A 57,671-nucleotide genomic window follows, 5' to 3' on the forward strand; every position below is an offset into this window, starting at 1 on the left:
TTTTAATGTTCAAGTACTCATCAAAATCATTCAACCATCTGCGAAGAGTACTTTCGGGTATATCAAGCATGGTTGCTACTTCAGATACACGATAATAACCATCGCTTAACTGTTCATCAATCATTTGCTCACCACCTAACTATATGTTGCCTGTCCTATAGTACATTATATAGAAATTCTATAGAAACTAAAAGGACACCTTTTCCAATTACGTAAAATTTCATGTTTTTTTGCGCCTGATCACTCAACCATTCATTGCTCATTTATTGGGTTATGTATCAAAAATGCCTGTCTTGTTGAGCGGTGATTAGTTGGATGAGCGTGATTAATTCCTCAATATGTACAAAACCATCTCGTCATAGCGGAAATAAATCTACTCATATATCAATGAGTTTATACATATTTTCAGTTGCATCCGATGGTTATTAGGTACAAATAGCGGGATTAATTATCGAAATAAATACGTAAATATAACCCGTAATCATTACGGTAATAATTACGGGTTATATTTCGGAAGTATTTAAACACTTGATATTAAAAGGTTCTTGATAAAATATTTGAGATGTATTATAGTTAATACATCTCATACTTCGGAAGTATATCCCGAAGTATCTACGGCGTTTATCACGGGATTAAATTCCGTAATATTGATATTGCTTTTTATATCTATACATAAATTTTACTTTTTATTAAAGGTGGTGTGAAATTAGTGTCTAATATATCAATGAGTAGCAATGAAATTATTGATGTACTCTGTGAGAATTTAAATGACGGAATTTGGGCTCTACGTGTACTATACGCTGAAGGTGCAATGCACAAAGAAAAGCTATGGGATTGTATCAACCAGTATCATAAAGAATATCAAATAGAGAATGCAAAGGATTATGAAGGAAAAAAGATACTTCCATCGCGATATTCTTTGGATATTATGACTGCACGACTTGAGGGGGCAGGGTTGATATCTTTCAAACCATTTGGGCGCGTTCGAGTTTACGAAGTAACAAATCTAGGTAATGTTTTAATCAAAGAACTAGAAAAACGAGTTGAGAAAAACAACTAAAATATATATTTGAGGGAGGATATACATATGGCAGGCAATTTTTCAGAAATCGAAAGCCAAGGAAATATTAGCTTGAAATTTGGATTCTTAGGACTAGGTATGGGAGGATGCGCAATCGCAGCGGAGTGTGCAAATAAAGAAACACAGATTAAAAACAATAAATACCCTTATCGAGCGATTCTAGTTAATACAAATAGCCAAGATTTTAATAAAATTGAGATTAAAAACACAGGGAATGTCCGTAAAATTCAGTTAGAAGGATATGAACAAGGTGCAGCTCGTAACCCACAGGTTGGTGAGGAAGCATTTGTAAAACATGGAGCAATGATTTTTGAAGCAGTTAAACAAGAGTTTGAAGATCGTGACTTTATCTGGATTACTTGTGGCCTTGGTGGTGGAACAGGAACTGGAGCTCTTTTAAAGGCAATCGAGATGTTATATGAAAATGATTACAATTTTGGATTGTTACTAACTTTACCTCGTGATGCTGAGGCTTTAAAAGTATTAGAAAATGCAACTTCACGTATTCGTAGCATTGCTATGAACCAAGAAGCTTTCGGTTCAATTGTATTAATAGATAATGCTAAACTATATAGAAAATTTGAAGAGGAAAACCCAAGTGCATTAGCAAACGAATATACTAGCTATAGTAACAAATATATTGCTGATGCATTACATGAGATTAACTTAGTTACTTCATCATTTACACCGTTTTCAGATACACATTTTGATGCAAGTGAATTTGCTCAGGTAATTAATACACCAGGCGTTTTATCATTAGCAAAACTAGAGCTAAAATCAAATCAATTAGACACTGAAAACCCACTAGGTTACTTGACTCAATTAGGGAACGCACTAGAAAAAGGGGTTTTATACGATACAGAAAGAGAAGAGCTAGAAAGTGCTAAAAAGAGCGCACTATCTATTGTTACATCGCCGCTACGAGCGAGTCGATTATACAATTTCTCATTCCTTAACCAGATGGAAAACTTCTTAAAAGAAAGAACTCCATACGTAGATGAACGTCCTATAGCTCCATATGTAAATAAACATACAACAAAAAAAGAAGAGGATATAGTTAAATTCTATTCAGTTGTTGCAGGGCTACCATTACCAAAACGTGTGAGTGATATTATTGATGAAATTACGAGAATTAAAGAAGAACGTGAGCAAGCTAATTCTAAGAAATCAAATGCTGTTTTAAATAAACTTTTTGCATTTGATGATTCAGTACAAGAAGAAAAACCTAAAAAGAAAAAATTGAATTTTGGTGCTGAACCTGAAGTAGAAGTAGCCGCCGATTCACAGCCAGCAAAAAAGAAATTATCATTCTAAACAAAAGACCGACAAATATAATTTTTGTCGGTCTTTTTCTATTTCGATCGTTAATGACATTAATTCTTCCATTCAAAAATCCGTTATAATTCTTGAATAATTGTAACCTCTAAACCTTTTTATCTATCATCACTTATTTTGTTAGGACGTCCTAACAATTTTGTATCTTTACTTTACCCTCCAAAAAAATGTTAGAGTAAAACCTGTACTCTGTCCTAACAATTTTAAAAGAGTGATAAAGCTATATAAATCAATGTTTTTAGTGGATTTTTAGAAGGAGAATTGATCCAAACTTCAGCGTACGAGTTTTAGTATCTATATTAGCTCAAATTCAATTTAAATTTTTCATAATTTACAACCAAATTTTGCTGTAATAAGATATATAGAAATGATAGTTATGGCATGAGAACAAATTCATATTTTGGAGTTGTATGTAATGAACAATAAAACGTATAAATATAAAAGTAATGGCGCGAAAAAATCATTCCATTTAAAAGAGGCTGACATATTTGTATTCACAGTTTTATATTACAAAAGGTACCTTACTACACGACAAATTACTCAACTATATAGCGCGTTTGAAGGTAGGGATTTTTCCGAAGCTAGTGTGTTTACAAAACTTAATCGTTACTCACAATATGGTGCTATCCTAACAAAAAAAATTGATAAAAGAGATGATAGTATAACCAAACGTGCGACATTCTCCTTAAAAGAAAGAATAGTTGATTTCCTTCAGGAAATAGGGAAGCTTCCTGAAGGAACTTCAAAACGTAGATATTCTCATTCAAACTCATTGCATACACTTTGTTCACGAGAAGTATTAGTACGTACGCTTTTAGAAGTGTCGAAAAAGACCAATACGAACAAAATATTAAATGAGCTAGATATTCGGTCATATCATCAAAAACTGAAAAAAACAAAAATTGAAGATGCAGGTTTAGCGCTGGTTCCAGATGAACACATTTCATATCAAGATAAAAATATTTATATTGAAATGGATATGTGTAAAGAGACCAATGCTACCTTAGTTGAAAAAGTAGGGAAATACGTAGAATATGCACAAAAAACGAATGAAAGTGTAAGGGTTGTTTTTGTTCTGTACGACAAATCTATGTTCCTTGCAGAAGATGCCGAACCACCATACGTACGTATGAAAAACTTCTTATTTTCTATGAGGGAGTATCATGAACTGTTAATGAATCTGCCAAATCTAAATGTACACATTTGCTCAATGAAAGATGCTGGAGATGTTATTGCAGATATCATTCTTGGAAAAGATGACAACCAAAATTTCGAGCAAGATATTCTATTACCTTTATCTCAACGTACAGTAGGAGATGCCGATTGGCGTTATGCATTTGTTGAGAAGGTGCAAACGTTTAAAGAACTGATAGATGGTGGCCTTCGACGAACGTATAGGAGAGATAAAGATGTTATCCAAGATTTCTTCTTTATTTTTGGAAATGAAAATGATTACCGAATGATAGCTAGATTAGATGATGTCATGTTTTCAAGAAGAGAGGGAGATGAAGGCGTTCCACTTGTAGTTATCTATCCTAAACGTGAAAAAACTAGAGATATTCTTTTGATGGACACCTATGAAAACGTACTACTGCTATCCATCCAAAATGAATGTATCAATATAGACACGGATGAACAGATCATGGTACGTACAGCAAACAACAATCATCCGAAAAGACGTAAACTTGTTGAGTTATATTAATCTATTATTTTTTATATAACACTATATTATTTTATTGATTTTCTTAATCTTAGGTGTTAGAATAACGTTTGAACATATAATCAAAACAACAATCAAATCAGAACATATGAAATTAAGGCAAGCGACACACGCTGTTTTTACAGTGGGTGTCGCTTGCCTTTTTTATATGGAGAAAGGTGGAAAAAGACAATGAATTTACCATTTACAACAACAACTAATGGGGGAGTGCTCTCTGCAAGAGAGGCGTTTAAAAATCCAGAACTAGTCCTTACACATATTACAGAAGAGGGAGCAACGTTTAGTGTTTCTCTACAAGATATCCAAATCCCAGGAAAACCGAATTTCTATTGGTACGATGTAATAATTGAAACGGCAACGAATAAAAAAATAGAGGTAAATATTGCGGTGCTTTCTCAAGAAGAATACGACCAACTCTGTGAACGAGATAGTATTGATTTATATTTAAAACAAACTGAAGATGCAGCGAAATTCTTTCTAGAAAAATCTAAGGAACAAGTTAAGCCAGAGTTTCAAGATCGTTTTACATTCCAACATAAAGCGCAATTGTTTCTGTAAGAAGTAGGTGCGCTTTTATGGAGACATTTAAACAACGATTACCGTTATTTACTACAATCGCCTTAATTAGCGGATTTATTCTTTCGTTTGGATTCGGTTTAGTAAACTACATGAAGCTACTCTACTATGCATTCGAACCACCGTCTTATCCTATAGAAATTACATATATACCGCTAATTTTAATGTTCGTTTCTTTACTATTAGGAGAATTCAGCTTTAGGTTTTACAGCCGTATTCCTGCATTACATGTGAAAAACGGGAAGCTGGTAATTCTAATTGCTTCTCACTTTGCAGTTGATATCCAATTTTTATGGTTTGCAACTGCCCCGATCCATGCAAAGGTTATTCCTTATCTTACGGATAAATCAAAGCATGTTAATTTTGGTGAGTATGAGGCAGTAGGTCATGTCTTAACAGGAAATTTCCACACAATCAATATGATTTTTGTATTTTTACCAACTGTATTTATGATTTTGTTTACACTTTGGTATAGCGGCCATATTGTTCGTTACCGAGAAGAAATTTTAAAGTGGGTACAAAAATATGAATACAAAAACCACAAGTTACAAAAATGGTTTAACAGCCAAGAAAAACAAATATATCCTGATGTAGAAATTGGTCCTCATCTTGAACATAAAGAGATGGTCCGTATTAAGGGGAAAGACAGAACGCTAAATTGTATTATTATTGGTCCCATTGGTTCTGGTAAAACATCTAGTTTAATTATTCCCATGATTAATCAAGATTTACATTGGATGGCACGCTTTATCAATAAGTTCAAAAATGTCTTTAAAAAGAAGGATTATGATACAGAAGAAGTAAAAGGAACATTTCTAAATGGTATCACTGTTATTGAGCCGAGTAATGATTTATGTCAAAAGGTATTTAAGTTAGTACAAGCACATAAGATTCCTGAAAGCTCGGTTTACTATATAGACCCAACGAATCCTGATACAAAAAATATAAATATTCTGCGTGGACCAGTTGATAAAGTAGCAGAGGTTTTCGCAATGGTTATTCAAGGTTTATCTGAATCCAACAATGCATTCTTTGAACAAGCACAGCGTAACCACCTTAAACAACATATCTATTTATTAAAACTGCACAACCCACAAAAAGAGGTCACCTTCGACGATTTAATTGAGATGTATGATGATGTAGAACGTGTCCATCGTATGCATAAACTATTAAAAGTACAGGTGGAAAAGTTATATGATTTTGTTCAAAGTGGAGCTGCTTCACGTGATCAAAAGAACGAGTATAAGATTATAAAAGGAATTGATGAATGGTTTGATAATACTATTTGCGAAAAAATGGACTTTCAAGGGGAACCAGCCGTTTATAAATCAGGGAAATATCGCGGCCAACCGATGCATTATGACAGAGAAGAAGAATATGTAAAGGGTTTGCGTAATATCCTAAAAGATTTAGCTTCAAACGTTTTAATACGACGTGTTTTATTTGGGAAATCAGATTTTGATTTTGATGTACATTTGGAGCAAGGTGGAATTTTGTTAGTCAATACTGCAAAGGGAGAATTAGCGGATCTTTCCAATGTATTAGGAAAATTTGTCTTGCTAAGTATGCAGAATGCTGTATTCCGTAGGGAGCCGAACGTCCCACCTTACCATCACATTATTGTCGATGAGTTTCCGGATTATGTTGTGCGGCCGTTTAAAGAATTCCCTGCACAATCTCGTAAATATAAAGTAATTCTAACAATTGCCAGCCAAACACTATCTCAATTAGCTCTCGACTTCACAGAGCAATACATGTTTACCTTGCTTGGCTCATTTCGTAACAAAATGATATTTGGAGATGTAACGCCATATGATGCGAAAATTTTCTCTGACATGTTTGGTGAGAAAGAGGAATTTAAAGAGTCTGAATCTGAACAAGGTATTTCTCCTATGCAAGAGAACCCTGTTAGTCGTTTAGGATCAACTTATCAAAAAACAAAAGATTTGGTAATGACACCAGGAGACATCATGGCACAAGGTGCATTCATTTGTGCTGCTCGTATTGTACAAGATAATCATGTGCAACCCGTACAACAAATTACAAGTAACTTTGTACCAAAAGAAGAATTCGCCCAAGCGATTACTAAGGTAGATATAGAAACAGGACGATATTGGGAGAATGAACGTCTTCTCCTTATTAATGAATCTATCGAAAAAGCAAATCCTATGAAGCATGTAGATGCAGAGAATATGAAAAAAATTGAACCATTACCACCTATGCAAGATGAGAAAATGGAGCAGGATAACCCAATAGAATTACAGGGTGAGCAACAACACATTGTATCATTAGAGAATTATAGGGAACATAAATCCGAAAGTGTAACCTTATCTAATGACTCTGCAGTTGGAAGCCAGCAAGCAGAGGTTGATGAAGAAGAGGCTGAAAATAAATTGTACGAAGACATTAAAGCATTTGTTACCGAATCACAACAAGTCTCGCCAGCCCTTCTGCAAAGAAAATTCAGGATTAGCTATATGAAGGCTGCACGAATTATCGAGAAGTTAGAGCAAAATCTAGTTGTAAGTTCTTACGCAGGGAATGGCCCTCGTAAAGTTTTAATTTCAAACGATAGTAGTATGCCAATATTAGCAGAGGACTTGGATATTAATACTACTTATTCATCTGATACAAATTCAGAGAATACTATTTCACAAAAAGTAGCCATTCCAGGCGAAGACAAAGAAGCCGCGCAAGAGGGGACAGGTTTCTTTAAAGATATTCTATATGATGCTGTTTTAGCTTCTGTAAAAGAATCAGGAACCACTTCTATCTCTGTACTGCAGGAAACATTTAAAATAAGTTATACACGTGCATCGAGATTAATAGATGCCTTACAACAAAATTGCGAAATGCTGGTAGTAGAAGAGATACCAATAGAAAGTGTAATTCCTGAAATAACAGATACAGTCGCGGAAGAAGATATTGAGGAAGTCATAGATATAGAATTACCTCATATGGAAGAATGCCATGAAATAAACATGGAGGTAGCAGAACTGAACAAAGAATTATCTATTACTATGATAGAACAAGAGTGGGATAATGATTCCATAATTCATTCAGAGATTCCCGATGAGACCGAACCATCTCTACAAGATCTCCCTGCAGATGGACTTCCAATTACAATAACAGGGGAAGGGGAAGCAGCAACACATATAGAAATTAATGCGATTCCAGTTACAGAAACGGTTAATCCTACCGTAGAAAATAAGCTTGATAAAGAGGTTGCGAAGGTTTATGAATCCATTAGTATCACTGTTCATCAAAACTTAGAAAAAAACATTGTAGAAAACACTGAAGATAACGAAGAACAGCATGAATATAAGCGTATGAGTTATAAAGAACGCCAAGAGCGTTTAAAAGCTCAACAAAAAAATAAGAATCGTACTACGCAGTCGCTACTTAACCAAAATGAACAGCCAAAGAAAAAAATATCTAACGTAATGAGTAAGGCATTGGATGATTTCTTTGATTGATATTTTTTAGCAAACGAATAATTTTCTACTGCTACTATCCAAGTAGATGAAAAATCTGGGCGATATTGGACAGATTTTAAATAATGTTATGAGTTGAAAATTAATCTTGCATTTAAGTTTAAATACCATTATATTTAAATTAACAACTATATAAATAAAACATATTTTACGTGAAGGACACACCTTACGTACCATTCCAACGGTACAGGTGTGTCCCTTTTTACGTTCTAGGAGGAAAATGTAATGGCAGAAGGTAAAACAAACTCTCAAACTGTAGAAGGACTTGGAATGGTTTTTGAACCTAAGAACGCACCAGATAACAAACCAGTAGAAATAAATTCCAATCAATTCGAGAGAGTACGTGAGCATGAGTTAGAAGAATTGGCTCGTATGAAACGTGAACGTATTGTAGGAAAAGGTTTGATTACAGTCGTATCCGAAAAGCTATTCCCGACTAAAAATGGAACATCTGAACGTATACAGGTGCTTACAATGCAAATTGGTACCCATACAACAGCATATTGTCCAATTACAGAGGCGGGGATAAATATTCCTAAAAACCCTCAATGGCTAGTAGGTACGACAAAGCCTGCTATTATTGAACACTTCCAGAAAACTGAAGAAGGTAACTTTGCCGTTGTATCTATCACAGCAGGAGAATTGGCACTTCAAAAAAGATTTAATGAAGAAGTAACAGCACAAGAGGGAAGTAAAGTGTACACAGGAACTGTTTCGGGTCATATTCCATCTGCACAAACTGTTTTAGTTGAAGTTTATGGTGTAACGGTAGGGGTAAGGTATTCCCAATGGTCACATTCATTTGTACGTCCGGATGATATTGAAATTGGTGATGTTGTAGAGCTAATCATCGATAAAGTAGTAGAAAAGAATGGTCGTTATGAATTTAGAGGAAATAAAAAGAAACTAGAAACAGATCCAATGGAAAAACTATTAGAACTAAAGAAACGCCGTGACCGCTTTGTAGGTAAAATAGTAGGGGTAGATGCAATCGCTGGTATTTTCGTAGAAGTTGCGCCAGGTATTCAATTTAAAGGACTAAAGAGCCGTAATCTTGCTAACCCAACTGCGGAAGATGCAATAAACCAAACGATTGTTACATGCGAGCTGCTTAATATCGATGCCAAAAATAGAAAAGGAACTGTGCGTATCCTAAATTATCCGCAAGGGCAAAGTAAAAAATCTAATTCGTCAATTTACCAATTTTAATGGATGACTATGCGTACAATAGAGAAACAATTGTCTACTTATATCCCATCTATTCCTCATTTATCAAGTGAGGATGTACAGGGACTTCAAATATATCGAATACATGAACTGGATAAAACCTATGTATTCCATTCTTATGAGGAATTGGTTAAGTTTAAGCAGCGTTTAACAGAGGAACAGTGTGCCATACTCACTTTCATTGGTGTTCACACATCTGTTCGATTTAATCATTTATTATATTTATTCAAAGATAAATATTCACGTAAGAAAATAAATGATGCACTTCAAGGATTACTTTACTATCGTCTGATTGAAAAATGGCAAGTGGAAAGTTTTGAAATGGAGATCTTTGAAGAAACATATACGTTATCCGATAATGGTTATAAGCTATTAAAATACTGGCAAGGAAATATGTTCTTCTTTGCTCCAGAGCGTCTTGATAATCACGGTAAATATGTTCATCTACGTTATTGGCATGATATAGACCTACTTTGCCACCTGCGCTATGCTCCATCCTTTATAGGGCATATTTTACATCCATCTATTAGTAAAGGGGTTTTTACCCCTCCTTTAAGTTTTGCTGTGCAGGGCGGAGTAAATCAAGAGTTTAATTTTGTTGTATACTCCACCTTATTAACAGATAAAAAGGATCGCTTAAAACGAATTATCGCTAGATGGAGAGAGTTCGTAGAGTCAGGTAAGGATGTTATCATAAAAGATTTAGGGAATAACCCTACAATCCTAGTTATTTATGTTTCTACTGAAAAACAAGCAAAGCAAATTAATAATGAACTACTACTCGATTTAATTCCTGGTAAAGTATTGTTATGTATAGGAGAAACCTTGCACATACAAGGATTACAACATGCATTTTACCAGCCCCTTGCAGAAGGGGAGATTAAACAATTAAATACAAAGCTATTCACAACAAACTAAGCCACCCTTACAAGCTATTGATTTCTTTTAAAGGGTGGCTTGTTGTTTTTTGAAACTATGATTGAAATATTTTAAATTATATTGCAATATTTAGATAAAAATATTTAGGTCTCACTAATTAATTTACTTGTGTTTCTCTTCATAAAAACATCCGGTTTTTAAACCAACAAAATAATGAATTGCTATTTGAAATTGCACGCTTTGATAAACAAAAAATCATATAATCTTTTCTATCAGAATATGGAGACAGTGTAGCCTTTTGCATTATATATCCTTTGGTTAATGTAGAACAATTTTAATTACGAAGCTTTCTATTGTTGAAAATGTCGGTTTTCTGCAAAAAGACAGAAGTAAATTCAAACCGTAGAAAAGAAATTTATCCTCTAAAAGTAGATTGTTAAAAAATAAAATACAAAATAACTCCAAAATCAACTTTTATTGTATATTTTGGAGTTATTATCGTTTACTTAAGATTAACATAATTAACTTTTCTTTTTCATGCGGAAAGTAGAACCAATTACTAAAGTAAAGGGGTAATAGTTGGTGCTGTATCCTTCATGCGACGAGCAGTAAACACAACTTGTTTTGATTCAGAATTATTCGATTCTGTATCTGTGTCCTCAGACTTCCAACCATAAGTACCCTTTGCAGTAATTTTAAACTCACCTATGAATTTGTTACCTAAATCTAGTTCAGGTTGAACATCGATTCCTTTGGTGTCTCCATTAACGTGCACACGCGAAGCTTCTGTTTTACTCTGAGTAGTAGTAATTGTTATCGTTTCTGTTTCTTGAATAACTTTAAACGTAAGGGTCTTGGCAAACTTATCCCTTGGAATTACAGCTTGAAAAGTACGTGGATACTTCCATGATTGTACCTTCCATTTCGCTTCAGTTGACGACAGTACTTCTGGAATTCCCATTGAAACTGCATTGATATGCACCAAAACATCATCTTTTACTCCAAAACCCTTAGGTACTAACATTGACACTCTGTTACCTACCTTTACACCAGACACCTTATTAAGATCATTTATCACTTTCCCTTTATTTTCTAATACCGTTTCGTCCGAAATTAACGTCACTTCCCATTCTCCCAACATCACATCATTTGTGTCAAACTGAAACATAAAGTTAACCTTTTTATTATTAGGTGATGTTTCCGATGCACGTTCTGCCTGCTTTTTTTGATTCTCTTTTGGTGCTGGCGGTACCGGTGTTGGTGCACTCGGTGTTGGTGTACTCGGTGTTGGTGTACTCGGTGTTGGTGTACTCGGTGTTGGTGTACTCGGTGTTGGTACAATCCCGGAGGCAGTAGGAGGCGCATTTGCCATTTTCACTTGCCCTGTTAGTAACTCACTCATAAGTATCGCACGTTGCTCAGGTGTCAGTTCCTTTGCACTACGGATCGTATTCATGAGACCTGCCGTTTGTGCATTTTTTAATCCCTGACCAGCAAGCTGGTTCGCATTATTTGAGAGATTTTGGAGATATGTGCCCAACTCTTTGATTCCAGACATATCACGAAATGGACCTAGTGATGAAAGAACACCTCCAGCAACGGAAAGTCCTGTCGGATCAGGCAACCCCTGCGGATTTACAATATTAACAAGATTTGCAGGGAACGGTGTCGGTACAGTTTCTTTCGTTATATCCTGAGCCTTATCTCCTGTACTTGTCGGAAGAATTGCAGGAGGGCTATCAGGTATGGGAGAGTTCTGCCAATCCCAGAACCGACTCGGATCTATAATCTCCGAAGCGTTACAATGACCTAGCTTTGCCTCAGCAAATACTCCCCGTGCGGGTATCGTAAGCAGCTGCTCTACGTATTCATTCAATATCGGTGCTTGCAGTAGACCTTTACTTCCTCCGAATGCACGTTCAAATAATTCAATCTCCTTAACATCCATCGCAGCTGTAGTCATTGGCATGACTATCTCATCTCCAACCACATCAAGAACACGATTTTCCACAATATCAAACAAATTAAGGTTATTAATTTTCCAACTATCGAGACGAATGGCACGATCAGACTCAATTTCTGCTAACCAAATTGCTCGCCAATAGTGAGCACCGTGTGTATTAAGATGTCTAAGCAAACGATTAAGACAACAGCGCTCTTCCTCAGATAAATGTTCCTCTGGATCGAAAGTGACAACCTCCTCGTAAGGAACCACTTCAAATCTCACAGGTTGCCCCAGATAGCTGATTTTAATGTGGTTAGAGCTATCGTACATATTCCAAGTATCATTAGCATTCACTGTCTTTACATGAATCTCTTTTAAGTCCCAATCATATGGATGCACCGAAGGATAATTATCATAACTCATTGGTCCTTGGTAAATCTCAATTGCTTGAACATTCGTCCATCGCAGGTGATAGTTTCTAGGTCTAAACTTAATGGTGGTACCAGCATTGGGAGGAATTTGTATTGAACTTACAGCATCTTGAAAAGTAACGCCTAAATGATGCGCTGCTAATTGCACGTCTACAACATCACATATCACTGTTGGACCATTTTTTAGCTTTATCGTCACATGAACATCTTTCGCAGGTCCGTTTATCCCTGTGATAAAGTCAATTGAAAACTCCTCTAACATGTGTAAAGGTTTCTTTTCTACTTTCGCATTTTCATAATCAGCTTTTACTTGCAAGCAGACACGCTTTTCTAAAACTGATAGACATGGCTTGAGGCTTTCATCAAGCAAATTCGCGGCAATCACATCACGATAATTCTCGAGTACATATACTTCCTCTCCATCAAAACTGAATTCTTTAATCTTCTGCTTAAGCATAAGCACGGGGCGTACAGACGTTGCACGTGTTACCAACCTTTGGTGCTGCAACACCTCATAGTAAAGAATAGTAAGTGCATGACTATGATTATAATTAGCAATAACTCGTGTCTTAGCTGTTGCAGATTCAGCCTGTTGCCCTTGAACAACTACGGTAGATGTAAGTTCTCGAGCAACACTTGATGCTTGGTGAAAAGCATCACCAATGTTCTGGGTCGTATCCGATATAAGCGATCGCATACCTTCTGATTTGCTAGAAGTACCACCAATACCACTAGCAATTCCTAAACCTAAACTTACAGGGCCAATTGGTATTCCAGCTCCAGCACTAAGCGAACCACCCGCCATAAAAGAAGAACCTTTTTGACTTTCGCGTACCAGCATGTTGACCGCTTCACTAAGACTACGATCTCGGTAAGTGGCATGATCGAGATCTTCAGATTCAGAGGTCTGTTCCGTCCGTTTAGCAACATCACGTCGAGACCAATCCACTATTGCAATATGTGTTTTCTCACCTGGCGCAAGTGGTACACTATATGCAATCTGTCCCAAAGAATGCCCTAGCGGAAACCACTCTGTCTGGAATTGAATGACGTATCCAAGACGCACCATACCGTTAAATCCAATTCCAAGACCAGGGATAATGTTCGTCTCACTTTTATCACTCTTTTTAGCATATGTAGTTTTTGAGGAGCGAACAATTTGCTGAAAGCGGATTAATCGAGTAGCAAGATTGCTCGGCAACAAGGTTTCACAGCCATCTTCACCAATAAGTAAGGTGCTGGCCATAGAAAACGAACCAGGCGATAGTCTCCAATCCCTGATACCAGGTGTCTGCATTGAAGGCATGGGTGACCATTCGGCTCTATTGGCGAGCTGACTTTCATCAAGATCCATACGAAGGGAGATGAAATCCGGTCCAAGGTCTCCTTCAACTATTGCATCAAAGGCAAATAATTGATCCTTGTATGGCATGACTTGAAGCTGTCCCAGTTGAATAGTCAACCTTGGTTTATCATTTCCAATAAGGTTCTCTTCATCGAGGACCTGCTTAAGCCTTTGTACCAATTGGATTTGCCTTAGTGGGGTAAGATCAAAAGATGCATATCCAACATGATCTGTTCCTACAACACCCAGAGGTACCGTCGGCAGTTTTTTCTCTACCTTATCCTTTAGTCTTCCAAGTTGCTCCTGGTTTTCATCACAGAACTTGAAGTGCGCTAATCCATATAACGGCAACTTACTGATAGGTGCTGCTGTATTTATATGACGAGAAAAAACACCAAGCATCTCATACGGTATTTCAAGATCGAATCCCCAATCGAACGACGGCTCATTCTGAAAATCCGAAAAATTTATCAAGCTTTTCTTGGTCCAAACAAGTGAATTCAAAGAGGAATGGTTGGAAAATCCTGAATTAGGCATAATTATATACCTAATCTCCATTGCTTTTTACAATAGCGCGCCTTATTTAACATTTCAGTATTCAAATTATCTTTATTATATAAAAAATTGTTCATAGATTCGGTTCACCTTCCTTATAATCTCTCTAGAATTATTCGTATTCCTTTGAAAAAATATACAAATAACAATATGGTTTAAACTAAATATTCTTTATATGTAATATATAAAAAGATAAGTTCATAAGTTATGTACAATTAGTAGTGGATAATATTTATTGCATACACAAGATTAATAAATTTACCACTCACTTGCATATAACTCTATACAAAGTGCGGATTTTACGAAATAATATTCTTTGACACCTCCAATAAAACAGCAATATATACAAATATAATTATTTTATTGGAGGAATACATAAGAAAGGAGCACTACATTGCTACGTATACAAAGAGGGTACATGTACGATCCAGATGATAATGAGGTAATTGTTAACGAAATTTTCTACAACGCTGCATCCGAACAAAAGCTCGGAAGTAAAATGGGAGTGTTTGCTGCAGACAAACTACCTACTTCCATTTTTAAAAAAGTTCAAGAAAACGAAAGTATGTCATACATGGAAAGTATGGAAGTAGAAGAAGAAACCATTCAAGAAATACTTTGTTATTTAGACCAAAATCAAAAGCCAGAAAAACTTTATTTTGAAATGCAGTACATGAACTAACACCAAGAACTGAAAATAAGAGGGGATTTTTAGCAGGGGAAACAGGGGCACTATTATTCAATACATATAACAGCTGCATAGAAAATCCCTTCTTATCTTCGTTCAATCAAAAACAATTGAATATCATATAAAAATAGATTAATATGAAACTATATTTATTGTTTAATTGATTCTGTTTATTCCCACACCTTATGCGTTGTGGTTGAGTTGTAGAAGCAAGTTGCGTCTTGTTTCATTTATGAAAGGGCTTCTTTGAGCCGATTAGTGTATATATAGCTTATTTTGCTATACACATTTTTAATCGACTTGAAGAAGCCCTTTTTGTGTTGTCTTCAAGTTCGGAGTTATTGTATAGCACCTTAGGCGATTATTTTATTACTTAGGGGGAACATCACATGCCCATCAACTTAAGAATTTTCACTACCCCCAAGTGTCAAAAAACGTTATTCTTTCTAAAAATCTAGCTAGAAAGGGTGACATTTTTTATGAATCTTTCGATTCAAGATGAATTACAACTATTTTCTGAAGAGCTGTATCGTCATTTAACCCCTTCTTTTTTGGAAGAACTCGCAAAAAAATTAGGTTTTGTAAAAAGAAAACGAAAGTTTTCAGGAAATGAATTAGCTACCATATGTATCTGGGTAAGTCAACGTACAGCGAGTGATTCTCTCGTTCGACTATGCAGTCAATTACACGCAGCCACAGGCACTCTTATGAGTCCAGAAGGACTCAATAAGCGCTTTGATAAAAAAGCTGTTGAATTTTTGAAATATATTTTTTCTGCATTGTGGAAAAGTAAACTTTGTAAAACATCAGCGATTTCAAGTGCAGCACTCACGTATTTTCAACGAATTCGTATTTTAGATGCGACGATTTTCCAAGTACCGAAACATTTAGCTCATGTATACCCTGGATCAGGTGGTTGTGCACAAACAGCAGGTATCAAGATTCAATTAGAATATGACTTACACAGCGGACAGTTTTTAAACTTCCAGGTAGGGCCTGGAAAAAATAATGATAAAACATTTGGAACAAATTGCTTAGATACCTTACGGCCGAGGGATCTGTGTATTCGTGATTTAGGCTATTTTTCATTGGAAGACTTAGATCAGATGGATCAACGTGGCGTGTGCTATATATCAAGACTTAAGTTAAACCATACCGTCTATACGAAAAATCCGTTTCCGGAATACTTTCGAAATGGGACAATCAAAAAACAATCACAGTATATCCAAGTGGATTTAGAGAACATTATGCACACATTAAAATCAGGACAAACGTATGAAATAAAAGAGGCGTATATTGGCAAGAACCAAAAACTATTTACAAGAGTAATTATCTACCGATTAACAGAGGAACAAATACTAGAACGCAGAAAAAAACAAAGCTATACCGAAAGTAAAAAAGGGATTACGTTTTCAGAAAAGAGTAAACGATTAACGGGTATCAACATATATATTACGAATACGCCTTGGGAGGTGGTTCCGATGGAACAAATCCATGATTTTTACTCCCTTCGCTGGCAGATCGAAATCATATTTAAAACGTGGAAATCTCTATTTCAAATTCATCACTGGCAAACTATCAAACAAGAGAGATTAGAATGCCATGTGTATGGAAAGCTCATTACCATTTTTATCTGTTCTTCTACGATGTTTAAGATACGCCACCCTTTGTTGCAAAAGCACAAAGCCATTGGGATGATTCAAGATCATCTATCCCTGTTATATCAAGTAATACAAAAAAGCACCCAAGATTTAACAAAGATTTTAATCCGTTTGTTCGACCTCCTACAGAAGAATGGACGGAAATCTCATCGTTATGAGAAGAAAACTATCTTTGATATTATGGGTGTCGTTTATGAGTATAATCGTTTTGGAAAACAAAAGAAAGCTGTATAATTTTTAAAATGGTACCTAAATAGGTATATTTGGCATGCTCAGTTTTAAGGATAAATAGTATTTTAAGAGTTTTTTAGTCTGTTTGAACGAAAGTTCATTTTGTGTTCGTTCTTAAGTTGATGGGCATGGGGTCTGTGTAGTAATGTAGCAAAAATGGAAATGGGAATTCAAACGCCTAAGTTTAGTGGGTATATTGAGCATAATCACAGGTCATAGAATTAGCGAAGCTTTACAAATTGATTGACAACAGAACCTTTGTATCTCTCTTCATCAGAATTAGTTATTCATTCGGAAAAGGCGATAAAAAACGAACTGGTTTATTAGATCAAAAAATATACAAGCATAAGAAAACTATTTAGTAGAACGAGTTTTACTAAATTACAAAAAATCCACTTATTTGTTTGTATCAAATAGAGTATGAACTGTCTCGCTACCCCATATATGTAATCAGTATAGAAAGCTTGGAAATAAATCGTCACATCCCTTTTCATATGTGGGTGTGACGATTTATTTTCATTACTTTTCTCCTTTCTTTATTTTCCCAGCAATTTTCGCACCTGTTTTGGTTGATGGGATTTCAATAAAATAGTAGGAAAGACTTGCAAATACTAATGAAACTATAAAACTTAATAATAAAATAGAACTGGTTGGTATCAAATCATCTAATAAATGTACCGTAAATAGAATAATTGGAAGATGTACTAAATAAAGACTATATGAAATTTCCCCTATATAATGAATAGGTTTCCATTTTAATATATTAGTTAATCTTATAGAAGCTAAACTGATACTAATGAATAGTACCGCCCCTATAACTGTAAACCAATCATCAATAATAAAAATATGAGCTAAAGAAACATTGTAAAACAGAAAACTATATGAATACAGGCAAACAGCTAGTAATAAAAGAAATCCTTTAAATAATGTATTTTTCTCTTTTAACCATTGAATAATAATTTGATAGTATTTAGCCAATAAAGCTCCTATCATAAAGATTCCAATATAATGAATTGTAAAACCTAAACTTGTTACTCCGCCAATAGACAGAATTGGAATATGCAACAAAATTAAACTAATAATTGAAAGAAATCCCGCAAAACAAATTACATTTTTCCAATTAAATCGTAATACAACCATCATAATGAAGGGGAAAATTATAGAAATTCTCATTTCATGAATAAGTGACCAAATAACAGGATTGAGTTGCTTGGTATCATAACTTCCAATGAGAAAAATGTGATTTAAGATGTCTTGTATGCCTATTTCCGTACTCCATATACGTGTAACAAAATTACTACCACCTTGCAATGAATTACCAATAAAAGGGGATGCTAATAAGGAAGCAAAAATTAATGTTATAATATAAGGAACGTATATTCTGAAAAAACGCCTTACAACATATGGAATATATTGTAATCGGAAGTTCTCTCGATAATATGGTAAAGCTAGTACAAAACCACTTAACACAAAAAATAAAATGACTGCCGCATGTCCATCAAAAATAATATGTAACGGACTATATTTAACTATATTCAACCAAAAATAATCCATACTTTTACTTGTGTTTGGTTCAAAATATGGATAAATATATAGCAGATGACCAAAAACTACTGTCATAGCAGCCATACCTCGCAATGAATCTAATTGTACTAAGTGTCGTTTCATTTACTGTCTCCTAACTAAATATACTATTTCGGCGTACCATCAATATTTCGGGTGTGTGTAGTAATAGAACAAAAACTGACACTAATGCTTGTTTCGTTCTTAATTTTTGAAGCACTTTTTTGGAACTTGAGATAGGTAATCTCTTCATATATTTCATATACAATTTTAGTGCACATTGTATACAATATCAATTGTTTTTTATCACTTATTTGGATCCATATTTTGTACTAATAGTAAGTTTTAGTATATTCATATCATTTACATGGCAAACAGCTTCTCCGTGCTGGTGACTGAGTAGGTCCAGCTTCCGGTATAGGGAATGCACAGGGAAAATGCTTGAAATGATTATTTTCACAGTTTTTCAATATTTACACTTTCCTTATAAAAAATTAATCACGATATAATCTATGCGGTCATAAAGATAGATCTTCTAGTTAAATAGCATACAGACAAACTCTGTCTTGGAAAATTCAAACTTGACATAAAGGTTATTTTTTATTCCAATATGGAAAATATCGTATTCAGGGGGAATTTGACGTGCGTTATTTATGAGAAATGCATTGTACATATACATATGTACAATGCTAGAGACAGTCCTATGGCTATAATTCTAAAAAAAGGTCTTGATAAAATGGTGAAATGTTACTTCTTACAAAGAGTAAACAAGTAGTAGAGGAAACACATCATGACTATGAGCTATTTCAATTTATGTGCAAGTTAGAGATGAATCACATATATGAAGCACTAGAAGGACAGGAGAATGATACCTATATTGATTTAAACGCGCATCAAGTATACGTACATACACTTATTGAGCAGGTGAATTTACTTCAATATGCTGTATCCATTGTGCAAGAGAAAGGAGTCGTTCATGCTGCATCGATACTATTGATGCATTCATTTGACTTGTATACCGTGCATAGGATTACAAATTTATCAATTCCATTTCTACGAAATTTAGAGAATACACAATCAAAAGAAAATTAGGGGGATATAAAAATAAGTATTGTTATTGATATTGCAGAAGGAAAGAAGATTGTACCGCATATTGTATTAGTAGGTGCTGGAGGAAACGGAGGCTTAATTTTACAACACATTGCCCAAATGATGAGTATTTTCCAATTAGATGGAGAAATTGTAGTTGCAGATCCAGACATAATTGAAACCAAGAACCTTGGAAATCAACTCTTTATTCGACCTGATGTTGGTAAATACAAAGCGGAGGTGCTGGCTATAACGTTCCTATCTCTTCCTATATATCACAGTACATAGAAGACACAGGAACAATGCAGCAGTTGTTTGGTAATAAGTATGATTTATTAAAAAAACAACATAAAGACGACTACTTATACCTGCCAATTGTGATTGGAGCAGTAGATAATATGTTTTCTCGTGAAGTCTTCCATCAATCTGATAATCTCATTTACATCGATGTAGGGAATACAGCTGTAACGGTTCCTGATAATTGGAGAGAAGTAGATAAAAGACATTGGACACCTCAACAAATAGCGGATTATAAAACTAGTGGTTATAACGGCCAAGCAGTATGTAGGATTAAACTGAATGGCGAGGTCATTCTTTCTCCACTTGGCGACTTATTTCCAGACGCTTATACGAAGAAAGAAAAGGCCCCGAGTCAATTAAGTTGTTCCGAACTAGCTGCTTCAGAACCACAGCGTGTTATTACAAATAAATTCGCTGCCATGACTGTTGCACAATTCGTCAACGAAATCTTTGATGAAGGAACCGTATCGAATCACTATATCATTTTCCAAGCTCAAAAAGCTTTTATGAAGGCTGCACCAATTGGTGAGTAGTGGTATAGGAGGGGACAATATGAGAGTGTATCAACTAGATTCCACTCAATTACAACATACGTTAACACCAACGAACATGTGCAATGGTGTTCTTAAATACTATCACTATAAGAATTATGCCGTTGTATCTGTACTGGGTTTATCATAGCATGATTCCGAAATGATACCATTGCTTCTGGCTTGTTTAGCAGAGGCTTTGATTCATTTAAAACCGGATTCTTTTTTAGCTAAGGATGAATCAGACCTCTTATATTGGTGTAGAAAGAACTTCAAAGGATTTCATAGTATCTCTGACGATGAATTCTTACAAGATTTTAAGCAGATATACGACTGTTATCAGGAATTGCAGAACGTTGGGAAACAAGAGATCAATATAAAAATAACTATGTGATAGCAAGGAGAATAGAAACCCATGTATAATATACTTAATTTTGAATCCCATTCTACTTACCAATTCATCTTCATTTATTCCTTGCTTAATAAGCCGGAGAATAAATGTGTTCCTCATCTGCTGTGCAGAAAAACGCTTATTTAATTCTGCTCGTTTCACTTCAAGTCGTATCATTTTTTGTATAGCAACCTCAGACAAAGCCTTTGGTGCATCATTTTCGTACACCCATCGATATGTCCCCCGATTAAAATCAAATGCTATGAACAAAGGATTATCTGTATATTGTCGAGGCCTTACTGGTTCCGGAATCGTTTTATAATATTTATATAGTCGTTTTGTATCATCTTCCGTTAAAGAGATAGATCTAGTCATACCATTTTCCCCTGGAACAATTAAAGTATTACTAGCGAACTGTATATGGCTCATATTAAGCGATACAAGCTCTTGCAAGGATAAACCGTAGTTTACTATTAAATTAATTATACAAGCGTTTCTATCCATAATTAGAGGACGATATTTAGCTTGTCTTTCTGTTAATCCCTTTGTCGATAGTACAGTGTGTTTTAAAAGCTTTTCTTCCGCTTCGGTAATAAAATCACTGTCACTTAGTGATTGATCTGGAATTAAAGCGAGCTGGATACCATCTAACGGGCTAACTATCCCTAAAAACATGTGCAACTTCTTTAAAACCACCCATATTCTGTGGCTTGTTTTCTGAGAATATTTACGCTTGTTTTCTAACTCAGAGAAATAATCCTGATAATCTTCTTCAGATAGATCACTCCATGATTTGATATGAAAAAGTATCTCATTTACTTCTAACCATCTATAAAAATCTTTAATATCATATGCATAACGTTGTATCGTAGAATGTTTTCAGCCTTTTTCATTCAAATAAGCAGAAAAAGCTTCTAAGGTTTCTTCTAAGCTAATTGTCTCGTTCATTATAATCACCTAACTTCTTTGGATATATTATAACAGAAAATAGGTGAAAGACCTGCAACCGCCCTCTGCTACGCACGGTTGCTGTCATATCAAAAACGCAAACGGACAAACAACCCTTTGCATTTTTGATATGTTGATTATTATTTACAAAGCCAAATGAATAAGGCTATCATAATACTCCAAAAAGGGAATACAAATAATAATCCCCAAAAAACTCCTTTGAAAAATCTAATTTTGTTATATTCATTTATTGCTATATTAGTTGTATTCTTTAGTACGACCATGTTTAATCCTCCAATTATTAATTGATTATAAAATGAAAAAAGGACAAACCTCGTCCTGGTAGGGATACGTAGGTTTGTCCTTTTTTATGTGGGTAATGATATGTTTAATTACCATTATTATAACTGAATTAATAAATATTTTCAATTAGGTCTGACATCTTATTAATAAGCATACTAGTAATAATAAAATCTATTATAAATATATATCTTATATATTAAAAAGAAATAAAGATATAACTTATATAGGTTATCAAAAATAGTGAAATGACTTACTCCTGCAAGGCGAAATTTGATGTTAGAACGTAAAAAATCATAAATAGCAGAAAATGTATCCGTAGATTCAATGATTATTAGACTTTCAATTCTACAAAAAAGCAGAAAGGAAATTATATGTTTCTACATGAAATCGGAAAGAAAATGATACAAATCACATTATATTTATTCAACCATGTAAATAGGGCTTATTTTCTTTATTTTGGTAAATGGAGCAGTATTTAGCGTCCAATTATCCACAAGTTGTTCAGGTTATGCTGCTATTTGTTAACATTATTCAGTATTTACACATAACTCACATTATTATTGTTGATTTTTATTAGATGAATCGAACAACACTAGTATTCTCAAGAGTATTGGGAAAATATTATTCACATTTGATCGTATTTGTCCTCATATCCACTATTTTTATAAATTTCCTTCTGATTTTTTGTAGATATAAATTCGGATGTATTACTACACTTGTAGAATATTCGATGTGTAGTGTGGAGATTTTTCTATAGGTAGAAGAGGATTTGTATAGAAGTGTATAAAAAAAGACTCCATTATACATGAAGTCCTTCTGATTTAGTATTTATTAATAGAGTAGTAGAAAAGGGGCGTCAATGAAACAAACACGAATAGCCCTCTACTTTCGATTTTTTCAAAAATAGAGAGCTAGTTGCTATTTTTGTATTTCCATTGCGGTTAGCACCTGATCTGGTGCTGTTATTGTTACACCAGCACGTACTAAACGTTCGAAGGTACGCATAAACTCTAGTAAATTAAACTGTTTTGGTAGCTCAATAACACGAAGTTTTTCTTGTGGCAGCTTATCAATTGCCTCGATAAACCATTCACGTACATCACTTGGAATCGTGCGTTCTTTATGGCCACGAACTTTTAATTTTTCACGCATTTCAATTTCTAAAGCGATATATGCATGGAGATTTACTCCCTGATCATATGCATATTTTCTAAATAACGTTTCTTCCTGGTATTTTAGGTAATTACGGTGATAAGACTCTTCAGTCACTGGTACCGCAAACTTCTGTTTCAGTAGTGCATGTACATTTTTAAACATCTTCTTAATGTTGCGAAGAGAGTACATGGAATAATGTAGGCCGAAATTAAAGACAGCTTGTTCACGGTCACTATTTCTCTCTTTTGGTATATGTTGCGCAATAAGAGGGTAGATACCTTCTTTCGCTGCAGTATCAAGAATTTGATATTGAGATGTTTGATGTAATAATTTTTTCAATGTATATACAATTTTCGTTGGATATCCTTCTTTTCGATCAACCATGTCACGAAGTCCACGAATCACACTACGAATTTGACGATGACAAGTATGTTTTAAAACATGAATGAATTTATTCATGTCTGCAGACAGTTCACCGATATTCATCTCTTGTAGGACTGATTCAATAAATTTCGCTTTACGAGCATATGTAGCTTTTGGTGTAAATGGATCCCTGTGTTGCTCTTCCCCAGATTCTTTCGTACATAAGAAGTCCGAATGGATAGATAGATATAATGTTGTATATCGTTTTGTATGCTTTACACCTTTTTGCATTTTGCAAATTTTGAATAGGGGACTCCCCGTACACGGTAATGCAGTTGTTAATTCTTCGATAACCGCACGAATCTGATGCGGATATTTTTTATGTAAGAAACGATACATCCCGCCAAAGTGAGTTTTGTTGCCTCTTTCATCCTGCTTGTCCAAAGAACGCTTTAACGTTGTTTCTGTATGTTGTTGCATAGCAATGTCTAAAAACAGCTTTTTAGCTGCTACAGATAGCTTAAAGAACGCCTTTGTAAATACAACAGGACTAATATATACATATGGATTTGCCTTTTCTGTTTCCTCATTCATAAAATGAGTGAGTTTAATTGTATATCGGCCATCTACGCCATTTTCGATAGTGATTATGTTATGTAAGCTTAATTTCTTTAGAGCGATATAGAATTGTGAGTGCTGAATAAAAGCGAATTCTTCTTTATATTGCTTGTAATCTTCCCACATCATATGTATTGTTACATTAGGAATGACACCATTTGTAAAGCACTTTTTATGTAGATACAAGAATACTTCAAGATCAGCATTCGTAATACCATATAATTTATGTTTTCGTCCTGTTTTCTCTGCAAGTGCAGACATTGCTCGACGTGAAAAAGATGGTTTAGCTTGTTCGACAAAGCCTTCTACATCCGCAATACGTTCTTCGTATGTCATGTGCTGCAGAATATCTTCTAAATATGTATCTTTATAGCTGTAGTATTTCTCCTCAAATGTTTCCACAAACTTTTGCCAAGATTTTAGTGTTACTAAAACTGCATTTGTTGTTTCTCCATTTAAGCTACGCTGATTTTGAATAATAAATGATTTCCCCATCTTTTTCACCTCCGTTCTACAAATTCAGAAATATATGCCAAAAGACTATAAAATATTCCAACTTTGATTATATCAAAACGAATTTTGTAAAAACGTGCCCTTTAAGAGAGAATTTTTAAAAAAGCAACACCTTATGAGCCTTAGAGCCACAAGGTATTTGGAAAAAGTTTAATTTTTTTTTTGGTACGCGACATGGGAAGGATTGTTGCTTTTTTTTTGTATGATGCTACTTATCGAGAAAAAGGAAAATCCTTTAATATCAATACTTTATAGGTATTTAAATAAAGTTTAGGTACGCAACTTGGGAAAGATGTTGCTTCTTTTTCGGAAAAATGGGTACGCGACTTGGGAAAGAATTTTTATGTAATATATGGATTGTTTTTTATTAAATATCTTAAATCACCTGATATAACAGCGGTTTTAGCTGATTTTGTTAGTAAGATAGGTACGCGACTTGGGAAAAATGTTGCTTCTTTTTAACATGGAATTAAATAATTTAAATATTAGGTGTTGCTTGTTGAGAGAAATAAGTACGCAACACGGGAAGAATGTTGCTTATTTTAGTGAAAGAGTAGGCAACGTGGGAAAGGCGTTGCTCGTTTTGTACTAAAAGTACGCAACATGGGAAAAATGTTGCATGTTTTACAGTAAGGGTACGCGAGACGGGAAAGGTGTTGCATGTTTTACAGTAAGAGTACGCAACATGGGAAAAATGTTGCATGTTTTACAGTAAGAGTACGCAAGATGGGAAAGGTATTGCATATTTCACAGTAAGAGTACGCAACATGGGAAAGGCGTTGCTTATTTTACAGTAAGAGTACACAACATGGGAAAAGATGTTGCATGCTTCACAATAAGGGTACGCAAGATGGGAAAGGCGTTGCAAGCTATCGAAAGGAGTACGCAATGTAAGAAAGAGACAGTTTGTATACAAATTTTTAATGAAGACTTGTTTGGTAACCTACTGAAATAGGTAGGAAAAACATTGGTATTAGCTGATGTTTATTGTTTCTTCTATATTGGATTTTTTACTTTTAACTATATAGTTTGTTAGGAGTAATATAATAAATTTATATAGGTGTGATTTTAGAATTGGGGGTTAAGTTTTGAGCGGATACGATAAGGAAAAGATAAAGCAATTAATAAATAGATTCATGTTTGAAATTATTAATGTAAGATCGAAATTTCAATTATGGAAACATATCCAAAAACATAGAAATGAGCATTTGGATGAGCTTAACATCGCACCAGCTTTTTTTACTCTTACACTTCATTCAGTATTTAATGATGTTATTATTACTTTAGCGAAGCTTTATGAACATGGAAAGCAGACTGCTAATTTAAACAAGCTAATTAATATTGCTGATGCTAATAGGGCTCTTTTCGATTATAAAGAGCACGCTATTGATCCTTTGATGATTACCAACAAGGAAATTGAAAATCATAAGAAGATTATCGAAGAGAAAGAAGAGAGTCTGAATAACCTTTTTATGTGGCGAGATAAAGTTTACGCCCATAATGATATGAAATATTTTTTTGATAAAGAGCAATTACCAAAAGATGCTGAATTAACAATGCAACATATAGAAGAATTAATTGAGAAAGCGTGGGAAATTGTAAATTTTTATTCATTAGCTTTAGAAGGAAAAGCATGGCATCCAGATTCTCCAGATACATTAGATATCGAAAAAGTTTTTTCTATACTAAAAAATTTTAAAGAAGAAAAAAATAGAGAAATTGATGTTTTCTTGATGGGCGCAGGATTAAAAAGAACACAATAACTTGAAGGATTAAATACCAAAAAGCAAGTACGGATGTTAAAAAATAATAAAGTTGGGTACCAGCTAGTAATGTTAGATACAAATATAGTCGTCTTTTGAAAAAGGCCCTAACCAATTTTAATGGTAAGGGTCTTTTTTTACGATGAAGTCTTGTTGGTGAAAAATTCTATCAAATATTATTAGTTTGGGCCTTTTATGCGAAATCTAATTAAGGTATTTCTCAAAAAAAGTAGTGGCTGTCTAAAATATGGTATAAATAAGAAAGTATAAAATAGATTAAGTTTTTTAATGTATGAACAAGGTGCAGAAACTGGGGATATGCACCAAATAAGAATAGAGAACACATTAGAATCTAAGTTTCCAGAAGTGGAAAAAGAGTGGTCCTATACATAGAATGAAGGATTGATTCTGAATAAATTTACGTTTAAATAAAATAATCAGATATAACGATAATATAGCGCATGCAAACATGAATGGAGAGTAATAAAAATTAGCAGAACTTCGGTACCAAATGTCCTGAATACACAAAAAGTTCAAGAATTGAAAGTCTAAAAATATAAGTTAGAAAATGGTTCTTCTTTAGCTGGAAAATTTCCTAATCTGATAAAAGAATGGAGTAATAAATTTGAAGAGTACTAATATAAAGGTTCTTTTTTGATGGAAATTAAATTTCTCAGGATAGAGCTTATATGCGAAAGATTATGTTGAATTATTGAAAGACTGTGCAAGAACAAGTAAAATTTATATAGCGTTTAGGGAATTTGAGAGGGGAATAACATTGTACATTTATTTAGACGATTCGGGAAATATAGACGATGATAAACCATTTTATGTATGGGCTGGTTTTTCATTGAATACACGTCCTAAAAAATTGATGGAAGACTTGAATAGTATCTTCCAAAGCCTTCCGAAGGGAAGGTCAGGAGAATTGAAAGGGTATGAAGCAACATTTGACCAAAGACAGAAAATTTTTCAATGTCTAGCTAATAGGCATGATTTAAGAATTTGCTATCTTGTGGCTGATAAGCCAACGATTACCAAAAATCAAGCAACTTTTAATAAGCATACAAGATCATTGTTAAAAGCACAAAGTGAAACCTATTTTTTGGCTAAAGTTGTCTCACGTCTCTCTGAACCATATCCAGATAGAGATAAAAAGAAAATGCGCATTTTTATAGATGGTGATGCTCCTGAACGGTTAATAGATGTTCATGATAAAGACAAAATAAAAGAAAACTTAAATGTGACAAATGCCCGATTGCACGAGTATTTGACGTTAAGAATAAATTATCCTAAGTGGAATAATCAATTTTATTGGTCTGATTTTGAAATCGAATATATAGCTAAACAACACCATAGTTTAATGCAAGCAATAGACTTTGTGGCAAACTTCATTAACAAATACTATACGTATATGGATGGTAACAATAAAAAGTCTCCACAAAATCAAGAATCTGCTAATATGGTTACCCTATATAATATTTTACAACCTAAAATACATCATAAAATTTATGGATTTTCAGATATCTCCATGTTGTAATTATTGTTTTCTTTTGTGGTATATAGTATAATTAAGACCTACAAAAGAAATGCTAAGACTGGTAAAGTAAGCCCTGTACAAATGACGAATCAGCCGATTCGAAGTCGTTGTCTATAATCTGTCTATTAAATAAGACCATTTGTATAAGGCGATACCGAGGACGAGAGCAATTGAATTAGTTAGTGTGTAAATTGCCATTTGCGCACAAATGGGAATTTAGAAAATAAGTCCTTTAGAAATGAGAAAGCAGCTGCCTTCATGTCGAAAGACCAGTTCTAAACGGCCATCTTTTTCCTATAAGTTTTTAAGCTGGAAGCCAAGGGGGACCTTGGCTTTTATTATTTTCATTAAAGTTAAAAAAAGACTTCATAAATAAAGGGAGCCCGCCAATAAAACTCGGATTTCGTATATTAAGCAAAGTTTTAAAAATAAAAATTGATGTTTAGCTTGATTTATATACCTACTTTGCATTTCTTCATAAGGCACCACTCGGCGTTTATTCGAACTTGACTTCTTATACTCCTCAATTATTACCTGATTTAAGATTTCTATCTTTGACTCCAAAGTTAAATCATCAAATTTAACCATTGCATCAAACCTGAGGAAAATTGGATCCACTAAGTTCTTTCTTCTGGTTTCTTGTAATTAGATGTACAAATAATGATTGTATTTTTTAGATTAACTATATAATTTTTATCTTCAAATATTCCCTCATCAAAAGCTTGATAAAAAGCATTGTAGCTTAAAAGTATGCTTTATCAAAATTGTCCAATAAAATAACATTTGATTCTCTCTCTAAAAGAAATTTAGTAAAACCGGACGCACTATGTTTGCTTCCAAAAAGGTAGTCTTAGAGTTCATTATTTTGAAACATAGATAGCTGCTTTCGAAATAAGTCCTCACCTAATAAATCACTAATAAATTTAGCTGTCCCCGTCTTGCCAACTCCTGAATTCCCATAAAACATTAAGATGGTATGAATGATTAGTAGCAATTGATATAATTGTATTAGAAGCAATTAGGAGGATTATTAGTGGAAAAGTTAAAAGTACTATTTCAAAACACTTTATATATAGCGTACCCTCTATTTACTGGAGTTGAGGGAAGTGAAAGAGTTTTAAATAAATGGCAACACTTCTATCAAGATGTAGAAAGAGATCTACAGAGGATTTACAACTCAACTTATTCGTCACAGACTTTCGAAAGACTAGTGAAATGGGTTTCTAAAAAGGAAGCTTTAGGATTATCTGCGATAGACATCCTTCCAAAATTAGATAATCATAAGGAAGAAATTTTTGAATGTCTAAAAGACGATTTATATATGGAATTTGGGATTAAACTGCCTGTTGTCGCAAAAGAAGTACCTTTAGATTCAGAGGCTAAGAGTGATTATATAGAGCGAAGTAATGCAGGGTTTATGTACCATTTATCAGACACTATTGCTAAGAATAAGTTTACAGATGACCAAGATAAAAATGTACGTATTGCTCAATTGCAGGATAAACAAAATAGTCTAGTGGTGGTCTCTTCACATGATGATGGTGATATGAAATTACAAAGAGAAGAGCTCAAAAGATGGAATACACTAATTGATTCTACTTTTTTAACTCGAGTAATGGATGATTTGACGGCGGATTGCCTTGATATTGTAACGGAACTATGGGTGAAGAGTGCGGAAAATGATAAGACTATTGTGCCTGTACATTATGAACAAATATTAGATATGTGTAATATGAAACAAATCAAGAATGGTAAGGCTTATTATCGAAAAGATGACAGATTAAAGATTATGGAGCGTTTAGCTGCTCTTGCAAGTATTTTTATTTATGTCAATGAAGATAATGAGATCGTAATATTGAATGAAGAGGATCCAAATGAAACCTTAGCTTATAAAAAGCAAAGAATTAGAAGGTTATTTGTAATGGACGAAATTATCATTGCAAAAGATATTGATACGGATAGAACATTAGGTATAGAGAGCATGAACGTTACACCAGGTAGCTTTTTATCAAAATATCTATACGGTTCTGAGAAACTAACAGGTTTACTATCTAAGAAAGCACTGGAGTATAACAGCAAGCAGCAGAGATATCATAAAAGATTAACCAGATATCTAAGTTGGCGTTGGCGTATCCAACAGTCATATCAACATCTAACACATTCATATAGTATTGGTGGTCCTAAGGGGATACTTCAAGTTATGGAGATAAGTATGAATAGAAAACCAAGTCTAATAAGACAAGTTTTTGAAAAAACGTTAGATGATCTTATGAGGGACCAAGTAATTCAAGAATGGAAATACTCTCCCGAAATTGATGAAGAAAAATGTAAGGGGAAAAACTGGTTTGAAAATTACTGGTTAAAATTGAAAGTAATCATTTCTCCTACAAATGAGCTTGTGAAACTACAACAAGAGTTGATTACTAAGAAAAGTAAGCAGCAGGCACCATTAATCATCGAGATGGAAGAAAGGCCACCTGCAATTGAAGAGAAGTCAATAAGTATATTAAATCAAGAAATTCCTAATAGCATCGAGTTCTATATTGAAAAGATGAACACGTATAAAGAGAAGAATAATAAAAGTATTCGTGAGTTAGCGAAAGAAATAGATATTTCGTATTCAACGCTTTCAAGAATGTTATCTGGTAAAAGAAAACGATTAAATGATGACACCAAAAACAAATTAGATAAGTGGATCGAGAGACAAGAAGTAATGAATTTATTGTAGGATTAAAGAATTATGTATTTTATGGGGGCGACTTATAATTGACAAGAGATGTTGAAGGGATTTTTCAAGAAAAGTTAACAATGTACCCGCATTTAAAAGCCATTCGTGAACGACTTTGGATGAAAGATAGAAAAAGTAGAGTATCAGTTATGGTTGGAGCTGGTTTTAGCTTAAATGCAAAAAGGGTTGAGGCTACATTTGAAGGAATGGCTCTATGGCCGGATTTAAAAAAACGGCTAATTAAAGATTTAATACACCATCCGGATATTGAAGATAAAGATGTATTAGAAGTTAGCCAAATATTTGTTGAGGAATATGGGAGAACAAGTTTGGATGAAATTCTAAAAGAGGCTATCCCTGATGACAATTATGAGCCAGATAAAATACATCATGACTTGTTAAAACTACCATGGTCGGATGTTTATACTACGAATTATGATACTTTATTAGAACGTGCAAAAAAACGTGTCTATGAGCGGAACTATCAAGTTATTTATGATATTAACGATATCCCTAGTTCGGTACAACCGCGCATTGTGAAATTACATGGAAGCTTTCCAGCGAATAGACCTTTTATTTTTACAAAAAAGGATTATGAAAATTATCCGCAAAATTTTAGACCATTTGTAAACATGGTTCAACAATCTATTATGGAGACTACTTTTGTATTAATAGGTTTCTCCGGAGATGATCCGAATTTTGAGAAATGGACAACTTGGGTACAAGAAAATCTAGGTGATCATATGCCGAAAATTTATATGATAGATTGTGCTGGGCAAAATGAGGAGAGATTGAAAGAACTTACAGAAAAAGGGATTACCTTAATTGATTTTAAAGAAATATATGGTGAATCTGAAAACCGGTATTCTACAATGTTTGCTGATATTTTTGAGTATCTTTCTTATAAAAATAGACAAGAGAAAACAAAGTGGCCATATAAAAGTTATAAAAACTTTAACAACTTTAAAGCAAACCGAGAAACGTATCCGAATTGGGTTGTTATGCCAACTGAAATAAGAAAGAAATATGTATCAAACATTCAGGAACAAATAACAATTCTTTTGAATTCATCAACAGATATAGTTGATTATTTAGAAGAGATATTGTGGTGTTGTGAAAAATTCTATATTCCTATTAAGTTTAATCATTTATCAATTAAACTAGAGGGTTTAATTGGTAAATTAGACGAGAGTAATGAACAATATATTCAATTACTGCTCCTATTATTAAAAGAAGAGAGACTTAATTTTAATAATCTTGGTTTCGTAAAGTATCAAGAAATATTAGAAAATCTTAACTTAAACAAGAAACAAAGCCATAATTTGAAACATGAACAAATATTATATGCTTTAAATAGCGATGTTCAAATCATAGAAAAAATGATGAATCAATGGGATGTGGAGAAAACTGAAATAGAATGGGGTATAAAAAAGGCGATTATTTATTTCAGAATTCACAAAAATGCTAAAGCTAATCAAATGTTGATTGAGTATTTACAAACGATTAGAAATTTACTTGCTATAAAACCAGATGATTATCGATTAATGTCATTAGAAAGTATTGTGTTGCATCACTTAAAGAATAACGGGAGAGAAGATAGGTTAAGATTTTTAAATAGTAAAAATTGTGATGTGGGAAAAGAGTATGAACAATCAGTTATTTCGGTAGTGAAATTCGAAAATACATATGGAAAAGTAAGGCATGATGGATTTGACCCTGGGATAGAAAGAATTAAAACTACATATTCTATATTGATAGATAAAGCATTATTAAATTCATTTGCTGTCATGCAGATACAAGAAACTTTAATGCTACCGACAATTAATAATTCTGAACTAGAGTTAGCTATAAGAAACTTAGAGAAGTATTATCCGACATATTGTCAAATAAAAAAGATACAAATTATAGATTCAGAAGGCATAATTAAATTGTTTTCAAGAGAATTTGTGTATTCAATGGAGCAATCTAATCTTGATATCTTGACTAGTTATTTGACGAATTCAGTATTCAATAAATCTCAAAGTGGATTAGATGTAAGTGTTGAAATGGAAGTTATTTCTAGGATTTACTTCGTTTTACCAAGCAGAGAAAAAGAAATTATAGATTTAAGTTTAATAGAATTTATTAAGAACAAAGGAACATTAAAGTCAGAAGAACTGAAATTAATGAATAGGTTTTTAATAAGGTTAATTGTATCAAAAAATATTTTTGAATCTGAGTTTTTTTGTAAAATGTTGATTCAAAATAATATTTTTAGTTTAGAAAATGATGATGAAGTAATAATGAAAAATGTATTCTTTAAATATATTATAGAAGGCCTTGAAGAGCAGAATAAATTATGTCAATTTAAGATGTCTCAAAACCAGATTGAAAAGCTATTTAATAAATTAAAAGATGCTAATGAGCATGATGTAGCATTACTCAAAATAATTGTCCTTGTCCGAACCCAAAAATTACCTCGAGAATTTTACAATAGACTGTTAACGTTTATAAAAGAGTATTCAAGAAGACAAAGTACAAGATTACAGCGTGTTATGGAGGAAACTGTTAGCTTAGTTCAAATCCCTAAATTAATAGATGAATCACAATTTATTATAAAAGAAATACCTAAATTTTATAAATTAGGGACGTTTATTGGAAGTAAAGAGTTAGATACATATTTTAGGGAACTATATAAGGTTTTTTCTTGTAACTATAAAGATACAAATGAAGCTGATTTGAAAAATAGCATTTATAAACCGTGGTTAGAGAAATTTTATTTGTGGTGGGAAGATCAAAAGCAAGGATTTAATGCAATAGAAGTAGATAATGAGTATATGTTTAGTGTAAATTATTTTGAAATCCTAGTGTATATTTTGGGGGATAATATTTTGGGGACTGTTCCCAAACAATTATTAGACGATAGGGATTTAATCAAAATAAGGAAAATATTTCTAGAAATTATGGAAATAAGAAAAGATTTGTCATTTTATTTAATTCCTTGTTTAGAAAGACTAGGTAATAATGGTGAGTATGGTATAGATTATTTAATTGATAGGCTAAATGATAAAAAAAGTAATTGTGCAAATGCCGCAATGCAAGCGCTACATGATTGCTTGTTATTAAATGAAAATAAGAAGATTAATGTGGAAGATCCTATTCGGATAAAAAAAGAAATATTACATTTAATAAAATATGGTTCAGTGGATATTGTAAGTATGGCAATTAATATAGTGATAGAAATTTCAAAATCTATTCCTACATTTTTTGACGATAGTGATTATAAGATACTGATCAAATACAGTAATTGTTATTTAACGTCAATAATTGAAGAAGTAGAATTTTTAACACGTGGTGATCTTAATTTATTAACCAGTTATGCAAACTTAGTAACTTACATTTGTAATAATAAGCCTAAGATTGTTGGTGAACAGTTTAATGAGTGGAAAAAGTATATAAGGAATAATCATTTACCAGAAGTAAGGGTTTGTGCGGACTTCCTTCAGGATACAATAAAGATTAATCTATAATAAGATAATTTATTTGTTTAAATATGAAAAGTTAACTTACAAATAAAAAATTACTTACAATAAAATACATAAAAAAGAGCCATATTAATTTGGCTCTTTTTGTGTTATGTAGTTACAGGGATTGAAAAATAATATCTATATTAGAAGGATATAGCTTTTCTTATTTCATCAAATGTGATTACTATTTTTCCCTTCACGGATTGACACCCTTGTGCAAAAAGTTCGTAGGAAAATACGAAATTACAATTATCTAGCTCAGTACTCTCACCGTTAAGATGTTTTTCTTGAATTCGGAATTTAAGCTGTAGAGGATATGCAGTCCTATAGGTTCCAGGATGAACGGTATCATCTATACCGCCTGCAAACATATAACCATATTTTTTTCGATCATTGTGCGTTTGGGGAATTAAGTTAAGACCTTCCTCGTATCCTTCAAATAAATGAAGATTTTCTTCTGCTTTGATTTGAATTGCAGGATAAATAGCAACATATCTTCCTATATTACGAATACCAACTACAATGGATAAATGATGTTGACTTTCGGGACCAGAACCAATAATATGATTTCTTTGTATTTGATAATGCACTTCTAAAACAGGTCTTTGTCTTCTACCAAATGCATCTGAGAGATGTGAGTGCTCCATTTGATTAAAACTGTCTCCAATGCGCATATAGTATTTATTTTCTCCTAATAATGCTTGATGCGGTGGCAAATCACTAGCAGGTACATAAGTTACAACAAATCCATCATTGGTATCGGATTTAGGAATAAATAAATTTTGGATATCAGGCAATAAAGGAGTTAGTGCATCTGAAAGTAAACTATTTAGAGTTGTTTGAAAGGTTTTTGCATTAATTATGGGTTCTTCATCGCTAGCAGCATCTAATCCATCTTCATTTTTACGCGCATTAACTCCCCAAACGATAACTCCTCCAGAGGTGTTAGCAAATGCTGATAATGCTTTGGCATAGTTCCTTTTATCATCTTTAGAAATTTTGCTACCATCAGGAACGCTTTTTAATTTGAAGTCTAAGAATACTGATTCTTCCTTGTTCTGGTTTATCATACGTGAAATTTCTTTATACCCATCTTTTTCTAATCTATCAAAAAATAGTTCGGCATTATTCATTTTGGAATACTCCTTATTAAATTTGTATTTTATAAAACTAATAAGTTTATATTCCCATATAAACTTATTAGTTGTCGAATAAATCTATATATTTATCTGTTAAGTAATAAAAAGGTTGTTTAGTTTACAATAAAATGGTTTAAAAAATAATAAAGCTGTTAAAAAATGCGAGCCATATTGTTGAGGATCACATCTTTTTTATTATAAAAATTGCTCAAAAAATAGGAGTTACCCCGCCTGCCAATTTGGGGTTTAATGAACAGTAAGTAGATAAAACTGATAATTCCTTGTCCAATTTCAACTATTGAGCGCGATTGTGGAATGAAACTTAGATTTTTAAATAACTTTAAAGAGCCTTACTACAATATGATTTGTAGCGAGGCTCTTATATTTTTAAATCAAAATTAATAAACATTATTATCACTTTACAGCTGGGTGTTATTTGCTAATATTTTGGCTCAAATTATATAGAATGGTGCCGTCTTCTTCATGTTTATTAGGGTCTGCTGAAAAGTTGAAGCTTACATGTATCTCAGTTTTTAATTTTTCATATAGTGTAGGGCGTAAAATTCTCGCTTTATTATCGTTATATGGACTGCGTTCTCCATATTCACCATTTGATTTAACTGAATTTCGTTTCACGCTGTAGCAGTAAATTTTATTTGGATCATCTCTATCGCTTTCACTAAGTGAAGCTACCATGGCTGCTTCTAAATCTGATGGTTTGCCCGTGCTTACTTTCTTTGGAATGAACTTTGATAATGTTTGGTAAAATGATTGAATTGCATTTCCAACATTAGTTCCAAAAGGGATATCAAAATAAGTTGTCAATGTCTTCGCGTCTGTTAAAAGGGTAACTGCATTTGCTGGAGTAATTAAATTGTCCGTAATGTTGTTTCTTTTTAAAAACTCTAATTTTAACAAAGCAAATTCCGGTATTTTTTCATCCTTCATGTATAATTTCACCAAAACAATATACTCCTGCTGATTATATTTAAATACAAAAGAATCAATACACCAGCCCTTACCCATCATGTCTCGCTTTAAATCTCTAAAATTACCTAAAATATTCAACAGTATCTCCTCCGTGTAAAAGTATAATATATAGCACTTATACAATTGTAACATTCCATATATTTCGAAAAAAGAGATGTGTCATTGCTTTAGAAGTAATTCAGGTACAATGTTTCTTTAAAACTTGGAAAATATCTTGCTACCATAATCTTAATTGTGTAATATATAGGTATATTGTTAGTTTATTTGATTCCGTTTATTCCCACACCTTTTTTGTGTTGTGGTTGAGTTGTAGAAGCAAGTTGCGTCTTGTTTCAATTGTGAAAGGGCTTCTTTGAGCCGATTAGTGTATATATAGCTTATTTTGCTATGCACATTATTAATCGACTTGAAGAAGCCCTTTTTGTGTTGTTTTCAAGTTTGCAGGCGGGGTTATGAATCATAACAAATTACAAAATAGAGGAGATATGAAAATGAAAAAAGATTATAGACACTTACGACTAGTACCAACAGTAGAGGAACATAAAACACGAATGGAAAAAAATCAGAAATCATATGCTGCACCAGCGATGTCATCTGAATCCAGAGTAAGAGTAAATCAAATGAGAGGTTGTTTTGAAGCTGAAATTATATTACCAGATGGTAAATTTCAATATTTTAAACTAAACACCCTTAATGAAAAGGAAGCCATTCACGAAATCGCATTATTTATTGAAGGCATCCAGGAAGCAAAAGAAGGCTATGTCATCCTATGGCGCTTTGTCGGGCAACAAAGTTTTTATCATGGTACAAAGATCGTAGCTGAACCGAAGTTTCGTACAATCCTACGTAAGATGAAAGATTATTTTTTTGATTACGAGGAAGTTGTTTATGAAACTGAAAAATAAGAAGGATAGAGGGATATAAATATGAAAAAAGATAACATTTGGACAGTAGTAGATGATCCAAAAGAGCAGGAGACGAGAGAGCAATCCCAAGAGCCGGATGATATTTTTGCTGGTATGGATGAGCTATCGGAGATTACAGATGAAGAACTACCATTTTAATAAAGGCGAGGTAGTTTATAGAGGGTAAAAGGAAGAACTAAGTGATGTATTTACTTGGATCTTCCTTTTTTTATTGAAAAAAAGAACTTGGAGGGAACGATTATGCGTTTAGGAAATGATTTAGCGGCAGGATTTTATCCAACACCACTAACAGAAGGGAATCATTTAATACAGTTATTACAAATGGAATCAGAGCGAGCTTATGCTTGCTTTGATCCATGTTGTGGGGAAGGTACAATTTTACGAAGTTTTGCAGATGCGGTGAAAAAAGTCGGTATACAACTTGACACATATGGTGTGGAATTAGATGCAAATCGGTATAACAAAGCAAAAGAGCAATTAGACATAGTGATACGCTCTAGCTTTGAAAGTATGATGATTAGTCATGACTATTTCCCACTTATCTTTTTAAACCCACCGTATAATACAGAACTTCGGACAGAAAAAAAGAAATCAGAGAAAATGGAATTTAACTTCTTAAAGCGTGCACACCATTATTTACAAGACGGTGGCATTATGGTGTATGTCATTCCATACGATCGTTTTGCTCGAGATGAAATTAGCTACTTTTTAGCTAAGAATTACGAGGAAATCGGATTAATGCGTTTTGGTGATGAAAATGAAGAATTTGAGCAATTTAAGCAATGTGTCTTTATTGGCCGTAAGCGTGCAGCTACGAAAAATGATACATATTTTAACGATCGATTCGCTAATTTTTGTGAGAATATGTCAGAACTAGCTTTTGTTAAAGAACATGTGAATACATTAGCAGAAATGGTGAATCGTAAAAGTTGGGTTATACCTGAATTGCGACATCAAAATAAATTAATTTTTACATCTCGTGTGGATTATAAAGATGCTTATGAAGGTGTAGGCAAATCAGAGGGGATCTTAACATTAAAGAAACGCTTAAATAGAGGAAATGGTTACTCACTTCAAGCTGAAAAAACAGCTGCAGAGAGAGCAAAGATGCCAATTGCTTCTGGACAATTAGGACTATTGCTGATAACAGGTGTGGCAGACGGTTTGCTTGGTGAAGGTGATACACTCCATGCAGTTCGTGGATCTGAAAATGTGTATTATTTAAATTCATTTGAGCAATTGGAAACAACAACGAAAGAAGTTGTTTTACAAAAACGCCGCGCGAAATTTATCATCGCAACACCAACTGGTGAAGTCAAAGAACTTGTCTAGGAAAGGAAGAAGGCTATGTCTGTACTATTAGGAATAGGAGCATTATTTATCGTATGGGAATTTAGTAATCGTATGTTTCGTATTGCTATCGTTCTAACGGTCATTTGCTTATGTGCATCTCAATTCAGTACAGGTACACATTTGGGAGTGCTAGTACAATTCTCACTATTCCAGGGTGTAGGTGATATGTTATCTGTAGCTGAACATTCATTACCAGAGTGGAAACAGTTTATAGACTTTTAAACAATAAATTATATGAGTAGGACATGAAACGTATCGAATAAGGTGCGTTTTTTATTTTTAGGAGGGAAACTTATGATAAACGAAATGATTCAACAACATACATTTGACCAGGAACAAACACCAGCGATGTTGCAATTAGAGACGGCTACTGCTTCACATACTGCTTTTTGCTTTGCTATGGCAGTAAATCGTCATCACCAAATACAATTTGCAGTATTAGGAGGGAATGATAGTACATTAAAGTCATTCCGAGCAGCCATATCAATGGGTACACGTCGCTTGTATTTTGGAGAGGGACAAAAAGAAGAATTATATTATGCGTTAGGTAAAAAAATGAATGTAATTTCGACAGGACCATTTGAGTTTATTAATACACAAACAACAAATAGAAAAAAGGCAATTATTGCGTTTTCTAAGGAAATAGAAGAAAAGTATATTGTTGCAATTGACGAAGCACCAGAAATGCAAGTAAGAGACTTCTTAATGGCTCCTCCGTACGGCTTGCCGATTTTAGAAGAGTGGGCGAAGCCAATTTATGAGGAGATGCTAACAAGAAATCTGTTACAACCATTAGAGTTATATTTCGATAAGAATGAGTTTTCTTCTCTAACGATTGCACAAGTCGTATTAAAAGAAGAGGATTGTAAAGAGTTTTTATCAGAAATGATCCGGTCTGGAAAATGTCAATTTCCACAAGAAGGTACAGGTGAAAAAATCAATGAAATCAATGATTTAAATGAATATCTATTGGAGTATTCACCTGTCATGCTCGATAAGGTAACAAAATTAGATGAGCCTTTACATCAACCAATGAAAGATCAGGCATTATCTCATTTTGATACATACCAAAGACCATTATTCCCTGTACAGGCACATGTAGCAACAGGTGCAGCAAAAGCATTACAAGTACAAAAGGGAATCATCTTGCAGGGTGAAATGAGCACGGGCAAAAGTGCAATGATGACAGCTGCAGTAGATGGCTATTTTCAATTAAAAGGACAAAAAGGGTATCGTACATGCGTATTTGTTCCACCGACACTTACTGAGAAGTGGGCAAAAGAAGAAATACGACACTTATTACCAGACGCAGAGATACATCTTATTAAACGCACAGAGGATCTGATTCGAATTCATCAATCTTGGATTCAGGCTGGAAGACCAAAACCACAAAAACCAACCTTCTTTGTCATTAGTTTTACAACAATGCGAGGAGATTCTATTAAACAGATGCCATTCCCTTATAAGCAGACTTCTCTTTCTAAAAAATCGGAAGAAGAGGTGCAAAGATATTATAAGAAGGGCTACTACTGTTCGGATTGTGGTGCTAAGTTACGTAAAAAGACGTCTTCTATCATGGTGCAACAAGCCAATGGTGAACAAAAGGAAATCTGTCAATATAAAGAATTTACAGCAAGCGACTTAGATTCTAAAACAAATAAAAATAGTGTATGTGCTGATTGTAAATCGTATATTTGGAGTCCAAAAGTAAAAACAAAATATGCAAGTTTTAAAGATTGGACAAAATATGAGGATAAATTAGTACAGGCAATTAAAGAAGGAAATAAACCGTTACAAAAACAACTAGAGTTAGAGAATCGTGTAAAACCTTATGATGCGAAACACTCAGGGCGAGCATATCGAAAGGTAGCTACTGTTGAGTATATTCGTAGAAAAATGAAGCATTTCTTTGATGCTCTTATCGCTGATGAGATACATGAGCGTGCGACACGTTTCCCTATAAGTGTCTTATAAACAACGAAAAGGGAGATCCTATTGGGAATCAATAGGATACAACTGGAAAACTGAATAGTGGGAATGAAAGCCGTCATGTTGAGCTGAAGCCACTAACCTAATACTCCTACATGCAGATGAATATAGTAGTGTTCTCCTGTATGAAGCTAGGTGAAGTCGGCTGAATGTATTCTAAGTTCATTGTTTAGGATATGAATACAGATAGGCCGGGGGCTACAAAATATCTATGGTGAGAATGACATAAGTATGTCTGACGAACTTGCGAATGAAAGTGCCTAGAGGATTACATCACTGGAAACTATGATGACTGCTGAAGCAGAGTAAGATACCGATGAGTAAAATCGTTCGTTATGAAAATCGGGATGGTTAACAATCGAAACCATAAGGCTTACAGGTATAAAGCAAGCACCTAAGGGTATATATGAATAGCTAGGTTTTTCGGAACGTGGAAAGCAACTGACAACCATATATCGTCTACTTAGCGGGTTGGTTCCTATAAGGCGTATAACCGAAATGGATTTACAGTTGTGAGAGTAAGGACACAGTACCTAAGAAGTCATAGAAATATGATGGAGGGATAGTCCTAAGTCTATAAGAAGATTAACAATTCGAGTAGGAAATTCCCATCTTTCGAGTAAGATAGGTGAGTTGGAATACAAGTTAAAGGATGGTATTCACACCAATGGGGAACAAGAAGAATAGAGCAGTAAATTACTATGATTTCTCTGAGATTCAAAAGGAAATATATGAAGAAAGTAAGCAGGAGAAGAATAATTTTAAGGATTTGTATGAACTGATTATATCTGAGAAAAACATTCTACTAGCGTATAGAACCATCAAAAGTAATACTGGTTCAAAAACGATAGGTACAGATAAGAATAATATTTTCAATCTAGCAAAAATGAAACAAGATAAGTTCATTGAACTTATCCGTTCAACATTGGAAAACTACAAACCTGAAGCGATACGTAGGGTATGGATACCAAAACCAAATGGGGAAAAACGCCCTCTCGGTATACCAACTATTAAAGATAGAATAATTCAACAGATGTTCAAAAATGTACTAGAACCGATATGTGAGGCAAAATTCTTTAACCACTCATACGGATTCCGTCCTTTAAGAACAACACGGCATGCAGTTGCAAGGGTTCAATCCCTGATTAATATAAATAAGCTACATTACAGTGTGGATATTGATATTAAAGGTTTTTTCGACAGTGTTGACCATAATCTGTTAAAGAAACAAATCTGGAATATTGGAATTAAGGATAAGAGGGTAATTGCCATAATCAGCAAAATGCTGAAGGCACCAATTAAAGGTGAAGGCACTCCGAAAAAGGGAGTACCACAAGGTGGGATTCTGTCTCCTTTGCTGGCGAACATAGTTCTAAATGAATTAGACCATTGGGTTGCTCAACAATGGGAATCTTTTGAAACCAAGAAGAAGTATGCTAGCAATGATGTGAAATTAAGGGCGATTAGGGATAGCTCTAATTTAAAAGAAGGCTATATTGTTAGATACGCAGATGATTTCAGGATCATGGCTAGAGATTACAAAACAGCAGTGAGATGGTATCACGCAGTTGTGGGGTATTTAAATAACAGACTCAAACTTGAAATATCGGCTGATAAATCAAAAGTTTTGAATCTAAGAAAAAAATCATCTGATTTTCTAGGTTTTAAAATAAAGGCAATTCCCAAGCGTAAAAAGTTTGTAGCTAAAACTAATGTATCGGATAAGAAGAGAAAACAAATCCAAGAAAAATTAAAATTTGCTATCAAGGAAATACAAAGGAAACCAGATGAATCTAGCGTAAGATACTTCAACTCTATTGTCTTAGGGGTTCATCAATTCTATAAGTATGCAACACATGTTGTTAAAGATTTTTCGGATATAGAATATAGGCTCCTCAGAACAATGAGACGTAGACTTACCAAGGTTTCTAAGTATGAATATCCTAGAGTAGAAGCAAAATCAGCTTATAAAAAGTTTTATGGTACCTCGAGGAAGACGTACAAAATAAGTGGTAGTTATCTATTTCCCATCGGAAAGATTAAAACTACATCGAACTTCAATTATTCACAGAGTCAAAACCCGTATGACAATAAAGATAAACTTCAATGGGATAGGGAAATCGTCAAGCTGATGAAGACAAGATACACACACCGTAGCACAGAATATATGGACAATAGATTATCTATATACGCTATGCAGAAAGGTTGTTGTTGGGTAACTAATGCACCTTTACATGTGGGAAATGTACACTGTCATCATAAAATACCAGTATCAATGGGTGGTACAGACGAATTTAAAAATCTAGTGATTGTATCTAAGAATGTTCACAAACTTATTCACGCTACCGAGGAGATAACAATAAATAAATACATGAAACTTCTTAACTTAAACAGCAAACAATTAATGAGGATTAACCAACTCAGAGGAAAATGTAAACTCGAAAGAATTGTCTAATACTTACTTAATCTTATAGATGGAACGCCGTATGAAGCGAAAGTTTCACGTACGGTGTGGAGCAGGGGAAAAGGTAGAGATAATTTCAAATCCTTACCTATTGCTATTGAAAAGTGAAACTGCACAAGGAACTGCCCTGGGAAGTTTAGTTAAAGTTTGTAAGAAATTTGTAGGTGGAACAGGAACTCTTTTCGGAGGAAAGGCGAGTGACGTGTTCTATACGTTATGGCGCTTATATCCTTCCAAGATGGTGAAGAGTGGGTTTGAATATAGTTCTTTAATGGATTGGAATGAGACTTACGGAAACATCGAGAGAACATATTACCATGATGGTGAAGTTGTATCCAATGTAGCTTCGCGTGGTGCACAAGGAATGCTAGATAAAACTAAAGTAGTACCTGGTATTTCACCGTATGTGTTTACCCAATTTTTAATGGATACAACAATAAATGTACGTTTAAAAGATGTATGGCCAAATCCAGTTGAGCTAATCAATGTACCTACGATTCTTGTTGATATGTCTGAAGAGCAAAAACAAGCCTATGAGCATATGAAAGAGTCATTTGAAAAAGCAATTGAGGCAGCGAAAGGTACACCAGATGTCGGCAAATTGTGGCTTTCTTATATTCGTACAGGAAATGCATACCCAGATAACATGAATCGTTATCCTAACTATTACTTAGATGGGAATGAAAAAAATGTTGTTTGGTCTAATGCAGAATATAGATTCGATGAGGATTGTATGCAGCCGAAGGAGAAGAAATTGCAAGAAATATTGCATACTGAAATCTCTGAAGGTCGTCCAATTATCATTTATGTATCTGATACAGGATCTACAGTGAAAGAGCGAGACATTCAGCCTCGTTTACAGAAGGTTGCAGAGCAAGTACCTGGTGCGAAAGTAGCTATTCTCCGTACCAATACAGTTACTCCGCCAAAACGTAGTGAATGGCTAAAAGAGCAAGTGAAAAACGGTGTGAATGTAATCATTTGTTCGCAAGAACTTGTGAAAGTTGGCCTCGATTTATTGGCAACACCGACCCTGATTTTTTATCAATTATCATTCAGCTTATTCACATTAAATCAGGCAGCAAGAAGGCATTGGCGTATTGGTCAAACCAATCAATGTAGAACATTCTACCTTGGATATCGAGAGACTTTCCAAGCGCAAATGGCACAGTTGATAGCTCAGAAGAATAAAGCTTCTGAAGCAATGAATGGTGATGCGACAAGTGATGGTTTAAATGCAATGCTCGGTGATACAGGGGATTTACAGACTTTATTAATTCAAAACATTAAGAGTGGGAACCAATTAAAAGGCTCAACAGAAGAATGGACAAAAGCGGCATCAGAAGAATCGAAACGAGTTCTTGCAAATATCGGTAATGTGATTACACCTGTATTTGAATCGATTGAAATGCAATTTACGAACTGGGTGGAAAAATTACCAGGAACAATGGATGTTGCATTTATGAAAGATGCCCAATTTGTACAAAAGGCTGTTGAATTTATTCAACAAGGGAAAGTATCTGGTGTTCAAGTGAAGAAACGTGAACTTGAAATAGATGGGGAAGTAGAAGGTATCATTCGTACATTAACAACGCTGAATACAGATAAGCGTATGCTGGTTCAAAAACAAGATATTGCATTCTGGGATGAAGTGATTGTTGAAGTGGATACTGCTAAAAAGAAAGGGAAACGAAAAAGCAAAGTAATCGAAGGACAGTTTGAGTTCGATTTATTTGCATAACCGAGAGGAGAAAATAATGTTTACAATGATTTTTATCGCTTTATTTTGTTATATGTTTTTTGTAGTTCGCAAAGTCAGAAAAAATATGCTAATAGAAGAAGCAAAGAAAAAAGAAAAGGAACAGGCACCGGTGGAACGTCCCGTTTATTGGTGCCCGAGAGAAAACAGACCAATTGGTAGGGAACAAGAGCGTGTTACTGTTCCAACAAAAGAAATTACCTTAGAAAAGGATGTAGCAAATATATACGATTTAGTTGCTACATCGGTTCAAAAGAATCTGGGTGAAGAAGCGAGTAACAAATTAGAACAGGAAATTGAAGCTGTAGAAGAAGTGGAGTATGTTGAAGATTTTCACCATACTCCTGCTTCTGAAGCAGCATATGATATCCCATTCCCGAGTGATGACGAAATACCGTTTCCAAGCGATATGGATACACCAGAGGAATTCTTAGGAATTGAAGATATATTTCCAGAACTAGAACAGCTGCCGGTTTCATTAGAAACAGAACTTATCCTTCCTGTTCAACAAGAAGTATCAGAAGCACAGGATGGGAATGTGGTAAAGTGGACCGCAAAAGTGATTGGACGGGAACAAGGATTAACACGTGTAATAAATATGTCGAATAGGAAGCGCTATTGGATACATACAGAGGGAGAGATATTACCAGAAAATAAAATAATGTATATAGAATTAGAGGTCGATTCACCTTATTCCTATACATTAGTTGGATGGAGTGATAGACAACTAGGGAGTATATAAATCTATTTCCTAGTTGGTATTTTCTTAGTTATATAGCATTAAACACACTAGCTTCTCACTCATTTGTACAAGGACAAAATATTTTTTTGTTTTTGTACAAATGAGTGGGACGGAATGATTCACCATATAAGGATATTCAACTATAATGAGACTTTGTACGCCATTGTAATATTAAATTATTCTAAGATTGATGTGATAACCAGTCTTAGAATAGGAGAATTGAGAACTCTTCGCCATATTACAATGTTTAAAATAGATGAGATTGTATGAATATTTCTGTGTTAAAAAATTTTTATTATAATTACTGGAGGCTGATGAAATATGACAATAGATCATATGAGCAACAATGTAGTGGAAAAATTAGAACAGACGGTGCTCTACGAAAAGAAACAAGTAAAGGTATTGCGTGTAAGTAAAAGTAGTTCAAATATACACGCTTACATGATTTTCCCGGAATTCTCAGAGGTTAAAATTTCAAATACCGAACTGGATGAATATATAGAAAACCTATCAACAAGCGTGAAGTATGTCATTGATCGCAAGTTGAGTCAACAAGAAATTGAAAAACAAAATCATTCTTTCATTATGACGTGTGCAGTTGAGGAAGATGGTGTGATAGATGATGAAACTCTTCATTTTAATACGACTTATGTCAAACCACCAACGATTGCAAATAAAGTATTTAAGTTAGTGTGTGGATTAGGCAATCGTTTAGATAGCTTAAAAGAGTTACATATTACAGTATTAAATAATAATATTAATCGAATTGAAATTGAATTTTATAATGAAAATGAAACATACATGGCAGTAGAGAAGGAAGAAATCGCGAATGCAATTATGGGAGCATATACAAAAGCAAATATCTATTACTCAGCAGATCTCTATTATGTTGCAGAAGGAAATCAAATCAAATTAAAGAGCGTTAAACCAAAATTAGCGGGTGATGTGTGATGAAACAAGAAAAAGGGATGATAGGAGTCTTATGTACGCTTGTTTTGATGGTTTTACTTCTTATCCCCTTACAAGCAGCTCATGCATCTGTAAAAGTGGACTTTAATGAATTAAAAGGGAATAATGTTTCGTCATCCTTTAAAGAGGGATTAAACAATCGAACCAAAACACCAGAGAAGGATGATTCATTCGGTTCATCATTAATACAAAAAATTGAGGGTATGTATGCACCTGCCTTTAAAGTAGGGGTAAATATCTTTTCTATCTCTTTCGTATTAGGCGTTATTGTCATGGTTATGGCATTAATTACGAAGAATGGTCAATGGATGAAGTGGGCGACAGGGAGTATGATCTTTTCATTCGTTAGTATGATGGCGATGAGACTAAGTGTGTACTTCTTATTCAGTTCCGATGTAGTTTCGTTTATGAACATCTTTACGGATTTTTTAGACCTGTTTAAATCAACAGCACTTATTTTTACACCATTTATGTTAATTGCAGGTATTCGTTTACGAAAAATTCATGAGAGTACGAAACAACCTGAGTATTATCGTTGGTCCAATCGTGTCATAACGGGATCTTGTTTACTTTGTATGTTAGCCGTACTCGCTCCATGGCTATTTGCGAATATGTAAAGAAACACATATAAGAGGAATGAAAAAGGTACTGAATCTATATTCAGTACCTTTTATCTACCCATATGATTTCTTCTTTCGTATTCTTCAAATACTTCCGGTGATATAGGGGATAATATGCCACTTAGATATACAGCTGTATATAAAAAGTATTGTTCATCTTTTGTTTGAACTGTAAGAGTGCCTTGTTCCTCGTTATTAGGGATAATTCGTTCAATTTTCAGTTGTTTTTTGTCGCAAATAATTGCCTTTATTTTATAGACGTTATGTATTGGTAATCTTTCGATATACAGACAACTACGCTCTAACAGATAGAAAATGAGTGCCATTTGTAGAATGAACACAATTTGTAGTAGAGCTGGTATGCCTGCAAAACAGCCAAGGAAAATAGAAACTAAAATAATATTTAACTTCGAAAACCATTTCTCGTATTGCTTCATAGAAAGAATACTTTTTTTCGTTTGAAAGCCTTGGAATCTTGTTATGAGGAACAGGATCGTAAAGATTCCTTCATAAATAAGCCAAGTATGCCATTCCGACTTAGAAAGATCTAGTACTAAGTATATGATGCCGGTAAAGATAAGGATTGGTACCAGATGTACCAGGCTAAATAATATCGTATGTTCTAACATTCTTTTCTTGTAGATGTGATTAGTAATTGAATCCAAGTTTCTTAACTCCTTCTGCAATTTTCATGATGACACCACCAATAAGTAGATGGTATTCGCCTATTCCTTTTTCGTTTACATACCAGCACATATAGTGCCTAATACCTTCTTTTGCTCCATGATCATGTAAAGGGAAAGGAGATGCGTATTTTTCAGATGACATATTATTATCACCGAAAGGAACCTGTCCTGCCAGAGCAAAGCGTTTCTTTGCATCATTTACAATCCAACAACCATGATCTGCTGTTCCATACCATAATGCTTCTTTATGAATCGGATCAATAGAAGGCTGTGCTGGATAATTTTCAGCTAGTATTTGTGCTTTTTCTTCACGAAGTTGTTGATGAATATGTGAATTCAAAGGATCTTCCGTTCCGATTTCATAGGTTTCCTCAAAATTCCCACACTCATAAGGGATAAGGGGATTATTTGAATCAGCTGCTAATTGCAGACTGCAAGAATCCGATTTTGAAAGATAGTATACACAGTCTTTGCAGGTAAAAAGGTTTGAAAAAGTTGAATCTGTTTCTTGTTCTGTTACGGTATTATCTACTACAAGTTTTAACATGTCTATCACAATCCTTTTTAGGCTATTTCTGAAATTAATATAGACGTATCATATCATGCTTATTTTTAAATGTAAATATTTCCCATTTAAAAATGTGCTAATTTATTTTGAAAGGACTGTTTGTTTTGAAAAGAAATCGAGAATATATTGCTTTGCGAAATTCCATTTTGGTAGGTTGGTTGCTCACAATTATTGTTATGGGTCTATCTATCTATTTTTCTTCTATTGTGTATTTACTAATTGGATGTTTCATTCTGTCGCTTAAATATGGATTAGTGGGTACCGTAAAGAATGTGGAAAAGCGTTTACCTACCTGGGCTAATTTTGGTGTTATTGAAAAACCAGTAAATCGAAGAGTGACAAGACCGTTTCAATTTCGGGGTGGGCTCCTTGTTTCATTAGCGTTAGGATTTGTAGAGATGGTGATAAAAGGCTTATGTATCTCATATTTTATTTTAGGATTAGAAACGTATGTATATCGTTTGATACGCAAAAACGCAAGAGTGTGAAAAGGAGGTTTTTATCATTTTAGCCAAGAAGACTCCTTCCTCAAGGAGCGTGAAGGGTCACAGCCCAGTGAGTAGGTGGGAGATGAATTGGCTTCAAACAAGGGATGGCAGGGAGCCATCTTAATTGTTCGACATACATAAAGTGTTACTTCACTATCTGCCGAATATACGTTTGGTGTATAATAGTCATATACCGAAATGGAGGTGAATTAAATGATGATTAATAAGGCCTATAAGTTTCGTATCTATCCAAATCAAGCACAAGCAATTCTAATCAACAAAACGATAGGTTGTTCTCGCTTTGTATTCAATCATTTCCTTTCCCTATGGGATCACGCATACAAAGAGAAAGGAAAAGGTTTGACATATGGTACATGCTCTGCCAAACTTCCTGCCATGAAGAAAGAGTTTGTTTGGCTAAAAGAAGTGGATAGTATTGCGATTCAGTCGTCTGTTCGCAACCTTGCGGATGCTTATACACGCTTTTTCAAAAAACAAAACAGTGCCCCGCGCTTTAAATCCAAGAAGAACAACGTACAATCTTATACCACAAAACAAACAAATGAAAACATTGCTGTTGTAGGAAACAAGATAAAGTTGCCGAAGCTAGGCCCTGTTCGATTTGCCAAAAGTCGCGAAGTAAAGGGACGTATTGTAAATGCTACTGTTAGACGGAATCCATCTGGTAGATACTTTGTGTCATTGTTAGTTGAAACAGAAGTGCAAGAACTTCCGAAAACACAATCTTACATTGGAATGGATGTGGGACTAAAAGATTTCGCCATTTTGTCAGATGGAACAACCTATAAAAATCCGAAGTTTTTTCGTTCATTAGAAGCGAAGTTGGCGAAAGCACAGCGTGTTCTTTCTAGAAGGACGAAAGGTTCTACTCGCTGGAATAAACAGCGAGTAAAGGTAGCTAGAATTCATGAATACATGGCAAATGCTAGAAAAGATTACTTGGACAAAATCTCAACTGAAATCATCAAAAACCACGATGTTATCGGTATAGAGGATCTGCAAGTATCAAATATGTTAAAGAATCATAAATTAGCGAAGGCAATTAGTGAAGTATCATGGTCGCAATTTCGATCCATGTTAGAATACAAAGCAAAATGGTATGGCAAACAAGTCATTGTCGTATCGAAAACATTTGCTTCCAGCCAATTATGTTCTCGTTGTGGATATCAAAACAAAGACGTTAAAAATCTAAACCTACGTAAATGGGACTGTCCTTCTTGTTGTACACACCATGATAGGGATATTAACGCAAGTATCAATCTAAAGAATGAAGCGATAAGGCTTCTAACCGCAAGGATTGCGGAGATAGCCTAATCAATTAGAGTTCGATAGAACTCTTTACTTAGGAATCCCTCACTTCTAAACGAAGTGAAAGTGGGGGTAGTTCAATATGAAAGTATTGATATTCGAATTAATTCTCATTGCGATTCTGATTCCATTGAATATTGTTGTAAAAAAACATGTACCTAAATGGAAAGGGAAAGCTGGAGAAAAACTGGTGAAACGTATGTTGAGTAAATTAGATCCCAAAAGTTATTATGTGTTACATGATGTGACGGTTCATACAGAATATGATGATACAACGCAAATTGACCACATTGTTATCGCGGAAACAGGTGTATTTGTCATAGAGACGAAGAACTACGAGGGCTGGATCTATGGAGATGAGAAGGCGGCAAGATGGACACAAGGTATTTTTAGAAAGAAACACTCTTTTCAAAATCCATTTCGACAAAACTATAAACATACGAAAGCAATTGAATGGGTGATGGAACAACAGCTGCCGTGTATCTCTATTGTAGCGTTTCATCCGAAATGCAATCTAAAAAAAGTTAATGTACATTCAAAAGATAAACATATCTTATATTATTACAATCTGAAGAAATGTATTGAATCTTATACAGACATTCAGTTAACAAAAGAAGAGGTCCAGCATATCTATCAAACTATATTGCGAGCAAACATTACCGATAAGGGAATTGAAAAGAAACATGTGAAATATTTACATAATAAGTTCGCTAAACAATAATGAATGGAGCAGGAGACATGTTATATGTAATAGGGTTCTTAGTAATCTCCATAGTAGCTATTCGTCTTAACATGAAGTATTACAAGTTAAAAGGAGATTCGAAAGATTTTGTGAAACGAGTAAATAAATAGTTATGAACATTTAACTGAAAAAAAAGGCCCACGTGTATGGAGCCTTTTTTTATTCAACTATAGTTGTTGGGCTTAATGCCTGTTCTATGTGATTTAATAAAGCATCTAATAATGATTCGCTATTAATTTGCTCATTCCCATATTTCAAATTCTCAACACAAATAGGTTCTGTGGCAATTGTAATTATCTTGGCATTTCTAATTAGGTTATAAATGGTATCATAATTGTCGGGCTGAATTGACTTTAACGTATGGAAATAGTCTAAATCAATATCAAGAATATAATCTTGAGTAAATTGATTGTTTTCTATTAGGCCAGGTATCATCTCATTTATAGTATTTAATTTATCTTCAAGGTAAATCGACTCTATTGCTTGGTCGTAGTGTGGTTTTTTGCAGTCATCATTATGTGGGGCAGGATGTTCAGTTTGATCACCAATCCAACATTTTTTATCAAGAATGTATATGCTATTTTCAGACTCTGGGTAACCTTCAGGAGCTTGAACTTCAAAAATCTCTCCACGCATACGAGCTAAAATTGCTGGAGTAGAATAACATTCTTCAATTCTTTTGGACTCTTTAAATGACATTGGATCATCCTTGTGCGCATCATAGTTTATTACTAAAGCCCTTTCTATTATGTTAGATTTAATAGCTGCATCAATATGTTCGTCATGCTTTAAGTTCCCGATTGCAGAACGTACAGTATTCAAATCATTATAATTGATTTCATCTATACAATTTTTTCTAAATGCCACCCTATGTGTATTCACTTCATCACTATCTCCTTCGATTTGGCGAGCAGAATGCTTAAGGAAAGCGGAATGACAATCTGTATGATGATCAAGGGTTACTAGGATAGGTGCTGCATTTCTTTCTCGATAAATAGCCCATGGTTCAAGTACATGATGGTGATGCTCAACTATGTAAATATCCTTACTGTTAATTGTTTGATGCTCGAACATTTAAACGCCTCCGTTACATGTTTTTTGGTTGAAAATGAACAAATAATAATATTGCTTATGTCCAAGGAAGTAATTTGTATTATGCGTTAAAGCAAGATGTATTTAATTATATAGATTTTTTGTAATTATTGCTAATCGTGTAGATTCGACAGATACATCATTTGAGAGAATTTACTATAATTTAAATTCTGTTATGTTATAATAAGGACAATCCAATACTAAAAAATTATACTGCAAAAGGACACACCTACGCATAACCATAGCGTAGGTGTGTCCTTTTTTGTTTAAGGAGGAAAAAGTTATGGGGAAAACGTTATTTATTGCAGAAAAACCAAAAGTGGCCAATGAAATTATGAAATCGCCACGATTCCGTCACTCACAAAAGTACATTGGTAGCAAACCTTATTATGGTTATTATGAAAATGATCATTATATTGTCAGTTGGTGCCGTGGACATCTGCTGGAACTAAAACATCCGGAAGAGATGGATCCAAAGTACAAAGTATTCAAGTTAGAGCATTTACCTTTAATTTATCAGCCAGCTTATAAGGTGAAACAAGAAAATGCTGAACAATTACAAATACTTGTTAAACTGCTGCAACGACATGATGTTGACCATGCGGTTAACATATGTGACGCGGACCGCGAAGGAGAGTTAATCTATAGGGAAGTGTACGAATATGCAGGAGTGAATAAAAAGCAATCTCGTGTATATAAATCCTCTTATGAAGCGGCAGAACTAGAGGCAGCTCTCAATCGATTAGAAAGCGCATCAAAATACGATGGACTGGCGTATTCTGCTAAAGCAAGGCAGTATCTGGACTATCTATTAGGTATGAACATAACGAGGGGATGTACAACGAAATTAGCACAGAATAAGTTCCTGCTATCCTCTGGACGTGTACAGATGTGTTTATTAAATGAGATACGACAACGTGAGGTAGCGATTGAAAATTATAGAGAGCAATCTTATTATCATCTGCAACTAGTAACAGATTTAGGAATCACTCCGGCTATGAAAACAGAAGACCAGGTATTAAACCCATCGCCATTAAGAAGTTTGGGAGAAAACTTGAAAGGCCAATATCTCGTGGTGGAAGAATTTAAAGAAGGAAATCGAAAGAATAATTCTAAATTATTATATAACTTAACGGATTTATATAAAGATGCTCATGCTCATCTGCAGATTAATGCAGAAACCGCTAGAAAACATATTCAGAACTTGTATGAAGAAGGATTTATTACCTATCCACGTTCTTCCTCTAGGCATTTACCTACAGAACAAGTAGAGCGTGTGAAAGGTGTTATGCACTCATTAGCAACGAGTCACTATCCGTCATTGGTACAACTAGTAGATATCGAGGCAATTAATACAAAACATAAAACATTCAATGATGAGCTTGTATCAAGCCATTTAGCTATCATTCCGACAACAAAACAATATAACGGTGGAGACCGTCCAGACATTGAAAAACAGCTATATGATCTTGTAGTAAAACGCTTTGTGGGTAATTTCATGCGTCCTGCAGTGTATCTAGTAAGAGACGTATCGCTTATTGACTCGATGGGTAATACCTATCAAACAAAAGAAAGTGTACTTAGGGAAAAAGGGTTTTTAGAAGTATTTCAAGAGGATAAAGAAGAAGAAAGTGTGGAAGCATTTAAAATTCCTATTCTGCAGAAAGGACATGAACTTCAAATCTGCGATTTTGAGTTACTTGAATCCAAAACAAAGAAACTCGCGCTACACACAGAAAGCTCAATTCTGACTTTCATGGAAACAGCTGGACGCAAATTTGATGACGAACATTTAAAAGAACTGATGAAAGGAAAGCGAATTGGAACCGTTGCAACCGAAGCGACTTTCATCCCAGCTTTATATGAGAAGAACTATATAGCCATTGAAAAAGGGAAAATTACTACAACTCCAATTGGTCGTGCTTTTATTGAACAATTCCCTGTCCAACAAGTCAAAGATCCACTATACACAGCTGAAATGGAAGGGATAATATATCGTATTGAAAAGAATGAAATGAGTTATGAAGACTTCATTGTACAAACAAATGCGTTTGTACAAAAAATAACGCAAGAGATTATAAAAATCCCTGATACCATTTCGTACAATCTAATAGAGACCTGGAAGCAACAAATAGAGGTTTGCCAATGCCCTTGTAGAAATGGAATTATTTTAGATAGGGGGAAATTTTTCGGTTGCAGCAATCACCCGAACTGTAATATTGGTTTGCCAAAAAAATAAAAGAAAAAGCGATTCCTGCAGCACAAGTTAAAAAACTGTTTGAAGAGAATAAAACGGACATTATAAAAGGATTTAAATCTAATGGCAAAGAGTTTTCTGCTTACCTATCATTCATAAACGGTCAAATTCGTTTTAGTTTACCTACAGTTGAAGAATTATCACTAGGTCAGTGCCCAAAGTGCCAAAAGGGACAAATTTTAAACCGTAAAACATTTTTCGGGTGCTCAGACCATCAAAACGGATGTAATTTTGTGTTGCCAGCTAAAATTAAAGATAAGAAATTATTGGATAGTCAGATTAAGAAGTTATTAAATAGTAATGTAACAGACTTCATTAATGGTTTTAATGGGGAAAAAGGAGAATTCACAGCTGCCATTCGATTAAAGCCAGACCTTAATATTTGTTTTGAATTTCCAACTGCAGAGGATCGTACGGTAGGTAAATGTCCATTATGCCAGGGGAGAGTTATTATAGGGAAAACAAACTATCTATGCGAACAATACAAAAAGGGTTGTGATTTCATCGTTTCAGGTATGATACTTGAAAAAAGAATTACAGCAAGCCCAGATTAAGAAATTATTAGAAAAGAATATGACAGATACAATCCAAGGCTTTATATCGAAAAAAACGGGGAAATCGTTTGGTGCAAAATTAACATATGACTCTGCACAGAAGAGAATAACCTTTGTATATGAGAAGAAGAAATAATATTATAAAATCCTAAATTTCATATATAAAATTAATAAGGATTATGATATGATGAAAGTAATAAAATACTTCTAAATCTACCTGCAAAAGGACACACCTACGCATACATATGCCATAGGTGTGTCCTTTTTTCGTTGTCTATAAATCCCTAAAAAAAGAGAGAGGGGGAAGATATATTGCGTACGAGTGAAATACCATCTACAGATGTATCTTTTGAGAATGTGGAGAGTCATAAGCGTAATAAGGGGAATGAAATATCAGCATGTCCCAAATGTAAAAAGCAATCATTCAGGGCTACGTTTAACGAACATCCAAAGTGGGTTCGATTTTGCTTGTGTTGTGATTATAAAGAAGTTAATCCAGCATATAGTCCATTTGTATATTAAGTAGAGTGATACTAATAGGAAAGGATACTACGGTATGAAACCATGGATTAAGATTGCTTGTATAACATCATTAGTCTTTCAAATTACAGCATGTAGCAGTTCAACACAAACAAATGATTCGAGACCTGCACAAACGGCCCAGGAAGCAATCCAGCAGAATGTAGAAGGCAAGAGGAATGTTGATATCCCGGAAGCATACAGGGACAAATTAAATGGATTAGAAACAGGTAAAGGAAAAGTAATACATGTAAAAGACGGAGATACAGTAGATGTGAAAGTAAACAGGAAGAAGCAGACGGTAAGGTTACTATTATTAGACACCCCTGAATCTGTTTCTCGAAAGATTCCGCCACAAAAGATGGGTAAAGAAGCATCTTCTTTTCTAAAGAAACAAATAGAAGGAAAAGATGTAACCCTGGTATATGATCATGGACAAAAAGAAGACAAGTATGGCAGAAAATTAGCGTATATATTTTGCGAGGGAATACATGTAAATGAATTAATGGTCAAATTAGGATACGGGATTGTAGCTTATATTACTAAACCGAACATTACGCTGCTTCCACAAATGTTTGATGCCGAAAAGAAAGCAAAATCATCTAAAAGTGGAGTGTGGAATATCAAAGGTTTTGTAGATGAAAAGAAACATCATTATAACCGAAATGATGCCGCTTAACGCATATCACTCAAGCATAGTAAGAATACTAATGCTTTGAGATTAAAATAAGGAGGTTTTTAAGTGTGAAAGAGAATAAAAGAAACATGATCTTATCGTTTGTTATTTCGATTGTCTTTATATTTTCGAGCATGATGCCTTTCAGTAGTAACGAATACATCTATGTTATTTCAAAAATTGGGGCTGCAGCTGGTGTAATAAACATTGTGATGATGAGTGTTTTTTTGTATTTTCAAAGCAAAAAAATGAGATATTCATTGAATTAAACTGTAAGAGAGAAAGTTTTCCTTACTCACACTACAAGGAGAGTGGAAAGGAAAACCGCGAAGGAGATGGAAGAATGAGTCAGGTAGCGGGATTCTTGAAATTCGTTTTAGCGAAAGAAAAACGATACGTATATTTGGCTGTATCAGAAAAGAGAAACAAACGTGTAAACACGCACATTTTTTATAAATTTGGTCAAATGGAAAAAGCATTGGAAAGTATGTACGAAATGCGGGATGATTTCGAGAATAAGTTCCCGATAGAACTAAAAGAAAAAGGATATGATTGGGAAGATATCAACGATTGGATACTTTCCATTGAGACAGGATTCTCAAAGCATGGAAATAAGCTAATCACATACGGAAGCTAAGTAGAGCAGATCATTAAATGAGGTGAATGAAGAATGGCGTTAATTCGAAAGTATCATATTGCAATTGCTTGGATGATAGCTACAAGTGCAATGCTTATAAGCTTGGTTTTTAGTGAATGGATGAAACTCCCACCATGTGATTTATGCTGGTACCATAGGATGGCCATGTATCCATTAGTACTGATATTAGGTGTCGGCATGTATAGAAAAGACCCGCTGGTAAAAGTACATATGCATTCCCATTTGCATGTATCGGCTTATTACTAGCTGTTTATCAAATAACGATTCAAACCTTTCCTGCAAGCGAGATGAAGATATGTTCTGTAGGAGTTTCTTGTACGGAAGATTACTTGAATTTATTTGGTTTTATCACGATTCCTATGCTATCTTTTGTTGGATTTTTAGCTATTATTATACTTTTATACCTTAGAGACGAAATATAGAAGAGGGAAACCGGTAAAACACCTTGTATATAAACAGACATGAACATGTAAAACGTCAATTAATTCGATAAAAAAATAAAAATGGAATATAGAAAAGGAGATATTAAAAATGACAACATTACAAAATAAAAAAGAAATGAACCAAATTCCAGAGGCAGACGTAGAATTATTAAAAATCATGGCACACCCAGTTAGATTACAAATTGTGAAGGAGTTAAATCATCATAGAATCTGTAATGTAACGCAATTGA

General features: G+C 34.2%; 40 protein-coding genes and 6 pseudogenes (1 of these 46 running past the window's edge). 36 read left to right on the forward strand and 10 right to left on the reverse strand.

What is annotated here, in order from left to right; all coding sequences use genetic code 11:
• Positions 1-124 (reverse strand): helix-turn-helix domain-containing protein (locus QCI75_RS28955; RefSeq protein ID WP_353762171.1); only part of this gene is annotated, 124 nt, incomplete at its 3' end.
• A 600-nt stretch (positions 125-724) separates the two neighbouring features.
• Here QCI75_RS28955 and QCI75_RS28960 point away from each other — a divergent pair.
• The 7 genes and pseudogenes from QCI75_RS28960 (at position 725) to QCI75_RS28990 (ending at position 10,351) form a co-directional block, all read left to right on the forward strand.
• Positions 725-1,060 carry a hypothetical protein gene (locus QCI75_RS28960; RefSeq protein WP_033710312.1) on the forward strand — a complete coding sequence of 112 codons (336 nt, stop codon included), beginning with the start codon at positions 725-727 and terminating at the stop codon, positions 1,058-1,060.
• A gap of 27 nt (positions 1,061-1,087) precedes the next feature.
• Positions 1,088-2,395, forward strand: a complete 1,308-nt coding sequence (gene repX / locus QCI75_RS28965) for a plasmid replication protein RepX (protein ID WP_353761981.1) — start codon at positions 1,088-1,090, stop codon at positions 2,393-2,395.
• A gap of 436 nt (positions 2,396-2,831) precedes the next feature.
• Positions 2,832-4,118: a replication-relaxation family protein gene (locus tag QCI75_RS28970; protein WP_353761982.1), complete on the forward strand. Its 1,287-nt coding sequence runs from the start codon at positions 2,832-2,834 to the stop codon at positions 4,116-4,118.
• A 106-nt stretch (positions 4,119-4,224) separates the two neighbouring features.
• Positions 4,225-4,694 (forward strand): annotated as a pseudogene (locus tag QCI75_RS28975) (hypothetical protein).
• A gap of 17 nt (positions 4,695-4,711) precedes the next feature.
• The gene (locus QCI75_RS28980) at positions 4,712-8,188 is read left to right on the forward strand and encodes a DNA translocase FtsK (protein ID WP_353761984.1); all 3,477 of its coding nucleotides are present in this window, start codon (positions 4,712-4,714) and stop codon (positions 8,186-8,188) included.
• 243 nt (positions 8,189-8,431) lie between these two features.
• Positions 8,432-9,415: an RNA-binding protein gene (locus tag QCI75_RS28985; RefSeq protein WP_353761985.1), complete on the forward strand. Its 984-nt coding sequence runs from the start codon at positions 8,432-8,434 to the stop codon at positions 9,413-9,415.
• A gap of 9 nt (positions 9,416-9,424) precedes the next feature.
• Positions 9,425-10,351 carry a hypothetical protein gene (locus tag QCI75_RS28990; RefSeq protein WP_353762173.1) on the forward strand — a complete coding sequence of 309 codons (927 nt, stop codon included), beginning with the start codon at positions 9,425-9,427 and terminating at the stop codon, positions 10,349-10,351.
• Positions 10,352-10,871: 520 nt separating this feature from the next.
• Here QCI75_RS28990 and QCI75_RS28995 read toward each other — a convergent pair.
• Entirely contained in the window at positions 10,872-13,889 is a 3,018-nt protein-coding gene (locus QCI75_RS28995) for a hypothetical protein (RefSeq protein ID WP_353761986.1), read from the reverse strand.
• A gap of 1,117 nt (positions 13,890-15,006) precedes the next feature.
• Here QCI75_RS28995 and QCI75_RS29000 point away from each other — a divergent pair.
• Positions 15,007-15,270, forward strand: coding sequence for a hypothetical protein (locus QCI75_RS29000; protein ID WP_033713578.1), 264 nt, complete (start codon positions 15,007-15,009; stop codon positions 15,268-15,270).
• A gap of 485 nt (positions 15,271-15,755) precedes the next feature.
• On the forward strand, positions 15,756-17,171 hold the full coding sequence (locus QCI75_RS29005) for an IS4 family transposase (protein WP_353761987.1): 1,416 nt from the start codon (positions 15,756-15,758) through the stop codon (positions 17,169-17,171).
• A 516-nt stretch (positions 17,172-17,687) separates the two neighbouring features.
• On the opposite strand, the gene QCI75_RS29010 is transcribed toward QCI75_RS29005, so the two are convergent.
• Positions 17,688-18,836: an acyltransferase family protein gene (locus QCI75_RS29010; protein WP_353761989.1), complete on the reverse strand. Its 1,149-nt coding sequence runs from the start codon at positions 18,834-18,836 to the stop codon at positions 17,688-17,690.
• 639 nt (positions 18,837-19,475) lie between these two features.
• On the opposite strand from QCI75_RS29010, the gene QCI75_RS29015 reads away from it, so the two are divergent.
• The 3 genes and pseudogenes from QCI75_RS29015 (at position 19,476) to QCI75_RS29025 (ending at position 21,044) form a co-directional block, all read left to right on the forward strand.
• Positions 19,476-19,823: a hypothetical protein gene (locus QCI75_RS29015; protein WP_353761990.1), complete on the forward strand. Its 348-nt coding sequence runs from the start codon at positions 19,476-19,478 to the stop codon at positions 19,821-19,823.
• Positions 19,824-19,835: 12 nt separating this feature from the next.
• Positions 19,836-20,653: pseudogene (locus tag QCI75_RS29020) on the forward strand (ThiF family adenylyltransferase).
• A 19-nt stretch (positions 20,654-20,672) separates the two neighbouring features.
• Positions 20,673-21,044 (forward strand): annotated as a pseudogene (locus QCI75_RS29025) (hypothetical protein).
• Here QCI75_RS29025 and QCI75_RS29030 read toward each other — a convergent pair.
• Positions 20,958-21,989, reverse strand: a pseudogene (locus tag QCI75_RS29030) (tyrosine-type recombinase/integrase). The pseudogenes QCI75_RS29025 and QCI75_RS29030 overlap by 87 nt on opposite strands.
• 1,221 nt (positions 21,990-23,210) lie before the next feature.
• Positions 23,211-24,923, reverse strand: a complete 1,713-nt coding sequence (locus QCI75_RS29035; RefSeq protein ID WP_353761991.1) for a hypothetical protein — start codon at positions 24,921-24,923, stop codon at positions 23,211-23,213.
• Positions 24,924-26,029: 1,106 nt separating this feature from the next.
• On the opposite strand from QCI75_RS29035, the gene QCI75_RS29040 reads away from it, so the two are divergent.
• The 4 genes from QCI75_RS29040 (at position 26,030) to QCI75_RS29055 (ending at position 34,481) form a co-directional block, all read left to right on the forward strand.
• A complete protein-coding gene (locus QCI75_RS29040) occupies positions 26,030-26,704 on the forward strand; it encodes an AbiU2 domain-containing protein (RefSeq protein ID WP_353761992.1) in 675 nt (224 codons plus the stop codon).
• 778 nt (positions 26,705-27,482) lie between these two features.
• Positions 27,483-28,244, forward strand: coding sequence for a DUF3800 domain-containing protein (locus QCI75_RS29045; RefSeq protein ID WP_353761993.1), 762 nt, complete (start codon positions 27,483-27,485; stop codon positions 28,242-28,244).
• 1,033 nt (positions 28,245-29,277) lie between these two features.
• A complete protein-coding gene (locus tag QCI75_RS29050) occupies positions 29,278-30,972 on the forward strand; it encodes a helix-turn-helix domain-containing protein (protein WP_353761994.1) in 1,695 nt (564 codons plus the stop codon).
• A 38-nt stretch (positions 30,973-31,010) separates the two neighbouring features.
• A complete protein-coding gene (locus QCI75_RS29055) occupies positions 31,011-34,481 on the forward strand; it encodes an SIR2 family NAD-dependent protein deacylase (protein WP_353761995.1) in 3,471 nt (1,156 codons plus the stop codon).
• Between the two features lie 140 nt (positions 34,482-34,621).
• On the opposite strand, the gene QCI75_RS29060 is transcribed toward QCI75_RS29055, so the two are convergent.
• Both QCI75_RS29060 and QCI75_RS29065 read right to left on the reverse strand, forming a co-directional pair.
• On the reverse strand, positions 34,622-35,611 hold the full coding sequence (locus QCI75_RS29060; RefSeq protein WP_353761996.1) for an AlbA family DNA-binding domain-containing protein: 990 nt from the start codon (positions 35,609-35,611) through the stop codon (positions 34,622-34,624).
• Positions 35,612-36,049: 438 nt separating this feature from the next.
• Complete coding sequence (locus tag QCI75_RS29065; protein ID WP_483299487.1) at positions 36,050-36,685, reverse strand: DUF6037 family protein; 636 nt, start codon at positions 36,683-36,685, stop codon at positions 36,050-36,052.
• A gap of 413 nt (positions 36,686-37,098) precedes the next feature.
• Between QCI75_RS29065 and QCI75_RS29070 the strand changes: the two genes are divergently transcribed.
• The 10 genes from QCI75_RS29070 (at position 37,099) to QCI75_RS29115 (ending at position 47,426) form a co-directional block, all read left to right on the forward strand.
• A complete protein-coding gene (locus QCI75_RS29070; RefSeq protein ID WP_353761997.1) occupies positions 37,099-37,512 on the forward strand; it encodes a DUF6018 family natural product bioysynthesis protein in 414 nt (137 codons plus the stop codon).
• A 21-nt stretch (positions 37,513-37,533) separates the two neighbouring features.
• Entirely contained in the window at positions 37,534-37,671 is a 138-nt protein-coding gene (locus tag QCI75_RS29075; RefSeq protein WP_353761998.1) for a hypothetical protein, read from the forward strand.
• A 102-nt stretch (positions 37,672-37,773) separates the two neighbouring features.
• Positions 37,774-38,865, forward strand: a complete 1,092-nt coding sequence (locus QCI75_RS29080; protein WP_353761999.1) for a DUF6094 domain-containing protein — start codon at positions 37,774-37,776, stop codon at positions 38,863-38,865.
• Between the two features lie 15 nt (positions 38,866-38,880).
• On the forward strand, positions 38,881-39,108 hold the full coding sequence (locus tag QCI75_RS29085; RefSeq protein ID WP_353762000.1) for a hypothetical protein: 228 nt from the start codon (positions 38,881-38,883) through the stop codon (positions 39,106-39,108).
• 72 nt (positions 39,109-39,180) lie between these two features.
• Positions 39,181-40,860: a hypothetical protein gene (locus tag QCI75_RS29090; RefSeq protein WP_353762002.1), complete on the forward strand. Its 1,680-nt coding sequence runs from the start codon at positions 39,181-39,183 to the stop codon at positions 40,858-40,860.
• A gap of 667 nt (positions 40,861-41,527) precedes the next feature.
• Complete coding sequence (ltrA, locus tag QCI75_RS29095; protein ID WP_353762003.1) at positions 41,528-43,330, forward strand: group II intron reverse transcriptase/maturase; 1,803 nt, start codon at positions 41,528-41,530, stop codon at positions 43,328-43,330.
• A gap of 31 nt (positions 43,331-43,361) precedes the next feature.
• Positions 43,362-45,080 carry a helicase-related protein gene (locus QCI75_RS29100; protein WP_353762004.1) on the forward strand — a complete coding sequence of 573 codons (1,719 nt, stop codon included), beginning with the start codon at positions 43,362-43,364 and terminating at the stop codon, positions 45,078-45,080.
• A 16-nt stretch (positions 45,081-45,096) separates the two neighbouring features.
• Complete coding sequence (locus QCI75_RS29105; protein WP_353762005.1) at positions 45,097-45,840, forward strand: transposase; 744 nt, start codon at positions 45,097-45,099, stop codon at positions 45,838-45,840.
• A 321-nt stretch (positions 45,841-46,161) separates the two neighbouring features.
• Positions 46,162-46,791 (forward strand): hypothetical protein, encoded by a 630-nt coding sequence (locus QCI75_RS29110; RefSeq protein WP_353762007.1) that lies wholly within the window; start codon positions 46,162-46,164, stop codon positions 46,789-46,791.
• Positions 46,791-47,426 carry a hypothetical protein gene (locus QCI75_RS29115; RefSeq protein WP_353762009.1) on the forward strand — a complete coding sequence of 212 codons (636 nt, stop codon included), beginning with the start codon at positions 46,791-46,793 and terminating at the stop codon, positions 47,424-47,426. Before QCI75_RS29110 ends, QCI75_RS29115 begins: the two co-directional genes overlap by 1 nt.
• A gap of 53 nt (positions 47,427-47,479) precedes the next feature.
• Here QCI75_RS29115 and QCI75_RS29120 read toward each other — a convergent pair whose 3' ends face one another.
• On the reverse strand, positions 47,480-48,094 hold the full coding sequence (locus tag QCI75_RS29120; RefSeq protein ID WP_353762010.1) for a hypothetical protein: 615 nt from the start codon (positions 48,092-48,094) through the stop codon (positions 47,480-47,482).
• Positions 48,078-48,662: a hypothetical protein gene (locus QCI75_RS29125; RefSeq protein WP_353762012.1), complete on the reverse strand. Its 585-nt coding sequence runs from the start codon at positions 48,660-48,662 to the stop codon at positions 48,078-48,080. Before QCI75_RS29125 ends, QCI75_RS29120 begins: the two co-directional genes overlap by 17 nt.
• A gap of 125 nt (positions 48,663-48,787) precedes the next feature.
• Between QCI75_RS29125 and QCI75_RS29130 the strand changes: the two genes are divergently transcribed.
• The 3 genes from QCI75_RS29130 (at position 48,788) to QCI75_RS29140 (ending at position 51,221) form a co-directional block, all read left to right on the forward strand.
• Positions 48,788-49,171 carry a hypothetical protein gene (locus QCI75_RS29130; protein ID WP_002139798.1) on the forward strand — a complete coding sequence of 128 codons (384 nt, stop codon included), beginning with the start codon at positions 48,788-48,790 and terminating at the stop codon, positions 49,169-49,171.
• A 213-nt stretch (positions 49,172-49,384) separates the two neighbouring features.
• Positions 49,385-50,506 carry an IS200/IS605 family element RNA-guided endonuclease TnpB gene (gene tnpB / locus QCI75_RS29135; protein ID WP_353762013.1) on the forward strand — a complete coding sequence of 374 codons (1,122 nt, stop codon included), beginning with the start codon at positions 49,385-49,387 and terminating at the stop codon, positions 50,504-50,506.
• A gap of 76 nt (positions 50,507-50,582) precedes the next feature.
• Positions 50,583-51,221 carry a nuclease-related domain-containing protein gene (locus QCI75_RS29140; protein WP_353762014.1) on the forward strand — a complete coding sequence of 213 codons (639 nt, stop codon included), beginning with the start codon at positions 50,583-50,585 and terminating at the stop codon, positions 51,219-51,221.
• 180 nt (positions 51,222-51,401) lie between these two features.
• Here the strand turns inward: QCI75_RS29140 and QCI75_RS29145 are convergent, their stop codons facing one another.
• Complete coding sequence (locus QCI75_RS29145) at positions 51,402-52,316, reverse strand: peptide arginase family protein (protein ID WP_353762015.1); 915 nt, start codon at positions 52,314-52,316, stop codon at positions 51,402-51,404.
• 301 nt (positions 52,317-52,617) lie between these two features.
• Between QCI75_RS29145 and QCI75_RS29150 the strand changes: the two are divergent.
• From QCI75_RS29150 to QCI75_RS29180, 7 genes and pseudogenes are all read left to right on the forward strand, one after another.
• A pseudogene (locus tag QCI75_RS29150) lies at positions 52,618-55,281 on the forward strand (type IA DNA topoisomerase).
• Between the two features lie 176 nt (positions 55,282-55,457).
• Entirely contained in the window at positions 55,458-55,667 is a 210-nt protein-coding gene (locus QCI75_RS29155; protein ID WP_002166909.1) for a hypothetical protein, read from the forward strand.
• 34 nt (positions 55,668-55,701) lie between these two features.
• Positions 55,702-56,343, forward strand: a complete 642-nt coding sequence (locus QCI75_RS29160; protein ID WP_353762016.1) for a thermonuclease family protein — start codon at positions 55,702-55,704, stop codon at positions 56,341-56,343.
• 65 nt (positions 56,344-56,408) lie between these two features.
• Complete coding sequence (locus tag QCI75_RS29165) at positions 56,409-56,609, forward strand: hypothetical protein (RefSeq protein WP_201053760.1); 201 nt, start codon at positions 56,409-56,411, stop codon at positions 56,607-56,609.
• Between the two features lie 74 nt (positions 56,610-56,683).
• Positions 56,684-56,977: a hypothetical protein gene (locus tag QCI75_RS29170; RefSeq protein WP_353762018.1), complete on the forward strand. Its 294-nt coding sequence runs from the start codon at positions 56,684-56,686 to the stop codon at positions 56,975-56,977.
• Positions 56,978-57,010: 33 nt separating this feature from the next.
• Positions 57,011-57,420 (forward strand): annotated as a pseudogene (locus QCI75_RS29175) (disulfide bond formation protein B).
• Positions 57,421-57,529: 109 nt separating this feature from the next.
• Positions 57,530-57,671: the 5' end (the start) of an ArsR/SmtB family transcription factor gene (locus QCI75_RS29180; RefSeq protein WP_353762019.1), read on the forward strand. It continues 152 nt past the right edge of the window; the window shows 142 of its 294 coding nt (coding positions 1-142); it begins with the start codon at positions 57,530-57,532; the stop codon falls past the right edge of the window.

The sequence above is a fragment of the Bacillus cereus group sp. RP43 genome (assembly GCF_040459645.1).
Taxonomy (GTDB): domain Bacteria; phylum Bacillota; class Bacilli; order Bacillales; family Bacillaceae_G; genus Bacillus_A; species Bacillus_A mycoides_C.

Bases quoted from the DNA above. Each gene is read 5' to 3' on its own strand.
- QCI75_RS28960 (WP_033710312.1), top strand. From the start codon at position 725: ATGAGTAGCAATGAAATTATTGATGTACTCTGTGAGAATTTAAATGAC.
- repX (WP_353761981.1), top strand. From the start codon at position 1,088: ATGGCAGGCAATTTTTCAGAAATCGAAAGCCAAGGAAATATTAGCTTG.
- QCI75_RS28970 (WP_353761982.1), top strand. From the start codon at position 2,832: ATGAACAATAAAACGTATAAATATAAAAGTAATGGCGCGAAAAAATCA.
- QCI75_RS28980 (WP_353761984.1), top strand. From the start codon at position 4,712: ATGGAGACATTTAAACAACGATTACCGTTATTTACTACAATCGCCTTA.
- QCI75_RS28985 (WP_353761985.1), top strand. From the start codon at position 8,432: ATGGCAGAAGGTAAAACAAACTCTCAAACTGTAGAAGGACTTGGAATG.
- QCI75_RS28990 (WP_353762173.1), top strand. From the start codon at position 9,425: ATGCGTACAATAGAGAAACAATTGTCTACTTATATCCCATCTATTCCT.
- QCI75_RS29000 (WP_033713578.1), top strand. From the start codon at position 15,007: ATGTACGATCCAGATGATAATGAGGTAATTGTTAACGAAATTTTCTAC.
- QCI75_RS29005 (WP_353761987.1), top strand. From the start codon at position 15,756: ATGAATCTTTCGATTCAAGATGAATTACAACTATTTTCTGAAGAGCTG.
- QCI75_RS29010 (WP_353761989.1), bottom strand. From the start codon at position 18,836: ATGAAACGACACTTAGTACAATTAGATTCATTGCGAGGTATGGCTGCT.
- QCI75_RS29015 (WP_353761990.1), top strand. From the start codon at position 19,476: ATGTTACTTCTTACAAAGAGTAAACAAGTAGTAGAGGAAACACATCAT.
- QCI75_RS29035 (WP_353761991.1), bottom strand. From the start codon at position 24,923: ATGGGGAAATCATTTATTATTCAAAATCAGCGTAGCTTAAATGGAGAA.
- QCI75_RS29060 (WP_353761996.1), bottom strand. From the start codon at position 35,611: ATGAATAATGCCGAACTATTTTTTGATAGATTAGAAAAAGATGGGTAT.
- QCI75_RS29070 (WP_353761997.1), top strand. From the start codon at position 37,099: ATGAAAAAAGATTATAGACACTTACGACTAGTACCAACAGTAGAGGAA.
- QCI75_RS29075 (WP_353761998.1), top strand. From the start codon at position 37,534: ATGAAAAAAGATAACATTTGGACAGTAGTAGATGATCCAAAAGAGCAG.
- QCI75_RS29080 (WP_353761999.1), top strand. From the start codon at position 37,774: ATGCGTTTAGGAAATGATTTAGCGGCAGGATTTTATCCAACACCACTA.
- QCI75_RS29085 (WP_353762000.1), top strand. From the start codon at position 38,881: ATGTCTGTACTATTAGGAATAGGAGCATTATTTATCGTATGGGAATTT.
- QCI75_RS29090 (WP_353762002.1), top strand. From the start codon at position 39,181: ATGATAAACGAAATGATTCAACAACATACATTTGACCAGGAACAAACA.
- ltrA (WP_353762003.1), top strand. From the start codon at position 41,528: ATGGTATTCACACCAATGGGGAACAAGAAGAATAGAGCAGTAAATTAC.
- QCI75_RS29100 (WP_353762004.1), top strand. From the start codon at position 43,362: ATGAAGCGAAAGTTTCACGTACGGTGTGGAGCAGGGGAAAAGGTAGAG.
- QCI75_RS29105 (WP_353762005.1), top strand. From the start codon at position 45,097: ATGTTTACAATGATTTTTATCGCTTTATTTTGTTATATGTTTTTTGTA.
- QCI75_RS29110 (WP_353762007.1), top strand. From the start codon at position 46,162: ATGACAATAGATCATATGAGCAACAATGTAGTGGAAAAATTAGAACAG.
- QCI75_RS29115 (WP_353762009.1), top strand. From the start codon at position 46,791: ATGAAACAAGAAAAAGGGATGATAGGAGTCTTATGTACGCTTGTTTTG.
- QCI75_RS29125 (WP_353762012.1), bottom strand. From the start codon at position 48,662: ATGTTAAAACTTGTAGTAGATAATACCGTAACAGAACAAGAAACAGAT.
- tnpB (WP_353762013.1), top strand. From the start codon at position 49,385: ATGATGATTAATAAGGCCTATAAGTTTCGTATCTATCCAAATCAAGCA.
- QCI75_RS29140 (WP_353762014.1), top strand. From the start codon at position 50,583: ATGAAAGTATTGATATTCGAATTAATTCTCATTGCGATTCTGATTCCA.
- QCI75_RS29145 (WP_353762015.1), bottom strand. From the start codon at position 52,316: ATGTTCGAGCATCAAACAATTAACAGTAAGGATATTTACATAGTTGAG.
- QCI75_RS29160 (WP_353762016.1), top strand. From the start codon at position 55,702: ATGAAACCATGGATTAAGATTGCTTGTATAACATCATTAGTCTTTCAA.
- QCI75_RS29170 (WP_353762018.1), top strand. From the start codon at position 56,684: ATGAGTCAGGTAGCGGGATTCTTGAAATTCGTTTTAGCGAAAGAAAAA.